45 protein-coding genes are annotated in these 47,130 nt (G+C 59.0%); 15 read left to right on the top strand and 30 right to left on the bottom strand.

The features are described 5' to 3' along the window. Positions 1 to 217: 217 nt before the first annotated feature. Positions 218 to 871: a hypothetical protein gene (locus tag JFN90_RS21025; protein ID WP_199397090.1), complete on the bottom strand. Its 654-nt coding sequence runs from the start codon at positions 869 to 871 to the stop codon at positions 218 to 220. A gap of 50 nt (positions 872 to 921) precedes the next feature. Beyond that, positions 922 to 1,620: an RNA polymerase sigma factor gene (locus JFN90_RS21020; protein WP_199397089.1), complete on the bottom strand. Its 699-nt coding sequence runs from the start codon at positions 1,618 to 1,620 to the stop codon at positions 922 to 924. Positions 1,621 to 1,914: 294 nt separating this feature from the next. Here JFN90_RS21020 and JFN90_RS21015 point away from each other — a divergent pair, with 294 nt between their 5' ends. The 8 genes from JFN90_RS21015 (at position 1,915) to JFN90_RS20980 (ending at position 9,420) form a co-directional block, all read left to right on the top strand. After that, complete coding sequence (locus JFN90_RS21015) at positions 1,915 to 2,598, top strand: DUF2845 domain-containing protein (protein ID WP_199397088.1); 684 nt, start codon at positions 1,915 to 1,917, stop codon at positions 2,596 to 2,598. Between the two features lie 205 nt (positions 2,599 to 2,803). Further along, positions 2,804 to 4,129 (top strand): hypothetical protein, encoded by a 1,326-nt coding sequence (locus tag JFN90_RS21010; RefSeq protein WP_199397087.1) that lies wholly within the window; start codon positions 2,804 to 2,806, stop codon positions 4,127 to 4,129. Positions 4,130 to 4,145: 16 nt separating this feature from the next. Then, positions 4,146 to 4,682 (top strand): M23 family metallopeptidase, encoded by a 537-nt coding sequence (locus tag JFN90_RS21005; protein ID WP_199397086.1) that lies wholly within the window; start codon positions 4,146 to 4,148, stop codon positions 4,680 to 4,682. A gap of 111 nt (positions 4,683 to 4,793) precedes the next feature. Further along, positions 4,794 to 5,372, top strand: coding sequence for an LIC12231 family lipoprotein (locus JFN90_RS21000; protein WP_199397085.1), 579 nt, complete (start codon positions 4,794 to 4,796; stop codon positions 5,370 to 5,372). Positions 5,373 to 5,564: 192 nt separating this feature from the next. Further along, positions 5,565 to 6,563 (top strand): HNH endonuclease, encoded by a 999-nt coding sequence (locus tag JFN90_RS20995; protein ID WP_199397084.1) that lies wholly within the window; start codon positions 5,565 to 5,567, stop codon positions 6,561 to 6,563. 78 nt (positions 6,564 to 6,641) lie between these two features. Further along, on the top strand, positions 6,642 to 7,541 hold the full coding sequence (locus JFN90_RS20990) for a BRCT domain-containing protein (RefSeq protein ID WP_199397083.1): 900 nt from the start codon (positions 6,642 to 6,644) through the stop codon (positions 7,539 to 7,541). Between the two features lie 644 nt (positions 7,542 to 8,185). Next, positions 8,186 to 8,911 (top strand): hypothetical protein, encoded by a 726-nt coding sequence (locus JFN90_RS20985; RefSeq protein WP_199397082.1) that lies wholly within the window; start codon positions 8,186 to 8,188, stop codon positions 8,909 to 8,911. Between the two features lie 122 nt (positions 8,912 to 9,033). Then, entirely contained in the window at positions 9,034 to 9,420 is a 387-nt protein-coding gene (locus JFN90_RS20980) for a hypothetical protein (protein WP_199397081.1), read from the top strand. A gap of 38 nt (positions 9,421 to 9,458) precedes the next feature. Here the strand turns inward: JFN90_RS20980 and JFN90_RS20975 are convergent, their stop codons facing one another. Then, entirely contained in the window at positions 9,459 to 9,677 is a 219-nt protein-coding gene (locus JFN90_RS20975; RefSeq protein ID WP_199397080.1) for a VF530 family protein, read from the bottom strand. A gap of 56 nt (positions 9,678 to 9,733) precedes the next feature. On the opposite strand from JFN90_RS20975, the gene JFN90_RS20970 reads away from it, so the two are divergent. Then, on the top strand, positions 9,734 to 10,546 hold the full coding sequence (locus JFN90_RS20970; RefSeq protein WP_199397079.1) for a fatty acid desaturase CarF family protein: 813 nt from the start codon (positions 9,734 to 9,736) through the stop codon (positions 10,544 to 10,546). A 67-nt stretch (positions 10,547 to 10,613) separates the two neighbouring features. Further along, positions 10,614 to 11,210, top strand: coding sequence for a hypothetical protein (locus JFN90_RS20965; RefSeq protein WP_199397078.1), 597 nt, complete (start codon positions 10,614 to 10,616; stop codon positions 11,208 to 11,210). Between the two features lie 6 nt (positions 11,211 to 11,216). Here JFN90_RS20965 and JFN90_RS20960 read toward each other — a convergent pair whose 3' ends face one another. Both JFN90_RS20960 and JFN90_RS20955 read right to left on the bottom strand, forming a co-directional pair. Then, positions 11,217 to 12,350: a potassium channel family protein gene (locus JFN90_RS20960; RefSeq protein ID WP_199397077.1), complete on the bottom strand. Its 1,134-nt coding sequence runs from the start codon at positions 12,348 to 12,350 to the stop codon at positions 11,217 to 11,219. Positions 12,351 to 13,030: 680 nt separating this feature from the next. After that, positions 13,031 to 13,429: a hypothetical protein gene (locus JFN90_RS20955; protein ID WP_215906895.1), complete on the bottom strand. Its 399-nt coding sequence runs from the start codon at positions 13,427 to 13,429 to the stop codon at positions 13,031 to 13,033. Between the two features lie 414 nt (positions 13,430 to 13,843). Between JFN90_RS20955 and JFN90_RS20950 the strand changes: the two genes are divergently transcribed. Next, positions 13,844 to 14,215, top strand: a complete 372-nt coding sequence (locus JFN90_RS20950; protein WP_199397075.1) for a hypothetical protein — start codon at positions 13,844 to 13,846, stop codon at positions 14,213 to 14,215. Between the two features lie 54 nt (positions 14,216 to 14,269). Here JFN90_RS20950 and JFN90_RS20945 read toward each other — a convergent pair whose 3' ends face one another. From JFN90_RS20945 to JFN90_RS20935, 3 genes are read right to left on the bottom strand one after another with little or no spacing between them, the layout of a single operon-like run. After that, complete coding sequence (locus tag JFN90_RS20945) at positions 14,270 to 14,683, bottom strand: type II toxin-antitoxin system MqsA family antitoxin (RefSeq protein ID WP_199397074.1); 414 nt, start codon at positions 14,681 to 14,683, stop codon at positions 14,270 to 14,272. Next, on the bottom strand, positions 14,676 to 14,993 hold the full coding sequence (locus tag JFN90_RS20940; RefSeq protein ID WP_199397073.1) for a type II toxin-antitoxin system MqsR family toxin: 318 nt from the start codon (positions 14,991 to 14,993) through the stop codon (positions 14,676 to 14,678). The genes JFN90_RS20945 and JFN90_RS20940 overlap by 8 nt, the downstream gene beginning before the upstream one ends. Before the next feature lie 5 nt (positions 14,994 to 14,998). Then, a complete protein-coding gene (locus tag JFN90_RS20935) occupies positions 14,999 to 15,202 on the bottom strand; it encodes a hypothetical protein (RefSeq protein WP_199397072.1) in 204 nt (67 codons plus the stop codon). 323 nt (positions 15,203 to 15,525) lie between these two features. Here JFN90_RS20935 and JFN90_RS20930 point away from each other — a divergent pair, with 323 nt between their 5' ends. Beyond that, complete coding sequence (locus JFN90_RS20930; RefSeq protein WP_199397071.1) at positions 15,526 to 16,086, top strand: dihydrofolate reductase family protein; 561 nt, start codon at positions 15,526 to 15,528, stop codon at positions 16,084 to 16,086. 45 nt (positions 16,087 to 16,131) lie between these two features. Beyond that, positions 16,132 to 16,272, top strand: a complete 141-nt coding sequence (locus tag JFN90_RS20925; protein ID WP_199397070.1) for a hypothetical protein — start codon at positions 16,132 to 16,134, stop codon at positions 16,270 to 16,272. On the opposite strand, the gene JFN90_RS20920 is transcribed toward JFN90_RS20925, so the two are convergent. Then, positions 16,269 to 17,381 (bottom strand): GTP pyrophosphokinase, encoded by a 1,113-nt coding sequence (locus JFN90_RS20920; RefSeq protein ID WP_199397069.1) that lies wholly within the window; start codon positions 17,379 to 17,381, stop codon positions 16,269 to 16,271. The genes JFN90_RS20925 and JFN90_RS20920 overlap by 4 nt on opposite strands. Positions 17,382 to 17,627: 246 nt before the next feature. Further along, positions 17,628 to 20,168, bottom strand: coding sequence for an SPFH domain-containing protein (locus tag JFN90_RS20915; protein WP_236019105.1), 2,541 nt, complete (start codon positions 20,166 to 20,168; stop codon positions 17,628 to 17,630). A 366-nt stretch (positions 20,169 to 20,534) separates the two neighbouring features. Here JFN90_RS20915 and JFN90_RS20910 point away from each other — a divergent pair, with 366 nt between their 5' ends. Continuing rightward, on the top strand, positions 20,535 to 21,395 hold the full coding sequence (locus JFN90_RS20910) for an AraC family transcriptional regulator (RefSeq protein ID WP_199397068.1): 861 nt from the start codon (positions 20,535 to 20,537) through the stop codon (positions 21,393 to 21,395). A gap of 60 nt (positions 21,396 to 21,455) precedes the next feature. Here the strand turns inward: JFN90_RS20910 and JFN90_RS20905 are convergent, their stop codons facing one another. Further along, on the bottom strand, positions 21,456 to 21,614 hold the full coding sequence (locus JFN90_RS20905; RefSeq protein ID WP_199397067.1) for a hypothetical protein: 159 nt from the start codon (positions 21,612 to 21,614) through the stop codon (positions 21,456 to 21,458). Positions 21,615 to 21,756: 142 nt separating this feature from the next. Beyond that, a complete protein-coding gene (locus JFN90_RS20900) occupies positions 21,757 to 22,614 on the bottom strand; it encodes an SDR family oxidoreductase (RefSeq protein WP_199397066.1) in 858 nt (285 codons plus the stop codon). Between the two features lie 97 nt (positions 22,615 to 22,711). Here JFN90_RS20900 and JFN90_RS20895 point away from each other — a divergent pair, with 97 nt between their 5' ends. Next, the gene (locus JFN90_RS20895) at positions 22,712 to 23,113 is read left to right on the top strand and encodes a winged helix-turn-helix transcriptional regulator (RefSeq protein ID WP_199397065.1); all 402 of its coding nucleotides are present in this window, start codon (positions 22,712 to 22,714) and stop codon (positions 23,111 to 23,113) included. A 7-nt stretch (positions 23,114 to 23,120) separates the two neighbouring features. On the opposite strand, the gene JFN90_RS20890 is transcribed toward JFN90_RS20895, so the two are convergent. The 18 genes from JFN90_RS20890 to JFN90_RS20805 all read right to left on the bottom strand — a co-directional run bounded on the left by JFN90_RS20890 (position 23,121) and on the right by JFN90_RS20805 (position 46,939). Further along, entirely contained in the window at positions 23,121 to 24,770 is a 1,650-nt protein-coding gene (locus JFN90_RS20890) for a PAS domain-containing sensor histidine kinase (RefSeq protein ID WP_199397064.1), read from the bottom strand. Positions 24,771 to 24,855: 85 nt separating this feature from the next. Beyond that, positions 24,856 to 26,853: a heterodisulfide reductase-related iron-sulfur binding cluster gene (locus JFN90_RS20885; protein ID WP_199397063.1), complete on the bottom strand. Its 1,998-nt coding sequence runs from the start codon at positions 26,851 to 26,853 to the stop codon at positions 24,856 to 24,858. A gap of 89 nt (positions 26,854 to 26,942) precedes the next feature. Continuing rightward, positions 26,943 to 28,286 carry an electron transfer flavoprotein subunit alpha gene (locus tag JFN90_RS20880; protein WP_199397062.1) on the bottom strand — a complete coding sequence of 448 codons (1,344 nt, stop codon included), beginning with the start codon at positions 28,284 to 28,286 and terminating at the stop codon, positions 26,943 to 26,945. Between the two features lie 8 nt (positions 28,287 to 28,294). Further along, the gene (locus JFN90_RS20875) at positions 28,295 to 29,107 is read right to left on the bottom strand and encodes an electron transfer flavoprotein subunit beta/FixA family protein (protein WP_199397061.1); all 813 of its coding nucleotides are present in this window, start codon (positions 29,105 to 29,107) and stop codon (positions 28,295 to 28,297) included. 309 nt (positions 29,108 to 29,416) lie between these two features. Beyond that, positions 29,417 to 30,238 (bottom strand): CoA-transferase subunit beta, encoded by an 822-nt coding sequence (locus JFN90_RS20870; protein ID WP_199397060.1) that lies wholly within the window; start codon positions 30,236 to 30,238, stop codon positions 29,417 to 29,419. Between the two features lies 1 nt (position 30,239). Beyond that, a complete protein-coding gene (locus JFN90_RS20865; protein WP_199397059.1) occupies positions 30,240 to 31,205 on the bottom strand; it encodes a CoA transferase subunit A in 966 nt (321 codons plus the stop codon). A 197-nt stretch (positions 31,206 to 31,402) separates the two neighbouring features. Continuing rightward, positions 31,403 to 32,560 carry an acyl-CoA dehydrogenase family protein gene (locus JFN90_RS20860; RefSeq protein ID WP_199397058.1) on the bottom strand — a complete coding sequence of 386 codons (1,158 nt, stop codon included), beginning with the start codon at positions 32,558 to 32,560 and terminating at the stop codon, positions 31,403 to 31,405. A 249-nt stretch (positions 32,561 to 32,809) separates the two neighbouring features. Further along, positions 32,810 to 33,727 (bottom strand): electron transfer flavoprotein subunit alpha/FixB family protein, encoded by a 918-nt coding sequence (locus JFN90_RS20855; RefSeq protein ID WP_199397057.1) that lies wholly within the window; start codon positions 33,725 to 33,727, stop codon positions 32,810 to 32,812. A gap of 118 nt (positions 33,728 to 33,845) precedes the next feature. Next, positions 33,846 to 34,622, bottom strand: a complete 777-nt coding sequence (locus JFN90_RS20850; RefSeq protein ID WP_199397056.1) for an electron transfer flavoprotein subunit beta/FixA family protein — start codon at positions 34,620 to 34,622, stop codon at positions 33,846 to 33,848. A gap of 28 nt (positions 34,623 to 34,650) precedes the next feature. Next, the gene (locus JFN90_RS20845; protein WP_199397055.1) at positions 34,651 to 36,768 is read right to left on the bottom strand and encodes a heterodisulfide reductase-related iron-sulfur binding cluster; all 2,118 of its coding nucleotides are present in this window, start codon (positions 36,766 to 36,768) and stop codon (positions 34,651 to 34,653) included. A 104-nt stretch (positions 36,769 to 36,872) separates the two neighbouring features. Continuing rightward, positions 36,873 to 38,012, bottom strand: coding sequence for an acyl-CoA dehydrogenase (locus JFN90_RS20840; protein ID WP_199397054.1), 1,140 nt, complete (start codon positions 38,010 to 38,012; stop codon positions 36,873 to 36,875). 166 nt (positions 38,013 to 38,178) lie between these two features. Further along, a complete protein-coding gene (locus tag JFN90_RS20835; protein ID WP_199397053.1) occupies positions 38,179 to 38,961 on the bottom strand; it encodes an enoyl-CoA hydratase/isomerase family protein in 783 nt (260 codons plus the stop codon). Positions 38,962 to 38,979: 18 nt separating this feature from the next. Further along, positions 38,980 to 39,831 carry a 3-hydroxybutyryl-CoA dehydrogenase gene (locus tag JFN90_RS20830; RefSeq protein ID WP_199397052.1) on the bottom strand — a complete coding sequence of 284 codons (852 nt, stop codon included), beginning with the start codon at positions 39,829 to 39,831 and terminating at the stop codon, positions 38,980 to 38,982. 39 nt (positions 39,832 to 39,870) lie between these two features. Continuing rightward, entirely contained in the window at positions 39,871 to 41,046 is a 1,176-nt protein-coding gene (locus JFN90_RS20825; RefSeq protein WP_199397051.1) for a thiolase family protein, read from the bottom strand. 252 nt (positions 41,047 to 41,298) lie between these two features. Then, entirely contained in the window at positions 41,299 to 42,465 is a 1,167-nt protein-coding gene (locus JFN90_RS20820) for a M24 family metallopeptidase (RefSeq protein ID WP_199397050.1), read from the bottom strand. Then, positions 42,459 to 42,992 (bottom strand): nitroreductase family protein, encoded by a 534-nt coding sequence (locus JFN90_RS20815; RefSeq protein ID WP_199397049.1) that lies wholly within the window; start codon positions 42,990 to 42,992, stop codon positions 42,459 to 42,461. The genes JFN90_RS20820 and JFN90_RS20815 overlap by 7 nt, the downstream gene beginning before the upstream one ends. A gap of 91 nt (positions 42,993 to 43,083) precedes the next feature. After that, a complete protein-coding gene (gene icmF, locus JFN90_RS20810; RefSeq protein WP_199397048.1) occupies positions 43,084 to 46,332 on the bottom strand; it encodes a fused isobutyryl-CoA mutase/GTPase IcmF in 3,249 nt (1,082 codons plus the stop codon). A 31-nt stretch (positions 46,333 to 46,363) separates the two neighbouring features. Next, complete coding sequence (locus JFN90_RS20805; protein WP_199397047.1) at positions 46,364 to 46,939, bottom strand: DUF6125 family protein; 576 nt, start codon at positions 46,937 to 46,939, stop codon at positions 46,364 to 46,366. Positions 46,940 to 47,130: the final 191 nt, after the last annotated feature.

Below are 47,130 nucleotides of genomic sequence, written 5' to 3'. Positions count from 1 at the left end.
GATTCGATCTCATGACACACCCTCCTGGTCCGTTAGGATATATGGTGTGTCCTCAAAAGTGAAGATAGCTCACACGGCAGCAGTCTTCGCCCCTCCCCTTCTGTTCAATGCCTGCATGTAGCGCTTGAAATTTGCCTATATGCAAAGAACCCCGTCCCCCTGTAACGGGGAGCGGGGTTCTTTTGACGTGTACTAACTGTTTGGAACTGTCAGGCCCCTAAAACTTCTTCGGGAACTGTTTGACGATGCCGGCTGCGAGGGCATCTGCGATCATGTACATGTGGTCTTTCATTGCATCCCAGACCTCAGCCTCGGTAGCATAGTCATTTTTGGCGAAAGCCTCGATCTGTGCGATGTGGTGGCCGCCGTGGGCAGAAAGTAACCCCATCAGCGTCTCTTTGGGCCAGTTCGGGTTGGCGCCGCTAAGGAAAGTGGCGATCTCGTTGGCATTGGCCGTAATCTTGGCTACCGCCTTATCCTTGCCCACCTCGTCTGCCGCATAGAACGCAGTCATGTATTCCTTGATCGCCCCGTAGTGTCCGGCCAGAAGCCCGAACAGCTTGTCCGCAGCCGGCGTTCCATACAACGGAGCGACCGAGTCGGCGATAGCGCGCGCATTCTTCACCACGTTCTGTTCGGCAGTTTGTGCCGCTTTCACATCGCCGGCTTTGGTCGCCAGCGCGACGTTCCTGACCCAGAAGACGTGACCGATCCAGAGATCGCGCTGCGCCTGCCGCAGTTCGACGGCCTTCGTTGTTTCTTTCATGTCCATAGCTTTACTGTGAGCATATGAAGGTGTGCCAGTCAGAGCTACCATTGCCGAGACTGCGATCATGGTCTTGAATATATTGTGGAAGATTTTGCCTAACATTGCCGTCTCCTTTTTTTCATGATGCAACCGGAGCATGGCTTATACGCGCCTCAGCTCCGGTTACGGTTCGCCAGCCTCAGGAACACACCCGAGACTATACGGTCGCAGCGGATCCCGTCGAATGAATATACTCCGCCTGCATGGGAGTCGACGAGGTCTGCCAGCTGTTGTTGTAGTAATCTTCTCGCCCGGTGATACCTAGTCTTCACCGTCGCCGGTTCTATGTCCAGGCACTCCGCGGTATGCTCCACCGACATTTCCTCGACACCGCGGAATATAAATACCATACGATATGCATCGGGGAGGCTCTCGATCGCGGATTCAAGCAGTCGGTGCAGTTCCTTCCGCGCAACGTCCTGTTCGGGCGTCGGCAAGCCCGTGATCAGATCAGCCATATGGTTCGCCTCCTCTGTGTGCAAGGGATCGTCGAAAGAGATACTGTTTTTCGCGCCCTTGGCACTGCGCAAATGCTTCAGCGCCTCGTTCAGAGTGATCTTTGCCAGCCAGACGAATAAAGGCCCCTTAGCCTGGAACTGACCAAGGTTTTCGTAGGCATGGATGTAGGCATCCTGCACCACATCTTCGGCATCCATATCGTTTTGCACCACCCCTCGGGCGATGCGGTACAGACGCTGATTGTACCTGCGCATGATCAGTTCCAGGGCATTCAGGTCCCCGTCCAGGATCTGCTTCACGATATCCATATCCGCCGCCGCGCTGTAGTTGTCTGACTTCTCCTGCCGGGTCATCTCTGTTCCTCCATCATCCCTTTCACTATGTTAGATGCATCATCGTCACAAAAGGTTCCCACTTTTTTTCACATCGCGCATTTTCCAGTCGCCCCCATGTTGCAGACGGCAGCTCCCGCAGGTAAAGCGTCAGCCTGTACGTCCCATTAACAGTCATTCCAGTTTGACTTGACTCAGAAGACGTCATATAGTGCCGTTTACTTAATAAGCTCTTACCCACCGCTGCAATCGTGAATATCTATGAGTTTCACCCGCAGCCTCTACACAAGAATAGATTGAACCAGAGAATCGTCTATGACACAAAAAAGAAAATCCCAGGAAACGCAAAAGGCTGCCGGTCTCTGGGTATGTGTGTTAATGCTGCTGTTCGCTGTACAGCTGGTGAAAGCAGACCTGAAGTCATTTATTTTCGGCGCTCCGCAAGAACCCGCCGTGCCCACGCAGCAGGTCCCGTCGATGCCTTCACAGCCAATAGAGATACCCGCCCCGCAGCCTCAGGCACAAAAACCTAAATCAGAGTACGAACACTACACCGATAAAAATGGAAATGAGGTGGTAATCGTTCCGGCCAGGTACGAAGCATCCCTTGCTGAACCGGCGCCTATTCAGGTAGCCCCTCAGCAAAGTATGCAGCAGCGATCGCCGTTGCCATCTCAGCAGGTGGCTCCGGCAACGGTTGCACCAATCCAAGCCGCCCCACCCAGGAATGTTGCCTTGGTGGCTATGAACGCTGCAAATGCTACTACCGGAATGAACGTTTTTGAGTCATGCCGGTGTAGTAACGGTTTGGCGGCTAGAGGTGACTCAAGAGGGGAGGTATTACAGAAGTGTGGCCAACCTGTAGCCTACCAGTCTCCCGGCAAAAGCGACTGTGATCCAATTTGGCTATACAATTTCGGCCCAAACGAGTTCATGCAGGGTGTCTGTTTTAAACGAGGCCGTGTGAGTAAAGTCCTCAGCCTCGATTATGGCTACTGATCAAGAAAATATGTGACGATGAGGCCGCAGAGATTTTGAAGGTAACGAACGCCCCCTCAGCCCTCCAACTGCTCGCTGGAGAAGGAAACGCAGTGAGGCATGATCGCTCATGCGACGGAAGGAAATAGTGATTATACAGTGTCCACACTGCGGTGCTGAAATTACGACTATAGACCTCGCTCGATGTGAAGCCTGCGGTAAAGACTTGGATGCCGCTAGCGACGACGCGGCTTCAGAACTTCCTGCCACTCGCCGCTTCACGTTGGCGAAAGCCGCAGTGCTACTTCTACTAATCATTTTGCTGCCATCCGTCCTGCCCGGAATAGGACTATTTCTTCTTCCCATAATCGTCCTTGTAGCCATTTTGGTCTACAAAGTCACCTTGCGTGCCAGTTACCTCGTATTTAAAAACCGGATGGTGGGCAACTATTTCATCGGTGGAGGGGTTTGTCTTTTTGCCTTCTTCGCGTACTACCCACCATCTGACCTATACGAAAGGTACCTGCAGCCCTCCACCTGCATAACGAATGCTCCTAACACAGCAATCGTCGCACACATGGAAGAAGCCATTAAACCAGGTCGCAATCTTATCTACTGCACTTCTTTTCAGAAAGCCTGGAACCGGCTGCACGATGACATTATCAAAGGAGACGTGCTTCTTGCTTCGCAACCTGCGACGGCACAGCAACTTAACAAGCAACTGCTTCACCCGGAGGATTTGTCAAAGGATGCCTTTGTAGCGGAAGCAGCACCGTGGACACCGGAACTTGTGGCCCGGATAAAGCGAGAGTTGCAGGAAAAGTTCGGAGACGAGGCGAGTGGCTACAGCATTCCTGATCCTCCTGCAGGTCGCCAGAGAATCATGGCTTACGCCTTCCTGTACAAGCACTTGGAGTTTCCGATCAAGTTTGAAAGGCTGGAGCACCCGGTGGAGTTCTGTGCCGGCAACACTGAAACTCCTGTAAAAGCCTTCGGAGTCGATGTAGCTTCATCGAACGAAGAGTTGCACCAAAAACTGCGCGGCCAGGTTTCCGTCCTCTATTACCGCAATGAAGACCAGTTCGCCTTATCCTTGACGAGCAAATCCGCCGATGACGAGATAATTCTCGCAAAGATCGCTCCCGGAACCGACCTCCTGCAAACCTACCGGTCGGTCATGATGAACGCTAAAAAAGCTCACCCTACTGCCCTAGAAGACGGCGAACCCCTCCAAGTTCCGAAGCTAGATTTTGATCTCACCCACCACTTCAGGGAGCTGGAAAAGCAGGAGATCTTAAACGAGGGGTGGAAGAGCTGGTATTTTGAAACAGCCGAACAGCAAATCAAATTCAAGCTCGATGAGACTGGAGCCATCGTAAAATCCAGAGTTAAAATCGGCCTTGCCATGAAAGAAGAAGCGCCGGCACCCGTGCAGGTGCCAAGGCGCTTCATATTCGACAAGCCATTCCTCATCTGTCTCAAACAGAAGAATGGTCACGTTCCATACTTTTCCATGTGGGTCAACAACGCCGAGTTGCTAGTCAAGCAATGATCTGTTGCGGGGGAGAATGTTCAGTAAACGCAGCTTTAAAATAATTTCTGTTGCCATTCTTGCTCTGATAGCAATTGTCGTGGCAGGCTTTTTCCTACCCGAGCAGTTGATGATCCCGGTACGCGGCGCCACTCCGGCTGATTGGAATCACAACTCCTTCTGGTTCAAGCCGTGGGGAAAATCGGGGGTCCATCGTGGAATCGACATCTTTGCCCCTGAGGGACGGGACGTCATTTCCGCATGTTCCGGCATCGTCGTCTACACCAACACAATCGAAAACGGCGGAAAGGTCGTGTCGGTTCTGGGGTCAAAATGGCGAGTCCATTACTATGCCCACTTGAAACAGATTTCCACTGTTGCGGGAAGATTCGTCTCACGAGGTGAGAAGATCGGTACGGTCGGGACAACGGGAAACGCTGTAGGTAAGCCCGCCCATTTACATTACGCCATAATTACACAGATACCGTACCCTTGGCTGTATCGCAGTGAACGGTTCGGCATAGACCGCATGTCCTATCTCAACCCACATGAACTACTTATGAAAGGAAGGTAAAGGCGGCGCCGCTCGCGATCACCTAGTGAGTTGAGTCAGGCCAGCGAGCCTCTGATGCCAGAGCCAGAAACTTTGCACGATTGTAAGCATGATCCCTACACAGGAGAAAACATGAAGCTCGTTCTACTGTCAGTAATCGCCCTTCTACTTTCCGGTTGCGCTACTTACCGTGACTTCCCTGCGGATGCACTTGACCACAAAATGACTACCGGGACCTGCGGTGTCATGTATTACAACGTCGGAAAGTTCGACATGCTGGATGTCGGCGGATACAGCACGCTTCAGAACGTGTTTAGGGACGCCAAAATGTGCAAGAAGATGGTGCAAGTCGACGAGAAGCCGGAAAAAGGATTGTACGTCGACGTGGAAACAAAGTGGAAACCGATGACCGTGTCCGCGCTCGCTTTTGGATACCTCTCTTTTTCGACACTGACGCTGGTTCCCGCCTGGAGCACAAGGGACGGCTATATTGTCAAGTACAACATCTATGTCGACGGCGCGATGAAGGAGACCTACAGGTATGAGATAACGAGAAAGGCCGGAGTATGGCTGGGCCTTTTGCCGTTTGCCTGGATCAATGCCTTTACCTACAGTGAAGATGAAGCCTTTGACGCGACCGCCCGACAGTTCTCGTTCGATGCTCAGTCCTTCTTGAAGCCCCAGGACAAAGCAAGCCGCGCATCCCATTGATCTCAAGAATGTCCCCTCGGTACAGAAGAAAGGCATGAAATAATGGACGCCCCCATGTATTCCTAACCCCAAGCACTAGGCATTGCATATTAACCGGAGGCTGCACCTGTTGCGGGCGCATCCGATAAATTGACCACAACATAGCGAAACGGATAATTTAAAAAACACTTAAGTTGCTTCTTAGGAGGGGAAATGTCTGTTGTTTTTTTACTACTTTTTGTTGGCACTATGGCTACTGTAGCAGGAACGTTATTTGGGCTAGCAAACCCAATAATAACCACTTTCTTAATTGGATTGGTGTTGTTTATAGCATATCAAATTTACATCCAGATTTTTTTTAGCAGCGAAAAATTTAAAAATATCAAAGAGAGCATTAAAGAGTACACCACTAATTGCAATGAGTTAAACGACCACATAGAATGGTTAAAGTGTACACATGCGGACATAAGATCCTTTGACTACGGTGAAGGACACCTATATGACAATAGTAATTTCAATTTTCAAAGAAAGGAGTGGAGCAAAAACATCAAAAACCATCTCGTTCACAATTGCTCTGCCTCTGTCTGCAAAAATGCCAGTGACCAACCCTTTAAATATCTCTGCAAGTACTTCGATATAAAAGCAAGTGAAGAAACACTGTCAAGCTTTGAAATAGTATTAAATAACTTTGCTGCAGCTGAACAAGGGAAGGTGTTGTTACAAAACGAAAGGGATTCAATTTTACTAGATGTTAGTAAGTCGATACCTACTTTGATATTCTTTTTTAGCAAGAACAAATTGATTCAAAAGCTAGGTTTCGAACCCATTGATTTAAGCGACTTATACTTCCCTGTTTTCACATTTCAGTATGTATCTGCCGGAGGAAATAGTTCTTCAAAGTGCGACATAAAGTTAAATATAACAAACCTTGATAGTTTCATAAAATATTTGAGCGAAATCGTTAAATTCAGGAAAAGCGTCGTAGGACAACGAGCTCTGATGACATCTAGCCTCAGAGAAAAAATAAAAAGTAGAGATAATTACACTTGTCAATATTGCAATTTGTCGACTAGAGATGAACAAAATTTGTTATTAGAAATAGACCACATCATTCCTCTTTCCAAAGGAGGAATAACCTCAGAGGATAACTTACAAACACTATGTTGGAAATGTAATCGTACAAAAGGAGCAAGAATCGTTTTAGCGAGTTAAAACCGCAAATAAAGGCATGGGGGGACTTTGCTGAGATTTTGAGATTTGCAGGTCCCTAATTATTCAAGGAGGACACCTATGCACTCTGACCACGAAAGTTATATGGGATTCTCACTACTATCAAGATTGAACAAGTCCTTGGAAACAATCGTCGGGATCTTAGAAGGCGTATCCATTGACTCAGTAATCAATTTAAGGGAGGTCAGCTTTCTCACCGAGTGGATCAGGCATTGCGACGACGTACGACACCTGCACCCGTTCAATGAGTTGATCCCGGTTATAAACACAGCATTAGCTGACGGAGTGCTAACGGAAGAAGAGAAGTTGGATATCCTGTGGCTCTGCAGTAGGCTGGACACCAAGGGAGATTATGTAAATAACGTACTTTACGACATGCAGCGGTTACACGGCATCCTTGGCGGTATCCTCGCAGACGGTAAAATTACAGAAACAGAACTGACAGGACTGATGGGCTGGCTTTCCGAGAACGACCACCTGAAGACTTGTTGGCCTTATGACGAGGTTGAATCTTTGATCTCTGGCGTGATGCAAGATGGCGTAATAGACGAAAAAGAACAGCTTCTCCTACAGAGGCTGTTTTCCGAATTTATACAGCTTGCAGACGATAAAACAATAACTAACCCACCCGTGATTATGGGGGGGCAAATGGTCGGTCTTTGCTCATTTGCCCCTGCAATTAAATTTGAGGACTCCTGGTTCTGCTTCACCGGTGCATCTACCAAGTACAAAAGGCGTGATCTGAAGGAAATGGTTGAAAAGTTGGGTGGCAAGTTTACTGATTCCATGACCGGGAAAGTGGATTATTTGGTTATAGGAGCCGACGGGAATCCGTGCTGGGCTTATGCCTGCTATGGTAGGAAGGTTGAAGCGGCCGTCAATTATCGTAAGACAGGCAGAAACGTGCAACTTGTCCATGAGATTGATTTTCACGACGCTGTGGCCGACGCTTTAGGGTAACTGAGAGATAACTTGAGAAGGAGTCGCAAATAGGCAGAGGGGACGTTGTTGATATATTAACATTTGGTGGGCAAGTAGAAAAAAAATGAAAATATTAACAACGCCCCCCGCTGTCCTCGAGAGAATAACAGCTTCTTCTTGCTAAACGGAGCCGGCAATCAAGAGGAGAGATCGAAAAAACAGCTGCAATCGCGATAGCGTCAATCCACCGGAACGTGAGTCGTACTTCTGGTCGGAGCGCAGGGTAATTGCTACAAGCATTTTGCTTGCGATTGCGGCACCTGCGCTTGCGTTGGTTCATTCTATGATGGCGCTGCTTGCGTCCCCACTTTGTGGCCTAGTGAGTTACTTCCTCTGCAACCGTTTAAGCATCGTCTTGTTCAAAAAGGAGTTCAATCCTCCTTCGAAGTACACCAGAGAATGGGACGAGACGAGGAAATTGTCTGATTGGATACTATGGATTCCATTTATTGTGCTCACCATCACATTATTATTCGTGTTCGGTGACATCAGTGATTACATCAGGAATGAAGACGTCTGGCAGAGTTGGTGGGGGCAGAAGATATAGCATCGGCCGGTCAACTTCGTGCCGTTCGCTGGAAATATGCTATTAAGGAAAGGCAGTAGGTACAAAGGAGGTAGCTATGGGTGGTAGTGCATATCAGATTTTTGGTTTCCTAGACGAGCGCCATCTGGAACAGAGACAGATTAAAAAGAATATCGCTGACTGGCTCCTGGGCAGGCAACGGTTCTTAAAGCCCAAAGAATTTAAAGCGGGCAATATGACTATGTTCGAAATTCCAGCTGAGGAGCTTGCCCCATTGAAAACGGAGTTCTTCAGCTTTCTTCGAAAAACCATGCCGACTCCTTGGATGGCAACCACTGGCACCTTCGACTATCTTGACTTGGATGTCATGACCATATATATGCGCGGCGATCGGTCCACGGGGGCAGAGGACATCAATTGGTACTTGCAGTTAACCTTTTCTGGCTGCGCAGGCATGGCCCAAGTATCCTCGGACGTCGCGGCACACTGGGTAGAAATCTGGTACAAAGTTGAAAGGACGAAGATACAAGAGCGCCTTGAGCGGTTCGGATTCCGCCCGCAACAAAATCCCCCCGATGAAGAGCCTGCTGTAACCTTTTTTCCCTTGCCGGAATGCGGGTATGCAGAGTTTTCCACCGAGCTGCAGGAAATGTTTATCGAAGAAGAGGAATACAGTTTCCACTTTGCATTTGACTCATCCGTTGAAGAGGCCGAGCCTGATCAGGGCCTCGCTCTTTTGCAGCGATTGGAAACGGGCTTTGCATCTCTTATGTCCGACGGCAAGTGCAGGTGCCAGCTATGCTCACCTGACTTCAGACCTTGACCATGGCAGAGAGAAGCGTTCAGGTGCCTGGTTCCGGCGCCAGGTCTTGAAATATAAGGCCTCAAAAACTCATTCAGAAGTGGAACCGAACCGCCAGAGTTCAAATAACTGAAGGAGGATTGGTGAATAAATTCCTTTTTGCCGTGATCATATGCGTAGTGCTTACAAGTGTAGCGATGGCGGATGGTCCTCCGCATAAAGGCAATCGGTACACTGGTGGGGAGATGATAATCCTCAACTTAACCGATGAACAAAAGCGAATACTGGATGATCCAAAGGTCGAATTTGGGTTCCTTTTGAAGCTGACGAAGGAGCAAAGAAAGATAATCAGGACTAAATGGGGTGTGGCTCCCTCCAAGCTTGAGATTTGGGAGACACGGAAAGGCCTGTGGGATTGCAGCTGTATGTCAGCGAATCTTGGGCTTCGCTTCTCCAAAGACCAACTGGAGGTCCCTCGCGAATATGTTATGTCGGATAAAGCAGCAAAAAAGGTAAGGGCTGCCGAATAATTTAGGAGGATCTGGGGCAAAGGGAGGCTTGTTACTCTCTACATCTTCAACCGCAGATACATCTCCTCGACCTTGCCTCTGGCCCAGGGGGTCCTTCTTAGGAACTTGAGGCTGGAGGAAATGCTGGGGGTGTGGGTAAAGCAGCGAATGTCGATCCGCCTTCCCAGCTCTTCCCAGCCGAGTTCCTCCACCAATTCGGTGAGTATCATCTTCAAGGTGACACCGTGGAGCGGGTCGGTCGGCGAGTGAGTGGTCATCGTTTCATCCTGATGGTTGTTAGGTGCAAATCTGACTGAAGGGGCGTACTGTTGATATGGCTGATTTGCTGAAAGAAGTCAACGGAATGTGCGAAGGAGACGCGGTAGCCTCGGGAGTGAGTCGGGGATCGAGCCCTGATGAGGTGACAGTAGTGGGGCTGGAAGAGAAACAGAGACAATTCAATGCGGCCATGGAGTTGTATAGCACACGGAGAGTCTATAAGCGTTTCGGTCTGTTCGTATCCTTTGCCAACGTGAGCCTGCAGGCCTGGCTAGTCTGGTGCATCCTGCCGCTCTCCATTGGCATCGCCGGCGAGCTAACTGCACTATTGGTCGCGTGGATTCTTGCCGACTTTATTAACGGGCTGGTGCATCTGTACATGGACCACAATGATAACTACGACTCGTTCTGCGGACCGCTGATCGCCAATTTTCACCTGCACCACAAGTTGCCTCGTTACGGGCAGAAGAGCTTGCCGGTTGTCTACTTCTTAGAGTCCGGCTCGAAAGTCTGGCTTGTCCCCTGCCTGGCTTTACTGGCGGCGACAGCAGGATTCTTTCGGCTACATCCCCTTCTATTTCATACGCTCGTCTATGCCGGGATCCTTTCCTCCGTCGCTGAGGTCTCCCACTACCTCTGCCATAATTCGATGTCGCCCGTCGTAGTTTTCCTGGGCAACCGTCGAATCCTTCTATCCAAGCGGCATCACGCAATTCATCACATGCATGACAACGTGAACTACGCCTTCCTAAACGGTGTCACCGATCCCCTCATAAACCTCATTGCCGCAAGATTTCCGAAGGGGTACAAGCAGAACACCGACCTCCATTACGCCACCTACTCAGGAGAAATCGGCTCGCGCCAGTAACGCAAGAGGTAGATGACAAGCGTAACTGGGAGACGTTCTTACACAAGGACCTCACAAAGGATAGCTTTTGAACTTCTTTAGAAATACATCGAAACCCGCTTTTGACGAGTTGACACTCTTCGTTCTGGCCTACACCTGCTTACTCCTTATCTCCGTCAGCACCTACGATATGGTGAAGCAAGGTAGCCTCAGTTCTGATGGCAGCCAAAATGCGGCGTTAGTACCAATAATAATAATCGCCATTGGTATTGCCTTGTCTTTCTACCATGCCTTTTCCAAAAGGGAAAAATCCAGGATCGAAAAGCAAATCATGTATCTCTTCGCCTCATTTGTGAGTGGCTTTGCCGGGATCTGGGGCGGTTCCTATCTGCTGTCCCACACCGAGAACGGGTCATGGACATTGGTCTTTCCGATAATAAACATTATTGTTGGTTGGCGGATGATAGGGGACAAAGAGAGAGTCCTTCAGGATGATTGCATAGACGACAGAGACGCTACCCTTGCTGAAGTGGCTGTTAGTGCAGCAATAGTTACAGCTACTTTTTTGATCACCACGATGTATTTTCACTGCCACTGGGCAGCGACGATGTCGATATGTGCAGCCTATGGCACCAGTCTCAACCGCATCATCGTGAACATTTTGCTGCCTATGAAGCAGGGCTGAACCTGCTCAAAAATGCCTCTCATCAACCTCCTCCGGGGCTTTATGGCGCTTGGCTGGGGGCTTCCAGAAACTCACCTGCCAGTTGTCCACCATGTTTTCCCGCGCCACCCACGGGGGAAGACCGACCTTGAAGTGCCGGGAGAGAGCGTTGACGTAGGGCTCATACATGAGGCGCAGTTCGGCAAGGTTCTGCTCCAGGAGGGCCCTTTCCTTCAGCTTATAGCCGCTGCCGCGAAGGATGTCGCAGATCTCGTCAAGCTTCGCCGGAGGGAGCCGGTCAGCCCCCAGTTGCCGCGGCTGCGTCTTGAACACGAGCGCCAGGTCCACTACCGCGTGGCGGGACATGGCAAAGGTGAGCTCCGCCTGACGGTTGCAGGTCCCCTCCACCCCCGCCATGATCAGGGCGCAGGTGTCCAGGATCGAGGTAAGGGCGGCCAGCCAGGACTGGTTGTCGTGTTGGGAACGGAAATAGGCGAGCACGGGGTAGGAAAGATGACCTTCAAGGAACTCCGCTGACCAGCGCTCCCACTCGTGCAGCAGTTCGCGCAGCGACTCCGCCCCTCCGTGATGGCTGTGCCTGCGCAGCATCTCCGAAGCGGTGGGAGGTGAACCGGCACGGGCGTCGAGCAGGGAGATGCTCACCTCGCGCCGGGCGAAGGACTGGTTCAAAGCCGGCAAGTAGCTGATTATAAGGGCCAGGAAGGCGAACCCCATCCCCGATTCGATGACCACCAGCAGGCGCCCCAGGCTCGTCTTGGGCACCACGTCGCCGATACCCAGCGTGAAGAAGGTGGTGCCGCTCAGGTAGAGATCGCTTAAAAGGAGTGTGCCACCGTCGGGGTAGAAACACCAGGAACCGCCCCAGTGGATGAGCGCGAACCCGGCGATCAGTACCGCAGCCCAGAGGCTCAACAGAAGCAGCAGCGACAGCGGCCCGAAGTAGCTCAACCAGGTTTCCCGCCGCCTGGCAGGAACGAAGTTGTGAATGAGCCACGTCCAGGGACGCCAGCTGCTGCGGTAGAAGACCCGCGTAATGCGGAAACGGCGGGTCACCCGGCGTGGCAGTATGATGGTTTCGAATCCCTCCCAAAGTACCAGGAGCACCAGCACCGCTCCAAAAATCATTGCCACAATCGCCATATTCGCCTCTCGCCCCGCCATCCGAACTGCCATACACTCTCATAGCAGTCCCAGATATTCTCTCACCAAGACGGACGGATGCAACGGCTGACGAAACCTGTCACCTAAAACCCTTGGCCACGGAGAAAATCTGAGGATTTCTGAGAAAAGACGAAAATCGAGAAGAAAAGGTACATCGCTTTGGAGAACTTCTAAATCCCGATCTATAACTTCTACATCGTGATTGATAACTTCTGAATAGCGGGTTAAAAGATATACATCGCGCCTCATAACTTATCAAGTGTTGTTTACAACTTCTACATCTCGATGCACAACTTCTACATCCCGATGCACAACTTCTAAATCGCGCTGGATAAGTTATACATGCCGGTTTAGAAAAGATCCATTGGGATTTATAAAACATCAATTGCAGTTGAGAACTTCCAAATAGCTGTTTACAAATTTTACACCGCAGATGATAACTTATACACAGCTATTCATAACTTATCACGCGCGGTTTAGAAGTTGTACATGGTGATTGAGAATTTATCAGAGGCAGGAAAGAGGGCTTAGGGGCAGGTGACAGTTGTCCGGATTAAGGGAGAGGAAAGGTTTGAGAGGTAAAAGCCCGGGGTGCTCGCCGCACCTCGGGCTTTTTTAGCTCAGTGGCATGTCCTTTGAGCTGGAAACCGGGAGCCGGATCAGGTCGGGGTACCCCCCTCTTCACCCTCCGTTCCGGCGCGCGCTGTTTTGAGAGCTGCGCTAGCAACCTTAGCCCTTGCCCTCCCCCTCTTCTCTTTGGCAATGGTGAAAGCCGAGGCGAGCAGGATCTCGGGATTGCGCACAGCAGCCATTTCCAGGACGGAGGCGATCTCGTCCAGGTTGAGAACCAGTTGCGCCTGAAGAAGCTCGCGTTCCGCAATCACCAGCCTGCTCCCGTGCATCGACTCGTGATACACCGCATCGTGCTTGGCCGATGCGGCAAGATAAGATTCCAACAGCGCCGGATGCGCAGTCCAAAACGAATCCGGGAACCTTGTCTTGTCAGATAGGGCGGTCGCCACCCCCTGGTTGAAGCCGTGAAACAGCGTTGGTGCCATATGATGATAATCCCGAACAATTCTGGAGCCCACGTCGCACCTCCTTTTCTTCGCCTGAGCGCAGGGTTGGACATCTGTTAATTTGTTTTAATAAATTTAACACCCCATCAGATTACAACCTAGAGCACGTAAAGCAAGCGCCGGTAGCCGCAAAATTTATTTCCACGGTGGTGCGGTTCGGCGGCACCCATCATTGTGATCCTCAGATGGCCCGTCCCCAGTCGCAGACATCTGAAATAACAGATAAAAAGCTAGACGGAGCCGGTAGATTAGTGTTACATAAGCAGCCGCGCTTAAGCTAAACCAGCCATTCAAGTCCCTGTAGGAAAAGAGGTCTTCGGAATGTCTTCTCGCCTTGCCGACCCTGGCAGCATTGCACCGAGACAACAGTAAATCGCCGCAAAGGAGCTTCCCATGCGTTACATAAATACGGACAAAATACTCGCCGCCCAGCTCACCACACCGGCTGAAAATCCTCTCGTCGGAGACGAGACGCGTCTGGTCGACGTCTGGTTCGACGGCAGCGCGGTGCGCAAGCAGCTCTTCAAGAAGGTGCACAAGACCGAGCAGGAAGCCATGGCTCAGGAACTGGAGAACCGCGGTTTCATCCGCTCCGGGAACCTGTTCATCAACCCGCGGGGCGTGCTCTTCGCCGAGATGGAGCACGAGATCATCGGCGGTCTGGTCACCATCGGCTACCAGGACAACGGCAAACCGGTGGAGCTGAAGTTGGAGACCAGCGCCTTCAAGGAACTGTGCGAGCGCTTGGCGGGAGAAAAGAAGTAAAACGAGGGGAAAGAAGCTGGTTGCAGGGGAACTACTTTGTGGGCGTCAGTAAGGTCATGCTGCCCTTTTAGGAGCCTTGAGCACCGACAGTGCCTCCGGGTCGCGGTCCAGCAGAATGAGGGCGTTACTTACCGCACGGCTGGGAAGTAAGTCTCCCTTTTCGTACTTCTGAAAGGCCCTGGGACCACCACCGATGACAAGCCCCGCCGCCTCCTGCGTCAAATGCAGCTTTTTCCTGATGCGGCGGATCTCCTCAGGCGGAAGAAGCCCCTCGTGATCCGCCTTCAGACGGTTAAGCATGCGGTCGGAGACTTTCAGGTCTTCACCGGTATGGATGCTTTCCTCGGATTGGTCACAGTACCAGCCTGGCATCTCGAACGTGATGCTTTGTCCCTTGTAGGTAAGCGTTAGGGCACGCGCACTCCGGTACATGAGCGCCCCGGTTTCGGGACAGACTGGATTACTCATGGTCCTTCTCCTTGAACGACAGCAGCAAAAACTCAGTAATAACATCAGCGGTGAACTTAACGTAAAGCAGTCCCACCGGCGACGGCACGTGGTAGACGTCCTGCCAGAGCCGGGCATCGGCATAGGACGTCATTGACTTATAGAAGTGCTCTGGCTGCATGGACTGAATCGTGGCTACGATCTCGATCCTCCGGAACCCGAGCGAGGCAGAGTTGCGCAGGGCCGTGCCGGTAAGGGCAAGCCGTTCCACGGTGCCAAAGGCGGCCTTGAAAGCGGCCAGATCGTAAGTTGGTTTCCGCTTTTCTGTCATCCTTTTTACACCATTGTGGTGTTTTTATCAAGAAGTTGATACCCCACATTACGGCAGACCAAAAGTTGCTCGTATGCGCGCCACCCTGCCGGCACTTTTGGGGCTTGCTGCTTTACTTCAATAGAGGCAGGACACTGCGCAGTCTCCGACGCGAAAGAGGCCGCAGGGGTTACGACAAACATCAGCCAAATAAAGAGTCTCTTGTCCATTTCCAACCTCTCACTCGACCACAGAGTAGGCATCTCCATCATTCACTCTGGGTATACTCCCCCCTCATCCCCCTCGGAGGATGCTGACCATGAGGTTGCAGACGAATTGCCAAACCTGTGGAAAGATGAGAGCATAACAATCCGGCCGTCGCTGTCAATCGAGAGAGAGCTATGCCTAAAGCCCGCCGACTAACAGCGGCCAGGAGAGCGGTAATGCATCTAGCGCATTTCGCAGAAGATGGAGGCCAAGGAGTTGTGCGAGCGGCTGGCAAAATAGGAAAGGGAGTTGGTCCGGAGGGCGCTAACTTGAGGAATGTACGCTGATGACGACACAGTACTACGCAGCGGCCAGTCTCGACGGATTCATTGCCACCGAAGATGATTCGTTGGACTGGCTGTTTCAGTTAGGCAATGTCGACGACACCAGCTATCCCGCATTTATCGCCGAGGTCGGCGCACTGGCGATGGGTTCGACAACCTACGAGTGGATGCTGCGCCATGCCAACGAGGTGGCCCAGGAGACAGGAACGGCGTGGCCGTACACCCAGCCAGTGTGGATATTCTCCAGCCGGGAACTGCCAACCATTGACGGTGCGAATATCCACTTCGTGCGTGGTGACGTCCGGCCTGTTCATTCCGACATGATGAAAGCGGCAGGATCCAGGAACATCTGGATTGTGGGTGGAGGCGATCTGGCCGGCCAGTTCTACGACGCCGGGCTGCTGGACGAGATCATCGTACAAGTCGGCTCGGTAACCCTCGGCGAGGGGAAGCCGTTCTTTCCGCGTCGCCTGGTCACCCCACCGTTGAACTTGATTTCCGTGCAGCAGTTCGGCCCAGGATTGGCCGAGTTACGGTACCAGGTACCAAAGGCTGCCCGATAAGGCGCCGCTGGGGCCGCAGTCCCAGCCTGATTCAATTGGGGCAATATGCGATTACTACTGCTTTGCGTCGGCGGCGCTCCCCCCACCGGAGCCCCCTGCCAGGCGCTGCACCGGCACGGGTTCATCGGCATGGAAAAGGAAGTCGTCGATCTCATTTCCGCGTGGATCAAAAATCCCGCGCCTTAAACGGATTGAGGTGTCCCCTCTGCAGCAGTGGCGGCTTGGGCCGACCGAGAACCCCTGAGCCAGAGCGAGAAACGCTCGCTGTTTCTCCGTGTCAAAATCCGCTCGAATCTTTCCTGGTCGTAGAGATACAGGCAGTGCCTGATCAGAGTGTAGGCACTGAAGGTCCTGTTCGGGTTTTCTGCGATGACATGCTCGCTGTACTGCCGGACGACTTTCAGATTCTCGTTGAGGCACCTGTGCAGATCCGCTTTCTGGAAAGTGCTGTCCTGCTCCAGGATGTCCTGAACGAAATCATCCACCTTCTGATCCTCAAAGGAAAAATCCCTGAAAAAGTGCCCGGCGATGGGGACGAAGTTGAAGGCGTTCACGGTTTTCGAGCCGGGGGACGCCGTCGGTCCGGGTACTTCCAGCACGCCGTCTACCCGCTCGCTGATCTGCGTGTCCGTCGCCTGCTGCATCAGGTCCGAGGTGGCGTTGCGGATTTCCTTGAATTCACGGTCCGCCAGCTCGAACAGGGCAGAGAGGACGTTGATCCTGCGCTTCAGGTCGACCGGGATCGATTTCTTGTATTTGATCTTGTGGTCCAGCCTGCTCCAAGCGTCTTGAATCAGTGACCGGATCTGCACCTCGAAGCTGATCTCCAGCGGCGGAAGATTCTTGGCAAGGCAGGGAGCCTCCGGGTCCAGGGCCAGGTCCATGTGCAGCCCTTTGTAACCAAAGGAATCCTCGGTGCTCTCAACGGCAGAGGTCTTGTCCGTTACGTTCAGGATCCTGTAGTGCCGTTGCAGCAGCGCCGAAACCGCGGGGACTTCATCCTCGTAGAGGCAGACGACCCGGATGCCGATGAGGTCCGATATGAAGTCCTTGATCTCGTAGGGTTGTTCGTCCGCGTCGAGCTTGCCCTGGTACTTGCGCTGGAACTTCTTTACGCATTCCTCTTTGTCCTTGACGCGCCCTTCTATCTTGGTGACCTCACCAACATCGCTTTGCCTGATCAGGGTCCTGATCATGCCGAGATAGGCATCCTTGGCGGCGATGAACTGCTTGTGGTTGCTTTCGTAGTACGTGTTGAAATTTGCTTTTTCCTGTTCAAAATCCAGTGATGCCATATGCCTTTCCTTATTGACGCTGTTGTTGCTCTCTCATTGAAAGCCGGAGCAGCGTAACTTTATCCTGTTATGCAGCGAAATGCGAGAGGTAAAGGAGCGCCTACCTGAACCAGGGATAGCGAGGGAAGGTTCGGTCGCTGCGCGTAAAGCCGATCTTCCGCGACGCGACTCTTGTCAAAAGCGCAGGGGGTGCCTGACGGCACCCCCTGCGCATGATCTCCTTCACATCCTCCTGCCGACTCCCTACTACTTCAAGAGTCCCCGCACCTCTTTGCCTCCGCCGTCGGGCTCACCCGACATCGCTTTCTTCGCGAAGGCGTTCAGGTCCAGGCCCGGCAACAACTTGGTCAGCATGCCCATGAGGCCGTCGCCGGCGCTCCCTCCGCCGGTCACCAACACGTCCGGGACGATCTTGATCTGGCCGTTTTCGATAGCGGCGGCGATCAGTTCAACGATCTTGATCTGCTTGATCGCTTCCTCGCCGATCGCCTCCTGCTGCTTGTTGTAGGCCTGCGCCGTGGCGTCGCCGATGGCGGCTATCTTGGAGGCCTCGCCTTCGCCGATCGCCTTCAGCCGCTTCCCTTCGCCGGTTCCTTCCAGCGCCTTGGCCTCGGCGCTGCCCTCGGCCAAGGTGATCATCTCGGCCTTCTTCTGGGTCGCCACCTTCACCGCGATCTCGGAGGCGACCAGGGTCGGCTGCTGGTCCGCCGTGGCGCGCATCTTCTCCATCTCGGTGCGCTCGGCCTGCGAGCGTTGCTCCATCTTGTACATCTCCTGCTGCTGCTCGGCGATGATGCGCTTGGTCTGGGTCTGCATCAGGTCCTCGGGGAGCTTGATCTGGCAGATGAGCACGGAGACGCACTCGACGTGGTACTTTTCCAGGTCGATGCGGGCGCGGGTTTCCGCCTTCGCCTGCTCTTCGGAGCGGCTCTGCAGGAAATTCATGGCGGACGCCGTGGACGCCTGGTTACGGAAGGAGGAATCGATCATCGGGTGGATGACATGCTGGATCAGGTTGTCGATGGAGCCCACCTTGGCCAACATGTAGGGGGCCTGGTCCGGCCGCACCCGGATCACCACCTTCACCGACACCTGAATCGGGAAGCCGTCCTTGGAGATCACGGTCAACTGGTCAAAGCGGGTGTCCTCTTGGTCGTCCCAGTCGATGGTGATGTTGGTGGTGTCGATCACGTAGGCCATGAAGGCCCGCCGGTTCAGGTAGTAGCGCCCCGGTCCGGCCACCTCCTCCTGAATGCCGCGGAACCCCTTGGGCACCACGTACTTCTCCTTCCCCTCCTCTTCCGACGCACCCACCTGGGTGGAACCCAGGCGCTTTTTCATGTCGTCGGTGGGGTCCTCGCCGACGTTGGACACGATGACGCCGACCTGCCCGCGCTCGATTACGGCCACGTCGTCGATGGTGACGCTGAACATGAAGGGGTTGATGTAGTACGTCCCCGGGCGGAGCACGTCAAGCTGAGGTCCGCGCTGGCCGTTCTTGGTCAGGAAGGCCGAGCCGTCCTGGTAATCGTTGTGCCCGGTGATGGGGGAGGCGACGTATTCCCGCTCAGGAAGCGGTATCCCGTCCAAGGCGGTAACGAGGCCTATCTTGTTTGCCTCGACCACGGCGGCAGGCGCCACCTGGATGTCGAACAGGTTCAGGTTGATGCGGTAGGTACCCGGGAGCAGCACGTCGATCTGCGGCCCCTTCTGACCGCCGTTTCTGAGGAAGGCCTCCCCGTTTTCGTAGTTGCAGTGATCCGGCACGCTCTGGGCCAAAAGACGCCCCATCGGGATGGGAGCGCCGTCCTGCGCGGTTACCATGCCGACCTCACCCTTGGCGATGACCACCGCCGCCGCCTTGGTGACCTTGAAGAGGTTCGGGTGGATACGGTAGACGCCCGGCGGCAGGATCTCGGTCTGCGGCCCCTTCTGCCCGCCGTTGCCGATGAAGTCCTGGCCGGACTGGAAGGAGTTGTGCCCCTGCACCACGTTGGCGAAGATGCGCCCCGCCGGGATGGCGTTGCCGTCGGCTGATTCCACGAGGCCGATTTCCCCTTCCCCGATCTTGGTGGCAAGGCTCTTGGTCACCTTGAACAGGTACGGGTTGATGCGGTAGTTGCCCGGGGGGATGATTTCGAGCTGGGGCCCCTTCTGTCCGCCGTTGTTGATGAAGGCCTCGCCGTTTTGGAAGGAGGCATGCCCCTCCACCGCGTGGGCGAAGATGCGCCCCTCGGGGATGGCGCTGCCGTCCACCGACTCAACGATGCCGATCTCGTTGTCCTTGATTTCGGTGACGTTCCCCTTGGTGAGCTTGAAGAGGTAGGGGTTGATGCGGTACTTGCCCGGAGGAAGGAACTCGATCTGCGGTCCTTTCTGGCCGCCGTTTCTGATGAAGGCCTCGCCGTCCTGGAAGGCGTTGTGGCCGGGGACCACCGCCGCGAAGATGCGGCCGGACGGGATGGGCGAACCGTCCACGGACTCGATCAGCCCGATTTCGTTCTCCATGATCTCGGTGAAGACGCTTTTGCTCGCCTTGTAGATGAAGGGGATCAGGAAGTGGAGCCCCGGTCCGAGCGTGCGGGCCTGGATGCCTACCTCGTTGCCCAGCGCCACCACCCTGCCCTGCGGCATCTTGCTGCCGAACCAGCGCCGCTCGATCAGCGCGATCTCGTTGCCCCCGACGATCACTACCGAATTCCAAAGCAGGATGACGAGGACGGCAAACGCGATCAGGTAGTAGTAGTTGTGTGCCAGCCAGATGAAGATTGCTGCGGGTTCTTGCATGGTTTTCCTCCGGTTTCAGTTGTCGAGGTGAAGGGATTGACGAAAACCCATTAAAAAAGCCGCCAGTGCTTTAACTACGCACTGGCGGCCGTGGATTCACAGATTGGTTTTTTCCTCTATCATTGATACCCCTTAAGAGGACATCTTCGTCCCTGCCCTTATACTCCCGCCGGCAGTTAAAGGTCAATGAGAATAGTTACACCCCCTTCCGATCTGAAATACCAGCGGTTGATTTCCTAGATGGACTTCAGGCTCAGATGAGGATCATAAGACGAGTGCATGAGGAGGCATCTTTAGCAATTTCGGTCAGGAATATGTCCTCGAAATGAGATAGGATGGCTCCACGAATCGAGAGGGGCAATCAGCATGGATAAGGCAGAGGCATACGCGGAAAGGTTCGACAGGGTGTTGCGTTACATCGAGCGGCACCTGGACGAACCGTTGACGGTGGAGCGATTGAGCCGGGTGGCGCACTTCTCCAAGTTCCACTTCCACCGGCAATTCTCGCTCTACACCGGCATCGGGGTCTTTGCCTACATCCGGCTGCTGCGGTTGAAACATGCCTCTTACCGGCTGATCTACCGCAAGGAGGAGCGCATCATCGACATCGCACTGGATGCGGGGTTCGACAGCCCGGAAGCCTTTGCCCGCGCCTTTCGCCAGATGTTCGGACAGTCTCCCTCTCAATTCAGAAAATCACCCCAATGGCAGCCCTGGAAGGAACGCTTCCGGCTGCCGCCCAATCAAAGGAGAGAAGACATGGATGTGAAGATCGTGGAGTTCCCCGAGACGCGGGTCGCGGTCCTGGCCCACCGGGGCGCACCGGAGAAGCTGGACGATTCGGCGCTCCGCTTCATCGAGTGGCGCAAGCAGAGCGGATTATCGCCGGTGAAGCAGTCGCTCACCATCGGCATCGTCTACGACGATCCCTCCAACGTGGAGCCGGAACAGTTCCGCTTCGACATCTGCGGCGAGGTTTCGGAGGAGGTTCCCGAGAACCCGCAGGGGGTGTTCAACAGCGTGATCCCCGCCGGCCGCTGCGCCGTGGTGCGGCACCTGGGGTCGCATGACCGGATCGGCGACAACATCTACCCGCTCTTTCGCGACTGGCTCCCCAAAAGCGGTGAGGAGCTGCGGGATTTCCCGCTCTTCTTCAACTACCTGAACCTGCTCCCCGACGTCGCCGAACACGAACTGATCACCGACATCTACCTGCCGCTAAAGTAGCTTCCACCTCGCAACAAGCAAGCCCGCCAAGCAACATCGGCGGGCGTTTCTACTACCGCTCTACCTGCGCCCCCCATGCGGGCCGCGCCCATAGTGGCCGTCATAGTCATCGTAATAGTATCCGTGCCCGTAATAACCGTCCACCGGCACGACAATGCAGCCCGACAGCAGTGAGGACAGCACCACGAGTACAACAAGGTACCTGATTTTAGTTTTCATCTCTGTGCTCCTTTTCACCGGGACACGTCCTCGTCCTCTTTAGATTATAAAGAGATTGGGGTGAAAAGTGGAACAAAGCCCGCACGGTAACACCGGCGGGCTTTGTGTGTTGGCAAGAGTCCCAAAAGGAAATGAGAGGGCGTCAAGCGCCTGCTTTGCCTTCTCTTATGACAGCGTCCAGCGGGGTCGTGGGCCTGCCGATCAAAGAGCTTAACTGGTGGCCGTCGTCGAAGAGCCCTCCTTGCGCGGCTCCGCGGTCGGAATCGGCCAGGAGTGCCGCCAACGGCTCCGGAAGGCCTACCGAAACCAGGAGTTTTTTAAACTCGAATTCGGGAAGGTTCACGTAGTTGACCGGCTTGCCGTACTGGCGGGAAACCTCGGCGGCCAACTCGGTGAGGGTGTAGGAGGTGTCGCCGGCCAGTTCGTAGGTCCGTCCCCCCTGCCCTGCCGTGGTCAGCACCGCGACGGCTGCTTCCGCGTAGTCGGCGCGGGCGGCCGACGCGATCCGTCCTTCGCCTGCGGAACCGTAGAAGGAACCGTGCTCGACGGCTGGCGGAATACTGGCTGCGTAATTCTCGGTGTACCAGCCGTTACGCAGGATGACGAAGGGGATACCGGATTCGCGGATCAGCGTCTCGGTGGCGATGTGCTCGGCGCCAAGGCCGAGGGGGGTGGTGTCGGCGCGCAGCAGGCTGGTGTAGGCGAGCAGTTTCACGCCCGCCTTTTTGGCGGCGTCGATGACAGTACGGTGCTGGTTGATGCGCTGTCCTACTTCGCTGGAGGATATCAGCAGCACCTTCCCGGCACCGGCCAGTGCCGCATCCCAGCTCTCGGGAGAATTGTAGTCGGCCTGGCGCACCTGCACTCCCAGGGTGGCAAGATCTTTGGCCTTGTCGGGGTTGCGTACCGCGGCGACGATGCGGGAGGCGGGTACCTTCTTGAGCAGCGATGCGATTACGAGGCGGCCTAACTGTCCGGTGGCTCCTGTGATGACGATCATGTGACTATCTCCTTTATGTATCGGTGCGTTTTATGTTACAGCTGGAGCATAACAACAACGATTACAAAAAGTAAGTACGCACAAAAAGGTAAGTGTCATGAGTGAGCCGGAAGTAGTAGGTCTGTCGGACCAGATGCGCCGCGGGGAGCTGTTCTGTGTGCAGTGCCCGTCCCGGGAGATACTGAAGCATGTGACCAGTCAGTGGGGAGTTCTCGTGCTGGTTGCCCTGATGGAAAAGACGCACCGATTCAGCGAACTGCGGCGCAAGGTGGGGGGAGTGAGTGAGAAGATGCTGGCGCAGACACTGCAGTACCTGGAGCGGGACGGCTTTGTCGACCGTGTTTCCTTTCCGGTGGTACCGCCGCACGTGGAATACTCGCTGACCCCGCTGGGGCACGCCATAGGAGAGAAGGTCGAATCGTTGGCGGACTGGATCGAAAGCAACCTCCCGAGCATCATGACCTCCCAGCGGAGGTCGGACCCGGAACTCGGCGAATAAGAGACTTTCACCCGCCCAGCGTGAAATAGAAGGTCGCACCTTTGCCCACCGTCCCCTCGCCCCAGATCCTGCCGCCGTGGCGCTCGACGATCTGGTGCGAGGTCGCCAACCCGATCCCCACGCCATCGAACTCGGAACCGTGCAGCCTCTCGAAGGGCTTGAAGAGCTTGGCTTGGTAGTCCATGTCAAAGCCGGCGCCGTTGTCGGTCACGAAGAAGACTTCCCCACCGGAGATCATGGTCTTCCCCACGGCGATCCTCGGGAAGGAGGTCTTGGCGGTGTACTTCCAGGCGTTGCCCAAGAGGTTGCCCAGCAATTGCTTGACCAGGTGGACGTCTCCCTTCACCGAGAGCCCCGGCTCGATCTCCTGGCAGACCAGGCGATGCGGCTCGGTTTCCTGCAGCATCTGCAGGATGGCGGCTGCGGCAGCGCTCAGGTCCATCGGTTGCGGGGTGATGGCCGCCCGGGCGACCCTGGAGAGCTCCAGTAGGTGGTCGATGAGCGCTCCCATCTGATTGGCGGCTCCGCGCATCCGGTCCAGGTAGGTGCGAGCCTCGTAAGGAAGAGCCGGCCCGTAGTCCTCGATCAGGATGGAACTGTAGCTGCTTATGTGCCGCAAGGGGGCCCGCAGGTCGTGGGACACGGAGTAGCTGAAGGACTCCTGCTCCCGGATGGCCGCCTGCAGGTCGGCGGTGCGCTGGCTGACCCGCTGTTCGAGAAGCTCGTTGGCCTGCTTCAGTTCGTCCGTTTTCGCGAGCAGCCTACTCTGCATCTGCTTCTGCTGGGCCACATCCCAGGTGAGATCGGCGAACAGGGTCACGGTGTGGACGTCGGTTTCCGTGTAGTCGGAAGGCTTGTTGCCCACCCCCAGGATGGCGACCACCGTTCCGTTTCTTTGCACCGGGACCACCAGGATGCGCTGGACCGGCGCGTGCCCGGGGGGAAGCCCCTTGCGGTGCGGCAGAGTGTTGTAGTCGTTGTAAATGAGGGCGGTGCCGGAGCGCAAGCAGTCCACCCAGACGCCCGCCTCCTCGACGCTGTACTGCCGGTCCCGATCCTCGACGCGGCAGAAACGCTCCAAGGTGCTGGTGGACCACGCCTTCAGCACGACGGCATCGGCGGCGGCATCGAAAAGGTGGTAAAAGCCGATGGCGCTGTCGGTCAGCTTCTCCACTTCGTCCAACGCTTTCACCATCAGTTCGTCAAGGGAATGAGCGTCCGCATATTGGACGACGCGGAGGCGGGAAAGATGGATGTTGCTGACCCGCTTTTGGCTGGAGATGTCGTGCATGGTCACGAACACCTGGTACGGCGAGGACTCCCCCGGGCGGAACATGGGGATGGCGTTCAGGTTGAACCAGGAGAAACATCCTCTGCACGGGTTGAAGACCCCGGCCACGAAGTCGAGCACGGGACGGCCGCTGCTGAGGGCGGCCATAGACGGGTGCTGCTCAGGGGGAAGGTCGGCACCGTTTTCCCCGATGACGCGCCATTGCGGGTTCATCGAGGTGCGCCCCAGGAACTCGTCTCGCGTAACACCAAACATTTCGAGGGCGGCCGGATTGACGTCGGTCAGCGAGCCGTCGGCGGACTGGAAGAACGCGCCTTGGGCCATGTGGTCGAACAAGGCGTGGTATTTAGCTACGTCGTCTCCCATCGTGATCCCTTCCGGCTACAGAGTGCTGCGAAGCAGGGAGAGGGTACCACATTAAGAGAAGATAAAAAAGAATTTTAACGTGATTTCAAGCACGCAGCCCTTCCGCCACCACCTCGGCCAGGTCCTTCACCTTGACCGAGCCCCCCTGCAGATCCTTCAGGCCGTCCTCCATCATGGTCAGGCAGTACGGGCAACTGACGCAGATGGTGTCCGGTTCCTGCCGCAGCGCCTCCCGGACCCGGTTCAGGTTGATCCTCTCTCCTTCCTGCTCCTCCTGCCACATCCTGCCGCCGCCGGCACCGCAGCAGAAAGAGCGCTCTCCGTTGCGGGCGAACTCAACGGGTGAAGCGCCGGTCGCGGCAGTGAGCACCTGCCGGGGCGCCGCGTAGACCTCGTTATGCCGCCCGAGGTAGCAGGAGTCATGGAAGAGCAGCCGCCCCAGGTCCGCCACCCGCTGCTTCAGGTCCAGCTTTCCCGCGGCGATAAGCGCGGCGATCAGCTCCGAGTGGTGCACCACTTCCAGTTCGAGGCCGTACTGGCGGTAGTCGTTTTTGAGCGTCGAAAAGCAGTGCGGGCACTGGGTAACGATCTTCTTCACCCCGCGCTCCACGAGGAGGTTGACGTTGTCGCGGGCCGTCCGTTCGAAAACGTACTCGTTGCCCAGGCGGCGCAGGCTATCGCCGCAGCAGCGCTCGACCTTGCCCAGGGTGCCCCAGGACACGCCGGCGGCGTCGAGGATGGTGGCGAGCGCCACCGTCACCTGCTTCTGCCGTGCGTCGAAGGCTCCCGCGCATCCCACATAGAGAAGATATTCGGTCTTTCCCTCTTCGAATGCCTTGACTTGCAGAGTGCCATGCCACTTGGTCCGTTCGGTCGGGGCGATCCCCCACGGGTTGTACCTGGCTTCGATGTTCTCAAAGAAGGTGGTCAGTTCCTCCGGGAAGGAGGCCTTCATCTGCACCAGGTGGCGCCGCATCTTGACGATCTTGGGCATGTGCTCGATGAGCACCGGGCAGACGCTCATGCAGGCCCCGCAGGTGGTGCAGGCCCAGATGGCGGCCTCGCCGGAACTCCCTTCACCTGATTTTGCCTCACCAGCCTCAATGAGTGGCAATGAAGGAGGGTCGCCGGTGCGGAGGGCTGCTCCGTTGGCCAGGAGGTTCGTCTTGATCGCGTGAATGATGCTGCGCGGATTGAGCGACTTGCCGGTCCCGGCGGCGGGGCAGGTTTCCTGGCAGCGGCCGCACTCGGTGCAGGAGAAGGAGTCAAAGAGATCCTTCCAGGTGAAGTCATCTATTCGCCCCACGCCGAAGCGCATCCCTCTTTTGAATTCCTCGCGGGGCTGCGTGTTGGGCCGCTCAAGGTCGCTAAGGAAACAGTTGGGGATGGCGGTGAGGATGTGCATGTGCTTGCTCTGCGGGAGGTAAGCGAAAAAGGAGAGCAGCGCGAGGGCGTGCAGCCACCATGACCAAGCTGCCAGGGCCGAAGGGGTAATGGCGAGAGGCGCCACCAGGTTTGCTGCAATAAGAGCGGAAACGGGAAGAGCGGAGGGATCTTCGCTGCCGAGGGCGATGCGGGCTGCGTGCATGCCGAAATAGGCCAGCATGAGCACGGCTATCAGGGAGAGGATCAGGAAGGCCTCGGGGCTGCGCGCCTTGACGTAGTCGCTACTTAGGGAGGGCTCGGGGAAGAAGAGCCTGCGAGCGAACGCGAAGAGGACGCCGGCCAGGGCCAGCAGGGAGACCAGGTCGAAGAGAAAGAGCAGCGCATGCTGGAGCGGCTCCGGGAGCGCGGTGAGGCTTGCCTGAGGCAGCAGTCCGCCGACCAGGAATTCCGCATTGGCGACGGCGAGGATGATGAAGGACCAGAAGATGATGAAGTGGTTCGCGCCGAAAGGTTTGCCGAGCACCCTCTCTTGGCCGAAGGCAAGCCGGAGCATGCGTGAGAAACGCGTTCCAAGCGCGTCGAGCCGGTATTCGGGCCGCCCTAGTGCCACGAGGCTGAAGCGCCGGTAGCAGCCGATGACAAAGGTGGAGGCGGAGAGCGCCAAGAGGAATGCGAAGAGTTTGGGGTTAGGTGCCATGGTCAATCCTTTTTTCTCACGCAAAGCCGCAAAGGCGCAAAGACAACGTTTTTGTTCTTGGCGCCTTTGCGGCTTTGCGTGAGGCGGTTTTACCCGTTGATGCAGATGGCAGTTTCCGGCGCCTTCTGTTTCAGGCTCCGCAGCCGCTCGGTGAGGGCCGGGACGACTTCGAACAGATCACCCACGATGCCGAGATGGGCGACCTCGAAGATGGGTGCCTCGGGGTCGCGGTTGACGGCGATGATCAGGTCGGAGTCCTGCATCCCGACCAGGTGCTGGATGGCGCCGCTGATGCCGCAGGCGATGTAGATCTTGGGACGCACGGTCTTGCCGGTCTGCCCCACCTGCCGCTCGTGCGGCATCCACCCGGCATCCACCGCGCTGCGCGAGGCGCCGACCACCCCGCCCAACTCGTCGGCCAACTCCTGCAGCAGGACGAAGTTCTCCTTACCCATCATGCCGCGCCCGCCCGAGACGATGAACTCCGCGCCGGCGACGTCCACGTGGTCTTGGTTACGGTCCGAGACCACCGCCAGCACCTTGGTGAGGATGTCATCTTCCATGACCCCGCTCGTGACGCGGATGACCGGGCCGCTTCGCCCCTCGATGCGCTCAGGTAGCGGCATGACGTGGGGACGAACGGTGGCCATCTGGGGACGGAACTTGTCGCACATGATGGTAGCCATGATGTTGCCGCCAAAGGCGGGGCGAGTCTGCATCAGGTTACGCCGGTCATCGATGCCGAGCCCGGTGCAGTCCGCGGTGAGCCCGGTGCGGACGACGGTGGCCACCGCTCCGGCTAGGTCTCGCCCCAGGCCGGTCGCGCCCATGAGCACGATCTCCGGCTTGTAACCGTCGATCAGCCGGCAGACTGCCTTCAGGTAGGCCTCGGTGCGGTAATGGCGGAACACCGGCTCGTCCACGAGGTAGGCCTGGTCCGCCCCGTAACAGAAGGAGTGATAGCAAAGTTCCTCGACATGCGAGCCGACCACGACCGCGGAGAGCGGCACCCCCAGGGTGTCCGCCAGCTCACGCCCCTTCCCCATCAGTTCCCAGGAAACCCGGGCCGGCTCCCCCTCGGTTTGCTCCACGAAAACCCAGACGCCACGGTAGGCGGCGAGCTTCTCGGCGAGGGCCCGTGCTTCGGGGTCGGCTTCTTCCGCGTCGGTGCCGCCGTGCCGGGCCAGTTCTTCCAGGATGCGCCGCTCTTCCTCCGTGAAGACGACTTCCAACGCCTGGGCCGGGCACACCTTGACGCACTTGACACAGCCGATGCACTTGGACGCGATAATTTCGGGCTCACCGCCACCGGTCATCTCGACGGCATCCACCGGGCAGGCGCTTTCACAGCGCCCACCGCAGGCGATGCACCGTCCCTCGATCAGCCGCGCCCTGCCCCGCGGTTTTTTCACCCCTTGCTTCGCCTCGCTCATCACGTCTCCTATACGACGAGCAGATCCCTGCTCAAAAGTCTGTCGACCAGCAGGTGGGCGGCGCCTGCCGGATCGACGGCGCCGTCACCGACGATCTCCCCTTTCTCCCGTTGCGGGGAGAAGATCCGGCTCACCCAGGTCGGCGAGCCTTTCAGCCCGATGCCGTTTTGATCCAGTTGCAGTTCCTGGTTGCTCCAGATCTGCACCACCGCCTCCTCGGATTCCAGCCGCATCGGGACGGTCGGATAACGCGGGCGGTTCACCTCGCGCACCACGGTGAGCAGCACGGGGAGCGGAGCTTCCACGATCTCGTGGCGTCCTTCCAGCTTGCGCCGCACCGTGATCCTCTCCTGAAACGGGTCGAGCTTCTCGATATGGTCCACCAGGGTGAGCTGGGTATAGCCGAGTCGGGTGGCGATGCCGGGCCCGACCTGGGCGGTGTCGCCGTCGATGGTCTGCTTGCCGCAAATGACGATGCCCACCTGCTCCCGCTGGTTCAGCTTTGCGATCGCCTCGGACAGGACCCGGCTGGTGGCCAATGTGTCAGCCCCGCCAAAGACGCGGTCGGAGAGGAGGATGGCCTCATCCACCCCAAGGGCCAGCGCCTTTTTCAGCGTGGCCTCCGCGTTGGGAGGACCCATGGAGAGGGCGGCGACCCGGAAGCCGAACTGGTCCTTAAGCCTCAGGGCCTCCTCCAGGGCGTGGGCGTCGTACGGGTTGACGATGAAGGGGATTCCCTCGCGCACCAGGGTGTTGGTTACGGGATCGATCTGTACCTGGGTGGTGTCCGGCACCTGTTTGATGCAGACTACGACTAGCATTACCAGCTCCGTTGACGTTGACGTAAGATGGAATCAATGGTCAAAAAAAATTGCAGCTCTAACCGCAATTTCTCTACGTTACCCCCTAAGCAAATCCCCTCTGTCTCCCCTTCGCAAAGGGGAGGACACGAGTTCTCGTGCTGCGCTTCGCGAACAGCAGCTAGGTGTTCCCGGAATTCAGAGAGAGTGTTGAGTGTTACCCCCTAGCAGTGCACATGGCCTAGGGTTCCCCCCTTTTGCGAAGGGGGGGCAGGGGGGATTTGCCTCTGACAAAACAAGAAGCAAATCCCCCTTCGCAAAGGGGGACTTTTATTTCGGTTTTACCTTCGGAATAAAGATCTGCTCCGGGTCGAGCACCTCGTGGATAAAGTGCAGTTCCTCCCTGGTGGGTGGGAGCGTCTCTCCGCTGACCCTAGTGATGTCGAGGTCGAACTGGCACATGTCCCGGATCTGCTCCGGCGTGTTCCCCGCGTGGCAGGTGTCGAGGTAGATCCGCCCGCTTTCCTCGTCGAAGCGGAAGACACCGAGGGTTGAGATGACGGCCGAGGGGCCGCCACGGTAGGCCGCGCCGTAGAGCTCGCGCCGATGCACCGTTTCGCCGCCGGGCCAGTTGCGCACCCGCCAGCCAGGGCTGGTGATGTAGCTCACCTGCTCGGTAAAGCGGCGCTTCTCGTGCACCATGATGAACACGGTGCGCTTGGCAAAGGAGTTGATGTCGGGGTTGCCGCCGCTACCGGTGAGGCGCAGCTCGGGGTTCAGGTAATCGCCGATGCAGGTGGTGTTCACGTTGCCATACTGGTCCACCTCGGCGCCGCCGAGAAAGCCCAGGTCGACGTAGCCCCTTTGCGCGATGCTGAAGGCGTCATGCAGGCCGGAGGAGCGCGAAGCGCCCATCTCGCAGCGGGCATCCCCTACCGAGGTGGGGATCTCCGGGGGGCGGCCGTCCAGCGTCCCCGCCTCGAAGATCAGCTTGAGGTTCGGCGCGTGGGTCTTTTGCGCCAGCATGATGGCCACCATGGGGAGCCCGGTGCCGGCAAAGACGATTTCATTGTCCTGCACTTCGCGGGAGGCGGCGCAGCAGAGAAGGTCGGCCAGCCCGTACTCTTCCGGTTTCGCGAACTCTTTGTTCATGTCACTGCCCCCTTTTCACGCCGGTGCTGTACTTGAGGGCGGTGTTCGCCTTCAGGTTGAGCATCTTCGGCCAGCCAAGCTTCTCGAGGTAACCCAGGTGGTCCAGGCCGTGAATCCATTCCTTGGCGAAGTCGTCGAACCCTTCCTGGGTCCTGGTCCTGGTGTAGAAATCCTTGAGGAAGGCGCCGTCAACGTCGTAGCGGCCGAACATGCCGGTGGGGTGGGCGCCGAAGGGGACCTCGACGATGTGATCGACCTCGAAGCTGGTGATGGTGTTCAGGTCGCTGTCGCGCCGCAGGTACTCTTCCGGGACGATCTCTTCCGCCATGACGATGGTAACGTCGGCCGCCCTGGCCACCTCCGGGTCGGAGTAAAACTGGCCGTTCACCCGCACCGTCCCCTCCTCCCCCACCTGCTGGACGCAGAGGATGGCGACATCGACCTTGGCGGCGGGAACCATGACCTGGGCGCCGGCGCCGAAGAAGGGGTCCTCGGTGAAGCGGTACTTGTGCTTTGGGATGCGCCTGCCGTCGCGCAGCCCGGCGTTGCCCAGCGTGTCGTAGGCGGGGTTGTGGATGTCGGTCCCAAGCGCGGTCTGGGTCACGGCGTAGGGGGCGCCCGAGGCGGCCGCGCTGAAGCGGAACAGCATCTCCGCGTGGCTGTAGTCCTCGACCAGGATCTCCTTGTTGCCGACCTTCCTGGAGAGGTTGGCGCCGTACTTGCCGTAGAGTTCGTGGCCGACCCAGCAGGACTCCCAGATGTCCACGCACCCGGCGCCGACCAGGAACTCGGTCTGCGGCCCGCCGTTCACCTCGATGAGGTGGAGTCCCTTTCTCCGTTGCCTGATCAGCTCGTAGACCAGCGCGAAGGGGCGCCGCCAGATGGTGAAGCCGGAAAAGGTCAGGCTGGAGCCGTTTTTCACGATCTCGGCCGCCTGCTGCAACGTGATCCGCTTGCCGCTACTCATGCGTCCCTCCTTGAACTATGATTGCCGGGGTTACTGATTACCTTCCGGTTTTAAGTCCCCCTTTTGCGAAGGGGGATTTAGGGGGATTTGCTTTGGTTGAGAGAGGCAAATCCCCCCTGTCCCCCCTTCGCAAAGGGGGGAACGTTGGGTCACGTGCAATGGTTTGTGCAGCATGATTCCTGTTGCCGGGGGGCTGCTCAACTGAAGTTTTTCAAGATCTCACGGGCGATGATGACTCGTTGGATTTCACTGGTCCCTTCGTAGATCGAGGTGATCCTGACGTCGCGGGCGTAGCGCTCGACGGGGAAGTCGGCGGTGTAGCCGTAGCCTCCCAGCATCTGCACGGCGTTGTAGCAGGCGCGGTTGGCGGCCTCGGTGGCGAAGAGCTTGGCCATGGACGCCTCCTTGGCGAAGGGGCGGCCGCTCTCCTTGCGGAAGGCGGCACTCATCAGCAGCAGGCGCGCCGCCTCCAGTTCGGTGTAGCTGTCGGCGATCTTCCACTGTATGGCCTGGAAGCTGCTGATCTTCTGCCCGAACTGCACCCGCTCCGTGCTGTACCTGGTGGCGTAGTCCATGGCCGCGAGGCCGACCCCGAGCGCCAGGGAGCCGATGCCGATCCTCCCCCCACCCAGTTCCGCGACGGCGATGCGGAAACCGTCGTTCAACTTCCCCATCAGTGCGTCTTTCGGGATGCGGCAGTTGTCGAAGACCAGCTCGTTGGTGGCTGAGGCGTGCTGCCCCGTTTTTTCCTCCTGCTTACCGATCACAAGGCCCGGCGTCCCCTGCTCCACTAGGAAGCAACTGATCCCCTTCCCTTTGGGTGCCTCCCTGTCGGTTACCGCCCAGACCACGAAGACGCCGGCATAGGGCGCGCTGGTGATGAAGATCTTGGAGCCGTTCAGGACCCAACTGTCACCGTCGAGGACCGCCGTGGTGGTCATGCCGGCGGGGTCGGAACCGGCGCCGGTCTCGGTGAGGGCGAAGCTCCCGGCGGCGTAGGCACCGGAGCAGATGAGGGGGATGTACTTCTCCTTTTGCTCCTGCGAGCCGATGGTCTGGATCACCTCGCAGACCATGTTGTTCACCGAGACGGTCACCGCGGTGGATGCGCAGGCGCGTGCGATCTCGGTCATGGCCACGCTGAAGGCGACCACGCCGGCCTCGGAACCGCCATATTCCCCTTGAACGTTGAGGCCCATGAAGCCCAGCTCCGCCAGCTTCTTCAGGTTGGCGAGGAACGCCGGGCGGTCCCCTTCGCGGTCCAGTTTGGCCGCGAGCGGTTCCAGCTCGGAACGGGCAAAGTTTCTAGCGGTTTCCTGGATCAGCTTCTGCTCTTCGGTAAGATCGAGAAACATCGGTGTCTCCCTCTTGGTCAATCGGTTACGTTCGGGGTTGCCGTGACACTCCGCAGGGTTCCCCCTCCCTAGCCCGCCCCCTCCTGGGGAGGGGACGGACCTGCAGTCCACCTTCCCTCTCCCTCTGGGAGAGGGTCAGGGTGAGGGAGCTGTCCTGCCGGCAAAGCCCTCACCCGCCCTTCGGGCACCCTCTCCCGGAGGGAGAGGGGACTAGCGGACGATCGTCGTTAATCCGGAGCGCTTACAACCTTATCTCGCGCACTTGGCGGTGAAGGCGGGGACGAACTGCATCACGTCCGCCACCACCAGGACGTCGGCGATCTCGCCGATGGGGGCGTCCTTGTCCTTGTTGATGGCCACGATGAAGTCGGCCTTCTTCATTCCCGCCAAGTGCTGGATGGCGCCGCTGATGCCGCAGGCGACGTAGAGCTTCGGGCTCACCGTCTGTCCGGTGGTGCCAACCTGGTGGCTGTGATCGACCCAGCCGGCGTCGACCACCGGGCGGCTCGCGCCGAGTTCGCCACCGAGGGCGCTGGCCAGTGCGGCGATGACCGGGACGTTGTCCTTCTTGCCCACGCCGCGCCCGGCGCTCACGATGATCTCGGCTTTGCTCAGGTCGACCCCCTTCTGCTCGGCGGCCTCGTACCCCACGAACTCGATGGCGGAGGCTGTGCCGGAGAGATCCAGCCTTTCCAGCTGCGGCGCCCCTTGCGGTTCGCCGGTCGGGCTGAAGGCACCAGCCTGGATGGTGAGGACGCAGCGGCCGCTTTTGGGCGTCACGGTCCGGCGCAGCTTGGCGTTGCAGGCGTTGACCTCGTAGGCGCCTTCGTTGAGCGCGACAATCTCGGAGACTTGGCCCGCCTTCAAGGCAACGGCGACGCGCGGGGCGAGATCCCAGCCGTAGGAGGAGTGGACGAAGACGATGCAGTCCGGGTTCTCCTTCTCGACGGCCTGCAGTACCAGCTGCTTGTGCAGGTCGGGGTTGTACTCGCCGTACTTGGCGGCATCGGCCAGGTAGACTTTGCTGTCACATTTCGGGAGCTCGGCATCGCTTCCCACCAGCAGCATGACGCTGTCGGCGCCGAGGCGGTCGGCGAAGGCCTTGAGTTCATAGGTGGTGTCGAGGAGCTTCCCCTGCCGGTATTCCCCTATCAGTAATGCTTTCATTGTTTTCCCTCCGTAGCAGCGGTTGTTTTGTCGCCCGGTTGCGGTGGCGGTCGGATCTCACTCGTCCAGAGAGGGGGACAGGCACCTGCGGAGCCAGTCCCCTCCGCCCCTGCCCTCGCTATCTGAGCACCGCGGTCTTTTCCTTCAGGATCCCCATCAGCCGGTCCACCTGCGCACCGATCTCCCCTTCCAGCACCAGGCCGCCACCTTTCTTGGCGGGCGGGTAGATGGCGGCGGTGGCGGTCAGTTCCGCTTCGCCGGACAGTTCGGCCGGAGTCAGCGCGGCGATCTCCTTCTTCTTCGCCTTCATGATGTTGGGAAGGGTCGGGTAGCGCGGGGTGTTGAGCCCCAGCTGGCAGGTGACCAGCGCCGGAAGCTTCAGCTTCGCCACGCCCTTGATCCCTCCTTCCAGCTCCCTTTTGACGGTGACGGTGCCGCCGTCATAGCTGAAGCCGACCAAGGTGGTGGCGCAGGAGAGGCCCAGGAGTTCCGCCACGATGACGCCGACCTGGGCCGAGCCGCGGTCCTGGGACTGCATCCCCGTGAAGATCAGGTCGAAGCTTTCACCCTTGGCGTAGCTCGCGATCATCGAGGCGATCTGCCAGGGATCCTTCTGGTAGTACCGGTCGTCCCGGATGTGGACGGCGCGGTCCCCCCCCATGGCAAGGGCCTTCTTGATCGCCTCCACCGTGCGCTCGGGGCCGATGGAGAGGACCGTGATCTCGGGCTCCCCGCCCAGTTGCTCCTTGAGCTGAACCGCCTGTTCCACCGCATACTCGTCGTATTCGTTCATGCGGAAGGCGAGGTCACTCTCGTCGTACCAGGTCTTGTCGCCGTTGGGCCTGAAGCGGGACTCCATGTCCGGCACCTGTTTGATGCATACCAGTATCTTCATAACTTCCTCCTCTGGATTCTTCGCGGCATCATGCCGATACACCTTCTGCTGCCGCCAACCGCTCCTCTTCCGGCGGCGCCGGATCGATTCTCCCCGCCACCTCGGCCAGTGCCGTGACGGTTGCGATGCTCAGTTCCGGCAACGCCTTCCCTATCTCGAGCGGCGTCGCCAGTCGTTCCGCCACCACCTCGGCCAGGTCCCGCACCGCCAGCTTTCCTTCGCAATCACCGGTCTTGATACCGTCTTCGAACATGGTCAGGCAGAAGGGGCAGTTGGATACGATCAGCGGCGCACCGGTCGCCTCGGCCATCTTAACCCGCTGCACATTGATCCGGCTCCCGAGCTTTTCCTCGGCCAGGATCCGGCCGCCGCCGGCGCCGCAGCAGAAGCTCTCCAGCCCCGACCTCTGCATCTCGTTGATCCTTCCCCCGGCCACGTGCAGCACGTTGCGCGGCTGCTCCATGATGCCCTGGTAGCGACCAAGGTAGCAGGAGTCGTGGTAGGTGTAGTCGAACTGGTGCGGAGCGAGGGCGAGCGTCCCGTCGCCGATCAGCCTGTCGATGAAGACGGTGTAGTGTTCGACCTCAACGTCGAGCCCGAGATCGCGGTAGTCGCGCCCGAGGGTGTTGAGACAGTGGGGGCAGGTGGTGACGATCTTCTTCACGCCATACCCCTTGATCAGTTCGATATTCTCCTGCGCGGTCACCTGGTACAAGTACTCGTTGCCCAGCTTGCGCAGCGGCTCGCCGCAGCAGCGCTCCTCCTTGCCCAGGATGCCGACGCTCACTCCCGCCGCATCGCAGATCTTCACGAAGCTTTTGGCCACCTCCTGGTTCCTCTTGTCGAAGGAGGCGTAGCAGCCGACGAAGTAGAGGATGTCGGCCCCCTCCCCCTCGGAGAGGTGCCGCACCGGGAGCCCGTCGGACCACTTGCCCCGCTCCGCGTAGGCCATGCCGAAGGGGTTGCCGTTCACCTCGACGTTGTTGGCCGCGACCATGACCTCCTCGCCGGGAAACTCCCCCTGCATGAGGACCAGGTTGCGCCGCATCTCGATGACCTTGTTGACGTGCTCCACCTGTGCCGGGCAGATCTCCTGGCAGGAGCGGCAGGTGGTGCAGGACCAGAGCGTGTCCCGCCCGACCGCCTCGATCAGGTCCGCCTGCGGCGCGGAGCACGCGGTGTCGCCTATCTGCTGCACCAGCTGCATCGGCGAGAGCGGCTTCTCCGTGTTGAAGGCGGGACAGCGATCCTGGCACCGCTTGCAGCTGGTGCAGGCGTCCGCGTCGAAGATGTCCTTCCAGGTGAGGTCGGCGACCTTGTCCACCCCGAAATGCTCCACCCCTTCCGCCTCGAGATCGATGGTATCGATGCTCCCCTTGGGCCTGAGATCCACGAAAAGGTAGTTGGCGGGAGTGGTCAGCAGGTGGCGGAACTTGGTCCCGGGGATGGCGGCGATGAAGCCGGTGACCAGCAGGAAGTGGCACCACCACCAGAGCCGGTGCAGCTCCTTGAGGGACTGCAGGTCGAGCGCGGCGAACTGGCCGGCGACCATGAGCCCGATCGGCGAGAAGCGCGCCAGGTCCGGGTTCTGACGCAGCTCGGTGGCGGCCATGCGCGCCCCTTCGGCGAAGAATCCGGTGACGATGATGGCGGATAAAAGGCCGTGCATCAAGTAGTCGTCGCGGGTGATCTTGAGCCCCTCCGGCCGCGCCACAAAGCGCCTGAGCGCCAGGCCGAACAGGGTGAAGATCGCGGCCAGACCAGCCAGATCAAGCACCAGCGAGTAGGCCTTGTAGAAGCCGCCGGTGAGAATCTTGATGCCGAAGAGCGGCTGCGAGACATCGGCCTGGGCCATGACCAGGAGCGTCCCGATGAACAGGACCACGAAGCCCCAGAAGAACAGCGCGTGCGGGATACCGGGGCCGGCGACGCGCAGCACCCTGATCTGACCTAACATGTTGGTAGCCATCAGCACGACCCGTTCGCGCAGGTTGTCCAGACGGTTGAGGGGTTTCCCCTGCCGGTAGACCTCGACCCGCTTCCAACACCCGTAGGCGCAGGCGGCGAAGGCGAGCAGCGTGAGCAGGTACATCGGGAGCACCACGCCGTGCCCTACGTTCCAATAGATTTCCCTGGTAGCTTCCATGACTCACTCCTGCGTGTTGACCGATGCTGATGGCTTCTGCCAGCTTCCCCCCTCCCAGCTTCCCCCCTCCCAGCCTCCCCCCTCCGGGGTGAGGAGTGAAGATGTTACGAGAGCAGTATCTTCGAGATGACCACGCGCTGCACCTCGTTGGTACCTTCGTAGATCTCGGTGATCTTGGCGTCGCGGAACATGCGCTCCACTTCGTAGTCGCAGATGAAGCCGTAGCCGCCGTGGATCTGGATCGCCTCCTTGGTGACATAGGTGGCCGCCTCTGAAGCGAGCATCTTGCACATCGCCGACTCCGCCGTGTAGTTCTTCTTGGCGTCCTTGAGGCAGGCGGCCTTGTAGGTCATCAGCTTGCTGGTCTCGATGCGGGTGTACATGTCGGCCAGCTTGAACTGGACCGCCTGCAGATCGCAGATGGGGTGGTCGAACTGCTTACGCTCCTTGGAGTATGCCAGCGCCCGCTCGAAGGCCCCCTCGGCTATGCCGAGGGCCTGGGACGCGATGCCGATGCGCCCGCCGTTCAGGGTGTCCATGGCGATCTTGAACCCCTGCCCTTCCTGCCCGAGGAGGTTCTCAGCCGGGATGCGCACGCTGTCCAGGGCGAAGGCGGTGGTATAGCTGCCGCGGATGCCAAGCTTTTTCTCGTTTTTGAGGATCTCGACCCCAGAGGAGTTGAGGTCGATGATGAAGGCGGAAACGCCCCGGTGCTTGAGGCTCTTGTCCGAGGTGGCGAAGAGGACGCCGGTGCCGCGGTAGCCGCCGTTGGTGATGAAGATCTTGGAGCCGTTGATGACGTACTCGTCCCCCTCGCGCCGGTAGGTGGTCGAGATGGCCCCGGCGTCGCTGCCGGCATCGGGCTCGGTAAGGAGGAAGCAGCCGATCACCTTGCCGGTGTTCAGCGCCGGGAGCCACTTCTTCTTCTGGGCCTCGGTGCCGAAGGTGTAGATCGGGCCGCAGGCGAGCGAAGTGTGGGCCGAGATGAGCACGCCGCTGGAGCCGCAGGCCTTGGAGACCTCCTCGACCACGATGGCGTAGGAGAGCATGTCGAGGCCGGCGCCGTCGTATTCCTCCGGGAGATAGCTCCCCAAAAAGCCCATCTCCGCCATCTTGTTGACCAGCGAGTCCGGGATCATGTGCTCCTCGTCGATCTTCATCGCGATCGGCTTGATCTCCTTCTCCACGAACTCGCGCACCGAATCCCTCAATACCTTGTGGTCCTGGCTCAATTCGAAATCCATTGCATCCTCCTGTTATGTTTGCCGTTTAGGGAACGATCGTTTTCCCCTCGCCCTCCGGGAGAGGGGCAGGGGTGAGGGAGGGCGCGGCAAGCAACTGCTCGACAAGCAACAGCACCCTCACCCGGCCTTCGGCCACCCTCTCCCGGAGGGAGAGGGACACTCGCCGCTACTTCCCTTTGAACTGCGCCTTGCGCTTTTCCACGAAGGCGCCCATGCCTTCCTTCTGGTCCTCGGTGGCGAAGAGGACGCCGAAGAGGGAACTCTCGTAGCGGAAGCCGTCTTCCTTGGTCATGTTGAGCCCGTTGACGATGGCGTTCTTGGCGTAGCCGACGCCGAGGCTGCCGTTATTCGCGATCTCCCGCGCCAGCTCCAGGGCCTTCGCAGCAAGCTCCGCCTGGGCGACCACCTCGTTGACTACGCCCCAGGCGAGCGCCTTCTGCGCGTTGATCATCCTGCCGCTATAGATGAGTTCCTTGGCCCGGTTGGGACCGATGAGGCGGGAGAGGTTCTGGGTGCCGCCAAAGCCGGGGATGATCCCCAGGGTGACCTCGGGAAAACCGAGCTTGGCGTTGTCGGAGGCGTAGATCACATCGCACGCGAGGGCCAGCTCCAGGCCGCCCCCCAGAGCGTAGCCGTTGACCGCGGCGATCACGGGCTTGCTCATCTTCTCCATAAAGAGCATGACCCGCTGCCCCTGGAGGGCGAAACGGTGCCCCTCGAAGGAGGTCATGTCCGCCATTTCCTTGATGTCCGCGCCGGCGACGAAGGCCTTTTCGCCCGCTCCGGTCAGGATAACGACCCGCACGGCGGCGTCCTGCTCAAGCTTGTAGAGGGTGCACTCCAGCTCGCCGAGGACCTGGCTGTTCAGCGCGTTCAGGCTCGCCGGCCGGTTCACCGTGACCGTTGCGATCCCCTCGGCGATTTCGCAAAGGATGTTCGGGTTTTCCATGTTTATCGCTCCCCGGGTCTAGCCCTTGTAGTCGTAGAATCCCTTGCCCGACTTCTTGCCGAGGTACCCGGCGTTGACCATGTTCACCAGGAGCGGACAGGGGCGGTACTTGGGATCCTTGAAGCCGTCGTGCAGGACGTTGCAGATGGCGAGCACGGTGTCGAGGCCGATGAAGTCGGCGAGGACCAGCGGCCCCATAGGCTGATTGGTGCCGAGTTTCATCCCCTTGTCGATATCCTCAGCCGTTGCGATCCCCTCGTAGAGCGCGAAGATCGCCTCGTTGATCATCGGGATCAGCACCCGGTTCACGATGAAGCCCGGGTAGTCCTTGGCGACCGCCATCTCCTTGCCGAGCCGCGCGACCAGGGCGCCGATGGCCTGGAAGGTCTCCTCGCTGGTGCCCAGGCCCCGGATCACTTCCACCAGTGTCATGATCGGCACGGGGTTCATGAAGTGCATGCCGATTACCTTGTCCGGCCGCTTCGTGCAGGCCGCGATACGGGTGATGGAGATGGAGGAGGTGTTGGAGGCGAGGATCGCCTCTGGCGGCACGATCTCGTCCAGCTTCTTGAACAGCTCGAACTTGAGGTTCTCGTTCTCGGTCGCCGCCTCCACCACCAGGTCGCATTGGGCGAAGTCCCTGAGGTCCTTGGTGGCGGTGATGCGGGCCATGATCCCCTCGATGCTGGTGGTGAAGATGACGCCTTTGCGCGCCTGGCGCTCCAGGTTCTGCTCGATTGATTTGAGCGCCTTGTCCAGTTGAGCCTGGGAGATGTCGTAGAGCAGAACCTGGTATGCGTGCTGCGCGAAGACATGGGCGATGCCGCTTCCCATCTGGCCGGCCCCTATGACGCCTACTACCTTGAACATGTCAGCCTCCTATCGAAACGTGGATTCTTTGAGTGCGGGTCAGACCCTTTCGAATACTACCGCGACCGCCTCGCCTCCGCCGATGCAAAGGGTGGCGAGCCCGTAGCGGGCCTGGCGTCGGTGCAGTTCGCGCACCAGCGTGGCGGCCAGCCTCCCGCCGCTGGCGCCGATGGGATGGCCGATGGCGCAGGCGCCGCCGTTCACGTTCACCTTCTCCGGGTCGAGGCCCAGGTCCTTGATGGCGATCATGGCCACGGTGGCGAAGGCTTCGTTGATCTCGAACAGGTCGATGTCTTGGGTCTTCAGCCCCGCCTTGGCGCAGGCGACCTCGATGGCCCCGACCGGCGCCTCGGTGTAGCGTTCGGGATGCAGGCTGCAGGTGGCATGGGCGACGATGCGCGCGCGCGGCTTCAGGTTGAAGCGCTTGACGGCGTCGGCGCCGGCGAGCAGGGAGAAGGCCGCGCCGTCGTTGATGGTGGAGGCGTTGGCGGCGGTGATGGTGCCGTCCTTTCTGAAGACCGGCTTCAAAGCGGGGAGCTTGGCGAAATCTACCTTGAACGGCTCCTCGTCCTCGGCCACGCTCACCTCGCCGCCGCGCCCTTTTTTCAGCACCGGCACGATCTCGTCCTTGAAGATGCCGCCGCGGACCGCCTCCTGCGCCCGGGTATATGAGCGGATGGTGAATTCGTCCTGGGCCTCGCGGGAAAGGGCGTGGCGAGCGGCCGCCTCTTCGGCGATGTCGCCCATGTGCCGACCCGAGTACGGGTCCTGCAAGCCGTCGTAGATCATCAGGTCGGTGAGCTCGCCGTGCCCCATGCGGTAGCCGTAGCGCGCCTTCTTCAGGATGAAGGGGGCGAGCGACATGTTCTCCATCCCGCCCGCGATCACCACGTCGGATTCTCCCAGCATGATGGAGCCTGCCCCGAGCATGATCGACTTTAAGCCGCTGCCGCAGACCTTGTTGATGGTGAGGGCGTGCGCGGTGTCCGGGATGCCGGCGTAGCGCATGGCCTGGCGGGCGGGAGCCTGCCCCACCCCGGCACTGAGAACCTGGCCGGCGATGACCTCGTCGACCTGGGCCGGATTCAAGTCAGCCCGCTCCAGGAGCGCCTTGATCACGGTCCCCCCCAGCACGGGCGCCTCAACGTCGGACAACGAGCCGCCAAAGGAGCCAAATGGGGTTCTCAGTGATTCCACTACGAAGACGTCTTGCATGGTTTCCCTCCCGGCGTTGATGTGTTGGGTAAAATCTTATCTGTCGTTTACGTTAAAGTCAAGCAAAAGTATAACGAGATTATAAATACGGCAAACATTCTATCATCGTTAGAGGACCACCGCAGGGGCAACGGGAACACGCAACCTCACTACTCCTTAAAGCAACTGACTTTTATAAGGTTTTCCATACCAGCCACAAAAAAGGGGCTCACCTTAGCAAGCCCCCAGGTAAAACAAAAATTGTTTTCTGTCTTAGATATAGACGATATCGTCCGCCATGTTGGTTATTTTCACCCCACCCTCGGGGCCGACGGCAAACGTATTTTCGATACCTATAACGCCCAGGCCGGGCAGCACGAACTTGGGCTCAATGGCAACCGTCTGCCCCTCGCGGAGCTGCGACTTGAAACCTTGGGCCAGCACCGGGAACTCGTCCAGCTCAAGGCCGACGCCATGCCCGACGAACTTCGCGTTCTCCCCGGGCGCGCCCATGAAATTGCGCCCGAGCCCCGCGCTGTCGGCCAGCTCGGCCGCCTGGGCAAACAGATCCTCGCAGACCGCCCCCGGCTTCAGGTTCTCGGCCAGGTGCTGCTGGATACGCAGCGAGGTCTCGAAGGCATGCTCCAGTTCCGGCGCGAGCCGCCCCACCACGAACATGCGGGTCATGTCCACGATGTAGCCGTTGAAGACCCCGGTGTAGTCCACCAGCACCGGGACGTTGGCCGCGATGGCATCGGTCGAGGCGCCGTGGGGGGAGGCGTTGGAGAGTCCCCGGCCGGTGACCGCGCTGTCGAAGAAACCGGGATTGCCGGCGCCGGCGCTGACCGCCAGTCCCTGGAACAGCTCCTGGTTGTAGGCGCGCATGCGCACGTACCCTTCGCCTCCCGCCTTGCGCAGCCGGTATTCGAACTCGGCAGCGAGGTCCAGCTCGCGCATCCCCTCTTTCAGGAAACCCGGCACTTCCTTGAACACCCCGCAAAGCCGCGAACCGCTCTCTCGCATCCGTTCCAGCTCCAGTTCCGACTTCACGCTGCGTAGCTCCCGGTTCGGCGTGGAAATGTCCACGAACTCCACACCGGGCAGGAGCTTCGCGTAGAACTGGTACTGCTGTACCGGCGCCACGTCGAAGGTGAAGCCGACGCGCTTCAGCGTGGGCGGGAACAGGGACGCGAACTCCTTACTGGAGGGAAAGGGGCGCGTGTCCTCAATGACACTCTCAGCCTGGGCCCGGAAATAGCTCTTGCGCACCATCAGGCGCGGCTTACCGTCCGTGGGAACGAAGAGCGCGGAGTTTTGGCGTGTGCCGGAAAAGTAGTAGATATCGATGGGATAGATAAACAGGGCGCCGTCCAGTCCCTGTCCCCTCAGCCCGTCCTGCAGCCGGGCTATCCTCCGCTCCGATTCGGTCTTGGTCAGCATGCGCTCCCCCAGTCGTTGTGATAGGCGATTTCCGCCAGCTCCTTGCGGGGTCGCGCCTTGGGCTCCTGATCCGGGTACCCCAGCGGCGTCACCCCGACTACCCGGATCCCGTCCGGGATGCCGAGCGACTCCTTAAGGGTGGGCTCGTCGAAGAGCCCCATCCAGCAGGTGCCGAGCCCCAGGCCGTGCGCCGCCAGGCAGATGTGCTCGAAGGCGATGGCCGTGTCGGCGACGTAGTACTCGATGCCGTTCTCCACGCCGGACTCGGCCGGGTCGGCGCAGACCACGATGGTCACCGGGGCCTGCGACAGGGCTTTCTTGCCGGGGTTGTCGTCGGGGAAGGCGTCCAAAAGGGCGTTCCGCTTCCCTCCCGCCGACAGCACTAGGAAGCGCCAGCACTGCATGTTCTTCCAGGAAGGCGCCAGCCGCCCCGCATCGAGCACCTGGCTCACTTTGTCCCACTCGACCGGGGTGTCCCGGTATTTGCGGATGCTTCTTCTGTCGTTGATCGCTTGGAACACGTCCATTATTTCCCTCCTCGTCGTCAGCAGCCCAATGCCCCCCTCCCTGTCCCTCCCCCTCCGGGGGAGGGAACGCTGGGCCTCAAGACTCCTCCTGCTACATGTTGCGGCGGTACTCCCCGCCTACCTCGTAAAGGGCCCTCGTGATCTGCCCCAGCGAGGCACACTGCACCGTTTCCATCAGTTCGGCGAAAATGTTGCCACCCGCCACCGCGGTCTCCTGGAGCCGCTTCAGGGCCACCGGGGCCTCATCCTTGTGCCGCCCCTGGAAGGCACGCAGGTTGCTGATCTGCTGTTCCTTCTCCTCGACGGTGGCGCGGGCCAGCTCCCCGGGAATCTGGTACCCCTCTTCCCCGGCGTGCGGGTTGAGAAAGGTGTTGACGCCGACGATGGGGAGCTCGCCGGAGTGCTTCCTCGCCTCGTAGAGCATGGACTCGTCCTGGATCTTGCTGCGCTGGTACTGGGTCTCCATGGCGCCCAACACGCCGCCGCGCTGATCGATCCTCTCGAACTCGGCGAGGACCGCCTCCTCCACCAGGTCGGTCAGCTCGTCGATGATGAAGGCGCCCTGGAGCGGGTTCTCGTTCTTGGCGAGCCCGAGTTCCTTGGTGATGATCATCTGCACCGCCATGGCCCGGCGCACCGACTCCTCCGACGGTGTCGTCACCGCCTCGTCGTAGGCGTTGGTGTGCAGCGAGTTGCAGTTGTCGTAGAGGGCCATCAGGGCCTGCAGCGTGGTGCGGATGTCGTTGAAATCCATCTCCTGGGCGTGCAGCGACCGGCCGCTGGTCTGGATGTGGTACTTGAGCTTCTGGCTGCGGTCGTTGGCGCCGTACTTCTCCCGCATCACCACCGCCCAGATCCGCCGCGCCACCCGCCCGATCACCGTGTACTCGGGGTCGAGGCCGTTACTGAAGAAGAAAGAGAGGTTCGGCGCGAAGTCGTCGATGTTCATGCCGCGCGACAGGTAGTACTCCACGTAGGTGAAGCCGTTGGACAGGGTGAAGGCGAGCTGCGAGATGGGATTGGCCCCGGCCTCGGCGATGTGGTAGCCGCTGATGGAGACCGAGTAGTAGTTGCGCACCTGCCGCTCGATGAAGTACTGCTGGATGTCCCCCATCATCCTGAGCGCGAACTCGGTGGAGAAGATGCAGGTGTTCTGCCCCTGGTCCTCCTTGAGGATGTCCGCCTGGACCGTGCCGCGGACGGTTTGCAGGGTGCGCGCCTTCAGCTGGGCGTATTCCTCCGCCGACGGCTCGCGCCCCTGCGTCGTTTTGAACTGCACCAACTGCTGCCTCACGGCCGCGTTGAAGAAGAAGGCGAGCATGATCGGTGCGGGTCCGTTGATGGTGATGGAGACGCTGGTCGAGGGGGCGCAGAGGTCGAAGCCGGCGTAAAGCTTCTCCATGTCCTCGACGGTGCAGATGGATACACCGCTCTCCCCCACCTTGCCGTAGATGTCCGGCGGGTAATCGGGGTCCTCGCCATACAGGGTGACGCTGTCGAAGGCCGTGGAGAGGCGCTTGGCGCCGTCGTCCTGGCACAGGTAGTGGAAGCGCCTGTTGGTCCGCTCCGGGGTCCCCTCGCCAGCGAACTGCCGCTTCGGGTCCTCCTCGGCCCTCTTGAAGGGGAACACGCCCGCCGTGTACGGGAAGAAGCCGGGGAGGTTCTCCTTCATGGACCACTTCACGATCTCGCCCCAGTCCTGGTAGTCGGGGAGGCAGACCTTGGGGATCTTCATCCCGGAAAGCGACGTGGTGTAGAGTTCGGTGCGGATCTCCTTGTCGCGCACCTTGGTGACCTGGGCGTCCTGGCGGTAGCAATCCTTGAGCGATTTCCAGCCGTCGATGATGCGTCGCGGCTCCTCCCGGAGTTTCGCGGAGAAAGTCCCGATCAACTGGTCCAGTTCCGCGACTGTCCCCTCCCCCTTCACCTCGGCCCGGGCGCCGGAAAGCTGGAACAGGGTGCGCGCGACGCCGGCCTGTTCCTCCACATCCTTGCGGTAGCCGCGCACGGCATGGACGATCTCGCCCAGGTAGTGCACCCGGTCCGGCGGGATGATGTACTGCTTCAGGCTCTCGCGCTCGGTCACCTCCAGGCGCGACCGCCACCCCGCATCCTTCTTCTCGTTGACCCGGTCCAGCAGGGCACGATAGAGCACGTTGGTGCCGGGGTCGTTGAACTGCGAGGCGATGGTGCCGTAGACCGGGAGCTCGGTGTCAGGTATCTCGAACAGGTTCCGGTTACGGCGGTACTGCTTGCGCACGTTGCGCAGCGCGTCCTCGGCCCCCTTGCGTTCGAACTTGTTGAGCGCCACCAGGTCGGCGAAATCGAGCATGTCGATCTTTTCCAGCTGGGTGGGGGCGCCGAACTCGCAGGTCATCACGTAAAGCGAAACGTCGCAGATCTCCACCACCCCGGCATCCCCCTGCCCGATTCCCGAAGTCTCCACGATGACCAGGTCGAAGCCCGAGGCGCGCACCACGTCGAGGGCGTCGCGTATCGCTGCCGAGAGCTCCGAACGGGAATCGCGGGTGGCCAGGGAGCGCATGTAGATCCGTTCGCTGTTGATGGAGTTCATCCGGATCCGGTCGCCCAAGAGTGCCCCGCCGGTGCGCTGCCGGGACGGGTCCACCGCCAGGATCGCCACGCTTTTCTCCGGGAAGTCCCTGATGAAGCGGCGTACCAGCTCGTCAGTGATCGAGCTCTTCCCCGCCCCGCCGGTCCCGGTGATTCCGACCACCGGCACCTCGCGTGCCATGCCCCGGATCCGGTCCCGCACCGCCCCGTACCCTTCGTTCTGGTCGTGGACCGCCTGCTCGGCCAGGGTGATCAGCGTGTTGACGGCGCGGATGTCCCGCTCCTTGAGCCGCTCGATCTCCCGGTCGGTGTCGCGCTCCGGCGTGAAGTCGCACTGCTCCATCATGAGGTTGATCATCCCCTGCAGTCCCATGCGCCTGCCGTCCTCGGGGGAGAAGATCTTGCTCACGCCGTACCCCTCGATCTCGCGGACCTCCTCCGGGACGATGACGCCGCCGCCCCCTCCGAAGACCTTGATGTGGTCGGCGCCGCGCTCCCGGAGCAGGTCGCAGATGTACTTGAAGAACGGGACATGCCCCCCCTGGTAGCAGCTCACCGCGATCCCCTGCGCGTCCTCCTGGATGGCGGCGGTGACGATGGCGTCCACGGAGCGGTTGTGTCCCAGGTGGATCACCTCGGCGCCCGAGGCCTGCAGCATCCGCCTGATGATGTTGGTGGCGGCATCGTGCCCGTCGAAGAGGCTGGTCGCGGTGACGAATCGTACCTTGTGTCTGGAGCGATAAGGCTCCGCAGCGGCTATATGCATGTCGTTCCTCCTAGCGGGGTGGTCTGTGCTGCTAATCAGCTTTCAAGGTGAACTCCCAGGCACACCAGAACTCCTCCGGGTGCGGGTCGGGAGGGCAGGCAAGGCAGCGGGTGGTGATGCGGGGATCGATGGTCCGGGCGAACTCGGAGTACTCGACGATCCCGACGCTCTTGCAAGGGTGGTCAGGGAGCCCCTTGCGCTTCCGGGCGGACTGCACCCGGCAGTCGAGCATCCGGAATACGGCCCGGGTCTCGCTCACCTCGACGCTTTCCTGGAGGTTCAAGCGGGCGTAGAAGCGGTGCTTCAGGCACTCCACCAGGGCCGGGATGCCGCCGCCGGGTTTCATGGAGAGCCGCTCCATGATCCTCTTGGCCTCAACGACCGTGAAGAGCCGCCAGGCGTCGGTATCGATATCCACCGCCACGTCCATGCCGTACTTTTTCTCCAGCGACTGGAACCAGACCCCGTCGTGGGCGAGCCAGTTCTTGGCGTCGTCGACGATGATCCTCACCAACTCCTCCTTGCTGAGCGCGTAGAGGAGTTGGATGCCCTCGTCCCCCGCCGGCTGCGCAACGGCGATCTCCTGCAGGTTGTTAGCATTTGTCACGGGTTCACCTCCTTGTCGTTGTGCATTGAAGCTTCCCCCTCCCTGTCCCTCCCCCTCCTGGGGAGGGGACTTTTACAGGCCCTTTCCCCTGAGCGGGAAGGTGACACCTCACTTACTGACCTGTCTTCGCAATAGAGGACACGTTAAAAACCCTTATGCTGCCATCTTAAACTCCTGCTGTTCGAACTCTT

This window comes from Geomonas propionica, from assembly GCF_016458235.1.
In the GTDB taxonomy this organism is placed as follows: Bacteria; Desulfobacterota; Desulfuromonadia; order Geobacterales; family Geobacteraceae; genus Geomonas; species Geomonas propionica.
The sequence above is the reverse complement of the archived record's forward strand: the minus strand, read 5'-3'. Positions and strand labels throughout refer to the sequence as shown.

Coding starts and splice junctions, on each gene's coding strand:
- JFN90_RS20840 (WP_199397054.1), bottom strand. CDS start 38,012: ATGGATTTCGAATTGAGCCAGGACCACAAGGTATTGAGGGATTCGGTG.
- JFN90_RS20915 (WP_236019105.1), bottom strand. CDS start 20,168: ATGCAAGAACCCGCAGCAATCTTCATCTGGCTGGCACACAACTACTAC.
- JFN90_RS20815 (WP_199397049.1), bottom strand. CDS start 42,992: ATGGACGTGTTCCAAGCGATCAACGACAGAAGAAGCATCCGCAAATAC.
- JFN90_RS20950 (WP_199397075.1), top strand. CDS start 13,844: ATGCGTTACATAAATACGGACAAAATACTCGCCGCCCAGCTCACCACA.
- JFN90_RS20845 (WP_199397055.1), bottom strand. CDS start 36,768: ATGGAAGCTACCAGGGAAATCTATTGGAACGTAGGGCACGGCGTGGTG.
- JFN90_RS21025 (WP_199397090.1), bottom strand. CDS start 871: ATGTTAGGCAAAATCTTCCACAATATATTCAAGACCATGATCGCAGTC.
- JFN90_RS20905 (WP_199397067.1), bottom strand. CDS start 21,614: ATGAAAACTAAAATCAGGTACCTTGTTGTACTCGTGGTGCTGTCCTCA.
- JFN90_RS20900 (WP_199397066.1), bottom strand. CDS start 22,614: ATGATCGTCATCACAGGAGCCACCGGACAGTTAGGCCGCCTCGTAATC.
- JFN90_RS20935 (WP_199397072.1), bottom strand. CDS start 15,202: ATGGACAAGAGACTCTTTATTTGGCTGATGTTTGTCGTAACCCCTGCG.
- JFN90_RS20910 (WP_199397068.1), top strand. CDS start 20,535: ATGGATAAGGCAGAGGCATACGCGGAAAGGTTCGACAGGGTGTTGCGT.
- JFN90_RS21000 (WP_199397085.1), top strand. CDS start 4,794: ATGAAGCTCGTTCTACTGTCAGTAATCGCCCTTCTACTTTCCGGTTGC.
- icmF (WP_199397048.1), bottom strand. CDS start 46,332: ATGCATATAGCCGCTGCGGAGCCTTATCGCTCCAGACACAAGGTACGA.
- JFN90_RS20970 (WP_199397079.1), top strand. CDS start 9,734: ATGGCTGATTTGCTGAAAGAAGTCAACGGAATGTGCGAAGGAGACGCG.
- JFN90_RS20975 (WP_199397080.1), bottom strand. CDS start 9,677: ATGACCACTCACTCGCCGACCGACCCGCTCCACGGTGTCACCTTGAAG.
- JFN90_RS21015 (WP_199397088.1), top strand. CDS start 1,915: ATGACACAAAAAAGAAAATCCCAGGAAACGCAAAAGGCTGCCGGTCTC.
- JFN90_RS20850 (WP_199397056.1), bottom strand. CDS start 34,622: ATGAAGATACTGGTATGCATCAAACAGGTGCCGGACATGGAGTCCCGC.
- JFN90_RS20880 (WP_199397062.1), bottom strand. CDS start 28,286: ATGAGCGAGGCGAAGCAAGGGGTGAAAAAACCGCGGGGCAGGGCGCGG.
- JFN90_RS20895 (WP_199397065.1), top strand. CDS start 22,712: ATGAGTGAGCCGGAAGTAGTAGGTCTGTCGGACCAGATGCGCCGCGGG.
- JFN90_RS20945 (WP_199397074.1), bottom strand. CDS start 14,683: ATGAGTAATCCAGTCTGTCCCGAAACCGGGGCGCTCATGTACCGGAGT.
- JFN90_RS20925 (WP_199397070.1), top strand. CDS start 16,132: ATGCGATTACTACTGCTTTGCGTCGGCGGCGCTCCCCCCACCGGAGCC.
- JFN90_RS20960 (WP_199397077.1), bottom strand. CDS start 12,350: ATGGCGATTGTGGCAATGATTTTTGGAGCGGTGCTGGTGCTCCTGGTA.
- JFN90_RS20870 (WP_199397060.1), bottom strand. CDS start 30,238: ATGAACAAAGAGTTCGCGAAACCGGAAGAGTACGGGCTGGCCGACCTT.
- JFN90_RS20865 (WP_199397059.1), bottom strand. CDS start 31,205: ATGAGTAGCGGCAAGCGGATCACGTTGCAGCAGGCGGCCGAGATCGTG.
- JFN90_RS20835 (WP_199397053.1), bottom strand. CDS start 38,961: ATGGAAAACCCGAACATCCTTTGCGAAATCGCCGAGGGGATCGCAACG.
- JFN90_RS20820 (WP_199397050.1), bottom strand. CDS start 42,465: ATGCTGACCAAGACCGAATCGGAGCGGAGGATAGCCCGGCTGCAGGAC.
- JFN90_RS20860 (WP_199397058.1), bottom strand. CDS start 32,560: ATGTTTCTCGATCTTACCGAAGAGCAGAAGCTGATCCAGGAAACCGCT.
- JFN90_RS20855 (WP_199397057.1), bottom strand. CDS start 33,727: ATGAAAGCATTACTGATAGGGGAATACCGGCAGGGGAAGCTCCTCGAC.
- JFN90_RS20940 (WP_199397073.1), bottom strand. CDS start 14,993: ATGACAGAAAAGCGGAAACCAACTTACGATCTGGCCGCTTTCAAGGCC.
- JFN90_RS20985 (WP_199397082.1), top strand. CDS start 8,186: ATGGGTGGTAGTGCATATCAGATTTTTGGTTTCCTAGACGAGCGCCAT.
- JFN90_RS21020 (WP_199397089.1), bottom strand. CDS start 1,620: ATGACCCGGCAGGAGAAGTCAGACAACTACAGCGCGGCGGCGGATATG.
- JFN90_RS20930 (WP_199397071.1), top strand. CDS start 15,526: ATGACGACACAGTACTACGCAGCGGCCAGTCTCGACGGATTCATTGCC.
- JFN90_RS20995 (WP_199397084.1), top strand. CDS start 5,565: ATGTCTGTTGTTTTTTTACTACTTTTTGTTGGCACTATGGCTACTGTA.
- JFN90_RS20920 (WP_199397069.1), bottom strand. CDS start 17,381: ATGGCATCACTGGATTTTGAACAGGAAAAAGCAAATTTCAACACGTAC.
- JFN90_RS20890 (WP_199397064.1), bottom strand. CDS start 24,770: ATGGGAGACGACGTAGCTAAATACCACGCCTTGTTCGACCACATGGCC.
- JFN90_RS20825 (WP_199397051.1), bottom strand. CDS start 41,046: ATGCAAGACGTCTTCGTAGTGGAATCACTGAGAACCCCATTTGGCTCC.
- JFN90_RS21005 (WP_199397086.1), top strand. CDS start 4,146: ATGTTCAGTAAACGCAGCTTTAAAATAATTTCTGTTGCCATTCTTGCT.
- JFN90_RS20885 (WP_199397063.1), bottom strand. CDS start 26,853: ATGGCACCTAACCCCAAACTCTTCGCATTCCTCTTGGCGCTCTCCGCC.
- JFN90_RS20990 (WP_199397083.1), top strand. CDS start 6,642: ATGCACTCTGACCACGAAAGTTATATGGGATTCTCACTACTATCAAGA.
- JFN90_RS20830 (WP_199397052.1), bottom strand. CDS start 39,831: ATGTTCAAGGTAGTAGGCGTCATAGGGGCCGGCCAGATGGGAAGCGGC.
- JFN90_RS20955 (WP_215906895.1), bottom strand. CDS start 13,429: ATGGCACCAACGCTGTTTCACGGCTTCAACCAGGGGGTGGCGACCGCC.
- JFN90_RS20875 (WP_199397061.1), bottom strand. CDS start 29,107: ATGCTAGTCGTAGTCTGCATCAAACAGGTGCCGGACACCACCCAGGTA.